Origin of the sequence: Thermocoleostomius sinensis A174 (assembly GCF_026802175.1) — a bacterium.
GTDB classification, from domain to species: Bacteria; Cyanobacteriota; Cyanobacteriia; order Elainellales; family Elainellaceae; genus Thermocoleostomius; species Thermocoleostomius sinensis.
Genome location: NZ_CP113797.1, coordinates 2,534,276 through 2,591,946 on the forward strand (window position 1 = coordinate 2,534,276; position 57,671 = coordinate 2,591,946).

At 49.2% G+C, this 57,671-nt stretch carries 43 protein-coding genes (1 of these 43 cut by a window edge); 19 read left to right on the forward strand and 24 right to left on the reverse strand.

The annotated features are described in order from the left end of the window. Positions 1-1,567, forward strand: partial view of a cation:proton antiporter domain-containing protein gene (locus OXH18_RS10940; protein ID WP_268612817.1) — the 3' portion only. It extends 434 nt beyond the left edge of the window; 1,567 of the gene's 2,001 nt are visible here — the last part of the coding sequence; its start codon lies beyond the left edge, outside the window; the stop codon is at positions 1,565-1,567. A 930-nt stretch (positions 1,568-2,497) separates the two neighbouring features. Here OXH18_RS10940 and crtW read toward each other — a convergent pair. The 3 genes from crtW to OXH18_RS10955 all read right to left on the reverse strand — a co-directional run bounded on the left by crtW (position 2,498) and on the right by OXH18_RS10955 (position 5,840). Further along, positions 2,498-3,376 carry a beta-carotene ketolase CrtW gene (crtW, locus tag OXH18_RS10945; protein WP_268612818.1) on the reverse strand — a complete coding sequence of 293 codons (879 nt, stop codon included), beginning with the start codon at positions 3,374-3,376 and terminating at the stop codon, positions 2,498-2,500. A gap of 771 nt (positions 3,377-4,147) precedes the next feature. Then, positions 4,148-5,050: an ABC transporter ATP-binding protein gene (locus OXH18_RS10950; protein WP_268612819.1), complete on the reverse strand. Its 903-nt coding sequence runs from the start codon at positions 5,048-5,050 to the stop codon at positions 4,148-4,150. Between the two features lie 19 nt (positions 5,051-5,069). After that, on the reverse strand, positions 5,070-5,840 hold the full coding sequence (locus OXH18_RS10955) for an ABC transporter permease (protein WP_268612820.1): 771 nt from the start codon (positions 5,838-5,840) through the stop codon (positions 5,070-5,072). Positions 5,841-6,144: 304 nt separating this feature from the next. On the opposite strand from OXH18_RS10955, the gene OXH18_RS10960 reads away from it, so the two are divergent. Beyond that, entirely contained in the window at positions 6,145-8,088 is a 1,944-nt protein-coding gene (locus tag OXH18_RS10960; RefSeq protein WP_268612821.1) for an FAD-dependent oxidoreductase, read from the forward strand. 76 nt (positions 8,089-8,164) lie between these two features. On the opposite strand, the gene argC is transcribed toward OXH18_RS10960, so the two are convergent. Beyond that, the gene (gene argC, locus OXH18_RS10965) at positions 8,165-9,223 is read right to left on the reverse strand and encodes an N-acetyl-gamma-glutamyl-phosphate reductase (RefSeq protein WP_268612822.1); all 1,059 of its coding nucleotides are present in this window, start codon (positions 9,221-9,223) and stop codon (positions 8,165-8,167) included. A gap of 246 nt (positions 9,224-9,469) precedes the next feature. On the opposite strand from argC, the gene ribBA reads away from it, so the two are divergent. From ribBA to OXH18_RS10990, 5 genes are all read left to right on the forward strand, one after another. After that, positions 9,470-11,206: a bifunctional 3,4-dihydroxy-2-butanone-4-phosphate synthase/GTP cyclohydrolase II gene (ribBA, locus tag OXH18_RS10970; RefSeq protein ID WP_268612823.1), complete on the forward strand. Its 1,737-nt coding sequence runs from the start codon at positions 9,470-9,472 to the stop codon at positions 11,204-11,206. A gap of 200 nt (positions 11,207-11,406) precedes the next feature. Continuing rightward, the gene (locus OXH18_RS10975) at positions 11,407-11,910 is read left to right on the forward strand and encodes a CU044_2847 family protein (RefSeq protein ID WP_268612824.1); all 504 of its coding nucleotides are present in this window, start codon (positions 11,407-11,409) and stop codon (positions 11,908-11,910) included. A 229-nt stretch (positions 11,911-12,139) separates the two neighbouring features. Continuing rightward, positions 12,140-13,558 (forward strand): amidase, encoded by a 1,419-nt coding sequence (locus OXH18_RS10980; protein ID WP_268612825.1) that lies wholly within the window; start codon positions 12,140-12,142, stop codon positions 13,556-13,558. Positions 13,559-13,620: 62 nt separating this feature from the next. After that, positions 13,621-15,525, forward strand: a complete 1,905-nt coding sequence (locus tag OXH18_RS10985; RefSeq protein WP_268612826.1) for a WD40 repeat domain-containing serine/threonine-protein kinase — start codon at positions 13,621-13,623, stop codon at positions 15,523-15,525. A gap of 278 nt (positions 15,526-15,803) precedes the next feature. Beyond that, positions 15,804-18,674, forward strand: a complete 2,871-nt coding sequence (locus OXH18_RS10990; protein ID WP_268612827.1) for a cation-translocating P-type ATPase — start codon at positions 15,804-15,806, stop codon at positions 18,672-18,674. A 120-nt stretch (positions 18,675-18,794) separates the two neighbouring features. On the opposite strand, the gene OXH18_RS10995 is transcribed toward OXH18_RS10990, so the two are convergent. The 3 genes from OXH18_RS10995 to OXH18_RS11005 all read right to left on the reverse strand — a co-directional run bounded on the left by OXH18_RS10995 (position 18,795) and on the right by OXH18_RS11005 (position 21,891). Then, positions 18,795-19,259, reverse strand: coding sequence for a hypothetical protein (locus tag OXH18_RS10995; RefSeq protein WP_268612828.1), 465 nt, complete (start codon positions 19,257-19,259; stop codon positions 18,795-18,797). Between the two features lie 237 nt (positions 19,260-19,496). Next, entirely contained in the window at positions 19,497-20,780 is a 1,284-nt protein-coding gene (locus OXH18_RS11000; RefSeq protein ID WP_268612829.1) for an MSMEG_0569 family flavin-dependent oxidoreductase, read from the reverse strand. Positions 20,781-21,057: 277 nt separating this feature from the next. After that, the gene (locus tag OXH18_RS11005; protein WP_268612830.1) at positions 21,058-21,891 is read right to left on the reverse strand and encodes a GGDEF domain-containing protein; all 834 of its coding nucleotides are present in this window, start codon (positions 21,889-21,891) and stop codon (positions 21,058-21,060) included. A 616-nt stretch (positions 21,892-22,507) separates the two neighbouring features. Between OXH18_RS11005 and OXH18_RS11010 the strand changes: the two genes are divergently transcribed. After that, on the forward strand, positions 22,508-22,930 hold the full coding sequence (locus tag OXH18_RS11010; RefSeq protein WP_268612831.1) for an ATP-binding cassette domain-containing protein: 423 nt from the start codon (positions 22,508-22,510) through the stop codon (positions 22,928-22,930). Here the strand turns inward: OXH18_RS11010 and OXH18_RS11015 are convergent. Together OXH18_RS11015 and OXH18_RS11020 are read right to left on the reverse strand one after the other, a co-directional pair. Beyond that, positions 22,927-23,886 (reverse strand): D-2-hydroxyacid dehydrogenase, encoded by a 960-nt coding sequence (locus OXH18_RS11015; RefSeq protein ID WP_268612832.1) that lies wholly within the window; start codon positions 23,884-23,886, stop codon positions 22,927-22,929. The genes OXH18_RS11010 and OXH18_RS11015 overlap by 4 nt on opposite strands. 320 nt (positions 23,887-24,206) lie before the next feature. Continuing rightward, positions 24,207-26,522 carry an ATP-dependent helicase gene (locus tag OXH18_RS11020; protein WP_268612833.1) on the reverse strand — a complete coding sequence of 772 codons (2,316 nt, stop codon included), beginning with the start codon at positions 26,520-26,522 and terminating at the stop codon, positions 24,207-24,209. A 197-nt stretch (positions 26,523-26,719) separates the two neighbouring features. Here OXH18_RS11020 and OXH18_RS11025 point away from each other — a divergent pair, with 197 nt between their 5' ends. Then, positions 26,720-26,959, forward strand: coding sequence for a hypothetical protein (locus OXH18_RS11025; protein ID WP_268612834.1), 240 nt, complete (start codon positions 26,720-26,722; stop codon positions 26,957-26,959). Positions 26,960-27,235: 276 nt separating this feature from the next. Here OXH18_RS11025 and OXH18_RS11030 read toward each other — a convergent pair whose 3' ends face one another. Then, the gene (locus OXH18_RS11030) at positions 27,236-28,567 is read right to left on the reverse strand and encodes a hypothetical protein (RefSeq protein WP_268612835.1); all 1,332 of its coding nucleotides are present in this window, start codon (positions 28,565-28,567) and stop codon (positions 27,236-27,238) included. Positions 28,568-28,786: 219 nt separating this feature from the next. Between OXH18_RS11030 and OXH18_RS11035 the strand changes: the two genes are divergently transcribed. Both OXH18_RS11035 and gatC read left to right on the forward strand, forming a co-directional pair. Then, a complete protein-coding gene (locus tag OXH18_RS11035; protein WP_268612836.1) occupies positions 28,787-29,308 on the forward strand; it encodes a photosystem I assembly protein Ycf3 in 522 nt (173 codons plus the stop codon). A gap of 90 nt (positions 29,309-29,398) precedes the next feature. Continuing rightward, positions 29,399-29,704 carry an Asp-tRNA(Asn)/Glu-tRNA(Gln) amidotransferase subunit GatC gene (gatC, locus tag OXH18_RS11040; protein WP_268612837.1) on the forward strand — a complete coding sequence of 102 codons (306 nt, stop codon included), beginning with the start codon at positions 29,399-29,401 and terminating at the stop codon, positions 29,702-29,704. Between the two features lie 8 nt (positions 29,705-29,712). Here the strand turns inward: gatC and OXH18_RS11045 are convergent, their stop codons facing one another. The 3 genes from OXH18_RS11045 to fraC all read right to left on the reverse strand — a co-directional run bounded on the left by OXH18_RS11045 (position 29,713) and on the right by fraC (position 32,370). Further along, positions 29,713-30,534 (reverse strand): ABC transporter permease, encoded by an 822-nt coding sequence (locus OXH18_RS11045; RefSeq protein WP_268612838.1) that lies wholly within the window; start codon positions 30,532-30,534, stop codon positions 29,713-29,715. Positions 30,535-30,616: 82 nt separating this feature from the next. Continuing rightward, a complete protein-coding gene (locus OXH18_RS11050) occupies positions 30,617-31,741 on the reverse strand; it encodes a DUF5357 family protein (protein WP_268612839.1) in 1,125 nt (374 codons plus the stop codon). After that, the gene (gene fraC / locus OXH18_RS11055) at positions 31,738-32,370 is read right to left on the reverse strand and encodes a filament integrity protein FraC (protein ID WP_268612840.1); all 633 of its coding nucleotides are present in this window, start codon (positions 32,368-32,370) and stop codon (positions 31,738-31,740) included. Before fraC ends, OXH18_RS11050 begins: the two co-directional genes overlap by 4 nt. A gap of 315 nt (positions 32,371-32,685) precedes the next feature. Here fraC and OXH18_RS11060 point away from each other — a divergent pair, with 315 nt between their 5' ends. Beyond that, positions 32,686-33,819, forward strand: coding sequence for a cob(I)yrinic acid a,c-diamide adenosyltransferase (locus tag OXH18_RS11060; RefSeq protein WP_268612841.1), 1,134 nt, complete (start codon positions 32,686-32,688; stop codon positions 33,817-33,819). Positions 33,820-33,881: 62 nt separating this feature from the next. Here the strand turns inward: OXH18_RS11060 and OXH18_RS11065 are convergent, their stop codons facing one another. The 7 genes from OXH18_RS11065 to OXH18_RS11095 form a co-directional block, all read right to left on the reverse strand. Then, complete coding sequence (locus tag OXH18_RS11065) at positions 33,882-34,823, reverse strand: glycosyltransferase family 2 protein (RefSeq protein WP_268612842.1); 942 nt, start codon at positions 34,821-34,823, stop codon at positions 33,882-33,884. Between the two features lie 59 nt (positions 34,824-34,882). Beyond that, entirely contained in the window at positions 34,883-35,401 is a 519-nt protein-coding gene (locus OXH18_RS11070) for a hypothetical protein (protein ID WP_268612843.1), read from the reverse strand. Positions 35,402-35,490: 89 nt separating this feature from the next. Beyond that, positions 35,491-38,676, reverse strand: coding sequence for a valine--tRNA ligase (locus tag OXH18_RS11075; RefSeq protein ID WP_268612844.1), 3,186 nt, complete (start codon positions 38,674-38,676; stop codon positions 35,491-35,493). A 98-nt stretch (positions 38,677-38,774) separates the two neighbouring features. Beyond that, on the reverse strand, positions 38,775-39,029 hold the full coding sequence (locus OXH18_RS11080) for a hypothetical protein (protein WP_268612845.1): 255 nt from the start codon (positions 39,027-39,029) through the stop codon (positions 38,775-38,777). Positions 39,030-39,126: 97 nt separating this feature from the next. Next, positions 39,127-40,134 (reverse strand): 50S ribosomal protein L11 methyltransferase, encoded by a 1,008-nt coding sequence (locus OXH18_RS11085; protein WP_268612846.1) that lies wholly within the window; start codon positions 40,132-40,134, stop codon positions 39,127-39,129. 91 nt (positions 40,135-40,225) lie between these two features. Continuing rightward, positions 40,226-41,812: a M23 family metallopeptidase gene (locus OXH18_RS11090; protein ID WP_268612847.1), complete on the reverse strand. Its 1,587-nt coding sequence runs from the start codon at positions 41,810-41,812 to the stop codon at positions 40,226-40,228. Between the two features lie 284 nt (positions 41,813-42,096). Beyond that, positions 42,097-43,089, reverse strand: coding sequence for a hypothetical protein (locus tag OXH18_RS11095; RefSeq protein WP_268612848.1), 993 nt, complete (start codon positions 43,087-43,089; stop codon positions 42,097-42,099). Between the two features lie 326 nt (positions 43,090-43,415). Here OXH18_RS11095 and OXH18_RS11100 point away from each other — a divergent pair, with 326 nt between their 5' ends. Next, complete coding sequence (locus tag OXH18_RS11100) at positions 43,416-43,670, forward strand: hypothetical protein (protein WP_268612849.1); 255 nt, start codon at positions 43,416-43,418, stop codon at positions 43,668-43,670. Between the two features lie 105 nt (positions 43,671-43,775). On the opposite strand, the gene OXH18_RS11105 is transcribed toward OXH18_RS11100, so the two are convergent. From OXH18_RS11105 to OXH18_RS11115, 3 genes are all read right to left on the reverse strand, one after another. Further along, positions 43,776-44,372, reverse strand: a complete 597-nt coding sequence (locus OXH18_RS11105) for a Crp/Fnr family transcriptional regulator (protein ID WP_268612850.1) — start codon at positions 44,370-44,372, stop codon at positions 43,776-43,778. 569 nt (positions 44,373-44,941) lie between these two features. Further along, a complete protein-coding gene (locus OXH18_RS11110) occupies positions 44,942-46,351 on the reverse strand; it encodes an S-layer homology domain-containing protein (protein WP_268612851.1) in 1,410 nt (469 codons plus the stop codon). Positions 46,352-46,498: 147 nt separating this feature from the next. After that, positions 46,499-47,428: a tetratricopeptide repeat protein gene (locus tag OXH18_RS11115; RefSeq protein WP_268612852.1), complete on the reverse strand. Its 930-nt coding sequence runs from the start codon at positions 47,426-47,428 to the stop codon at positions 46,499-46,501. Positions 47,429-47,777: 349 nt separating this feature from the next. On the opposite strand from OXH18_RS11115, the gene OXH18_RS11120 reads away from it, so the two are divergent. The 6 genes from OXH18_RS11120 (at position 47,778) to prfC (ending at position 56,663) form a co-directional block, all read left to right on the forward strand. Beyond that, entirely contained in the window at positions 47,778-50,699 is a 2,922-nt protein-coding gene (locus OXH18_RS11120) for a tetratricopeptide repeat protein (protein ID WP_268612853.1), read from the forward strand. Positions 50,700-50,923: 224 nt separating this feature from the next. Next, complete coding sequence (locus OXH18_RS11125; RefSeq protein ID WP_268612854.1) at positions 50,924-51,538, forward strand: hypothetical protein; 615 nt, start codon at positions 50,924-50,926, stop codon at positions 51,536-51,538. 162 nt (positions 51,539-51,700) lie between these two features. Then, entirely contained in the window at positions 51,701-53,074 is a 1,374-nt protein-coding gene (gene fumC / locus OXH18_RS11130) for a class II fumarate hydratase (RefSeq protein WP_315874704.1), read from the forward strand. Between the two features lie 88 nt (positions 53,075-53,162). Then, a complete protein-coding gene (locus OXH18_RS11135; RefSeq protein ID WP_268612856.1) occupies positions 53,163-54,410 on the forward strand; it encodes a serine/threonine-protein kinase in 1,248 nt (415 codons plus the stop codon). Between the two features lie 74 nt (positions 54,411-54,484). Continuing rightward, the gene (locus OXH18_RS11140; protein WP_268612857.1) at positions 54,485-54,886 is read left to right on the forward strand and encodes a metal-sensitive transcriptional regulator; all 402 of its coding nucleotides are present in this window, start codon (positions 54,485-54,487) and stop codon (positions 54,884-54,886) included. Positions 54,887-55,034: 148 nt separating this feature from the next. Then, on the forward strand, positions 55,035-56,663 hold the full coding sequence (gene prfC, locus OXH18_RS11145) for a peptide chain release factor 3 (RefSeq protein WP_268612858.1): 1,629 nt from the start codon (positions 55,035-55,037) through the stop codon (positions 56,661-56,663). A 21-nt stretch (positions 56,664-56,684) separates the two neighbouring features. On the opposite strand, the gene ntcA is transcribed toward prfC, so the two are convergent. Beyond that, the gene (gene ntcA, locus OXH18_RS11150) at positions 56,685-57,359 is read right to left on the reverse strand and encodes a global nitrogen regulator NtcA (RefSeq protein ID WP_268612859.1); all 675 of its coding nucleotides are present in this window, start codon (positions 57,357-57,359) and stop codon (positions 56,685-56,687) included. Between the last annotated feature and the right edge of the window lie 312 nt (positions 57,360-57,671).

The window sequence follows — 57,671 nt, forward strand, 5'->3', positions numbered from 1 at the left end:
GGCGCACGGTCAGATTATGCTGGCAATTTTGATTGTGCAGGATTTGGCCTTGGGGTTGATGCTGGCGGTGTTGCCGGCCCTGACACAGCCGCCTGAGGTAATTGGTACTGCGTTGTTTCGGGCAGTGCTGACAACGGTGCTGTTTGGGGTGGTGGCTATTCCGGTGGGGATTTGGGTGATTCCTTTAATCATGCGGCATCTGGCACGAACAGGATCGCCGGAGCTTTTTTTGCTGGGAGTGTTGGTGCTGTGTTTGGGAATCGCATTGGTGACGGCCAGGATTGGCTTGGGGATTGAAATGGGCGCGTTTGTGGCAGGGTTGATGGTGTCGAGTGTGGAGTCAGCGGATCATGCGCTCGATCGGGTATTGCCGATGCGGGATGTGTTTGCGACAGTGTTTTTTGCGTCGATCGGGCTGTTGATTGATCCAGTGTTTTTGTGGGCAAATGGCTGGCTCTTGCTGCTGTTGGTGGCGATCGTCATGGTGGGAAAGGCGTTGATTGTGACGATGATTGTGCGGTTGTTTGGCTATTCGCTGAAGACGGCGCTGACGGTGGGAAATGGCATTAATCAAATTGGAGAGTTCTCGTTTGTGCTGGCAGGGGTAGCGCGAGGGCTGGGCGTGTTTTCGCAAGAATGGTATGGACTAACGGTAGGCACTACGGCAATTACGCTGCTGGCTACTCCGTTTTGGTTCAAGCTAACACCGCATTTCTTTGCGCTAGCAGAACAGTTGCCTGGAATTGGGGGGATGATGCGGGCTAGCCAAGTGCCACGTTACATGGAGGTGGAGGAGGGCATCGCCAATCACATTGTGGTGGCCGGCTATGGGCGTGTAGGTCGAACGCTGGTACGAATTTTGCAATCGCAGGGGCACAAGGTGCTAGTGATTGATAACGATGAAGCAACGCTGCCTAGTTTGCGCCAAAAACAAATTTCGTATCTGTATGGGGATGCATCAAGTGAGTTGGTGCTGGAAAAGGCGCATTTACCTGGTGCTAAAGCGATGGCGATCGCATTGCCCGATCCATTAGCGACGCGGTTAACGCTGAAACGAGCGATGAGTTTGGCTCCGTCGCTGGATGTGACGGTACGGGCCCATATGAATCAGGAGATTGATACGCTGTATCAACTGGGGGCAAAGGAGGTGGTGCAACCAGAGTTTGAGGCGTCGCTAGAGATGGGGGCACATATGCTGCTGCAATTGGGTACACCGGCTCATCGAGCGCAACAAATTGTGAATGATTATCGGGCAGGTCGCTATCGGGAAATTATTCCAGAACAGTCTGAGGATGCGGTGGCGGCTGATTTACAGGCAGCGATAGGTGGGTTAGGTGGACAGTGGTATACGCTGCCCGACGATTCGCTGTTGGTTGGCAGAACATTGGCACAAGCGAATGTTCGAGGTCTGACGGGGGCAACGGTCATGGTGATTAAGCGCCTCAATCGACTGTATCGCTATCCGGATGCTGAAACAATGCTGGAGGGGGGCGATCGATTATTGGTGGTGGGAAATATGAAGGAACAGGCGGCGTTTGAGCAGTTGTTGAAAGGGAAGGAGGAGTAAAGGAAGCGTCGATCAAGAAAGTTGTGGAGTTGCGAGAAAGTTGTGGAGTTGGGGTTGGCTGATGGGCAGCGGCTACCCCCATTTTTTATGGAAATTCCTAGTGTGTCTTCAGAGAAACAATATCCAAAGCAATCTTTTAGAAACAAAATGAGTCTTATTCGTCTTTCATCTGGTCTTATTTAAGTCTTAAATGTTTTTATGAGTCTATTAATAAAATTATGAGTCTTACCTTTGTCTCATAAAAGTCTCAATTTGCTTATTTATAGACTTAAATTAATTTAATGAGTCTCATTTGATTAAGGGAAACTAGCTGAGAGTTGTGCACTCGATGTCTGAATTTTCCAAATTTGAGGCTTCAAGCCAATTCCTCTGAAGTTTGGCAGGCTAGAAGCAAAAAGTTGGATCGTGAGGGCAGCTTGGAGAGGTGGATTATCCTGAAAAGGTAGGGAATGTGCTAGAGGATTTGATTGCAGGCAACCTAGGAGAAGGGCGATCGATTGCTCCTTACTAAGTCCTTTTACTTAAATATTGACTTAAGTTGAAGCGAAAAATTTAGTCCAAATCTAGTCCTAATTTGACTAAGCTCTGCTTGAAATTCGCCCAGAGCAAAGATTTCAAAAATCTGGTTATTTGCGTGTACCGCAACGGGTCAATTGTCATTGAAAAACGCAGGGGCGCTCCAAAGCACTCGTTGGCTAGCCAAATTAAGCTTTCACAGTATTGGCTAGATGGCATCAAGGGAGGTTTAGTTAGACCATGTTGCACACATCGGCAATCATCGATTCGCCGTTAAGCTATTAAGCCAGCATGAACCAGGTCCGAGTCAATTGAGACTCAAACTCTCCTATATAGACTCAAAAAATACAAATAAGTCTAGACTAAGACAACCCATTCGCACTCCCAAGATCACTTCATTGCCTGCTTCATTGCCTAACAATGCTGCCCATCATTTCCTTGGTGGTTTTTCTGTGTGTTGAAGCATTTTGCCCGATGAACAGATGGCAACAACCACCAAGGAACATGAGGATACTCATGGTGCTCCTGATGGTAGCCAAAGTGATAGCAAGTAAGAAACGACCAAAGGATAGGCCACGCAGTAGTTTGAGCGTGATGAGAGTTAGAATAACCACCCGCTGGTCGCCGATGTGGTAGGAAAGTACCAAAGAAAAATAATTGAATGGAACTGAGAACAGAAGGAATAGCCCAAAATAACATCACACTGCTATAGGAAGTATGCAGAAGATAACAAGCGATCTGAAACAGAACCACCAGCCCCAGTAATCGACGCCAACTCCAATACTGAATCATGAAATGAACATACCAACGCAACGGGTTGTCATGCTCTCCATCATGAAAGTCTGGATCACGAGGGCTGGCTGGATGACGATGATGCAGCCAATGCTTTCTGAGAAGACTTTGATAGGAGAATAGCCCATAACAGAGCACAGCCACCCTACCGATCGCATGATTAATCATAGGCTGTTCAGGATAGACCGAACCATGCATAGCATCATGGGCCGTGATGAAAAGCCCCGTCCACAAAAATGTTTGCCAGAACACCGCCAACACCTTAAACCACAGAGACATCTCAGCGATCGGCAACGACAGAAGCAACCCTAAACTTACCGCCCATACACCAAGGATCAGCATAGCCACTACCAACCCAAACCCCTGTACCGGTTGACCAACTGCTCTTCCAAAACGGGCAGCAAAGTCTATCGGCAGACTTTCCACAGGCGAGAGAATCTGTGTCTCAACCAAACTTGTTTCAACCAAAATGTGCTCCTTTGGCAACCAAACTCCAGCCATACATGCAAACCTTCTCAAGCCGCTTTGTCCCGTCCACTATTCAGCCATTTACAGACAAAAGCCAACAAAGCACCAGATTTCATCCAGTGACCGATCGCCTGATAGCGAGGCTTATCTTTATGATTTTTATCGTTTTATGAATTTATGTTAACAAACAAATGAAAAAGCCTTCGTCTATCTCTGGAATCAAAAAACCGCTCGCTGAATCGAGTTCAAGGAATTTAGTTTAAGGACGGCCCAAAAACCGCCCCTACAAATCAGCCAGAAATAGAATCAACCAGAAATGGGCTTGATCTAAAAAAACTACCGCTGGACGCAGTAAAATCACCATTTCAGGGAAATCTCACACTTTCACTTACTAGATTGCACATGTACTGAACAATCGAATGGCGGCTGTAACTTGCCTTCGAAAAGCCAGGGTCAAACGCTGAGAGATTAGTGGTAAGATGCAATCGCTAAGATGATGTTTTGTCAAATATAAACGGAAGCAACTTTAAAAAATGTATGAAAGCAATTGTGTACATAAAATATGGCTCATCGGATATTTTGAAATTGAAGGAAGTTGAAAAATCCACTCCCAAACAAAAGTAATGAAATTTCGATTAAGATATGCGTTAAGATACAGGTCACTATGGTGACATTAACAACTGGAGATTGCAACGTTATTGATATCATCAAACGAATAATTTACTAACTTATCAGCAACGACAAAAGTAATTGAATAATGGCTTTGTTAAGGATGTTATAAAGATAAAATTATTGGGTACAATGTTATCTAAACCGATCGCCCTGCGTTACCTCCACATAGATATGTTCTAGACGCACAGGTTGCCGCGCAATGGAATCTAGCGGAATACCGTCAAAGTAGGCAATGATATCTTTAAACTCCAGCACCTCTGGAAGCCAAAACGCTAAATCACTACCGTAGTAGCGATGCGGAAGACCAAGAGACCGGGCCCGATCGATCGCCTGTTGAGGCGCTGGCGTTTGCATCGTCAGAATTTCGGCCGCTGCAATTTGCTGTCGCAGGTCTGCCAACGTTCCTTCAGCCGCAATCTGTCCTTGTTTCAAAATGCCAATCCGTTTACACAGCCGCTCTGCCTCGTCGAGTAAATGCGTAGTTAACAGCACCGTCATGCCCTGGTGTTGGAGTTGACGAATCAAGTCCCAAATTTCGTAACGGGCTTCAATATCTAATCCAGTAGTAGGTTCATCCAACACCACAAGTTTGGGTTGATGAATCAGGGCAATGGCCATACTCAATCGTCGCTGCATTCCCCCGCTGAGCGTTTCTGCTGGGCTGTGGGCCCGATCGGACAATCCCACATCGCTCAAACACCGCTGCACCCGTTCCTGCCGATCGATCTTCGAGAGTCCGTAAATACGAGCAAAAAAATCCAGATTTTCAGCACAGGTGAGGCTGCGGTAGATGAGATTTTCTTGCGGAGCCACCCCAATCCAGCGTTTCGTTGCTTCCGAAACCGGCCAACCGTTAATTTCGATCGTGCCACCATCAGCTTTCAGGAGATTGCACAAAATGTTGATCGTTGTGGTTTTTCCCGCTCCGTTCGGCCCCAATAGCCCATAGATTTCACCGGGCGGAATCTGCAAACTCAGCCCTTGCAGCACCGATCGCGACCCATAGGATTTTTGCAGTCCATTAATCTTCAGCACTCTGCGCCAGTCTCCTAATTTACAATCTCCTTTCCACTTGCAGCATCCGATAGTAAGACCACCAGCCACCAGCCACCATGAACCCCGCAAACCCCACTAAAAACCAAAAATGCTCGGCAACATCTGCCAAGGCTTCCCCATTTGCTGCCACTCCCAATAAAGCCTCATTCATGTGATAAATGGGGTTGAATTGTGCCAGTTGCAGCAAATTATCAGGAAACAGTGACGCTGGCAAAAACGCCCCTCCCAGAATCAGCAACGGTACGCCAAACGCCGCCACCAGTGCATTCACATCTTCAGTGCGCCGCGCAAATTGCGTTCCTAAAATGAAGCCAACCCCCACATAGGCCAGAATGCTGAGCAAAATAATCAGTCCACTCAGCCACCAACCAGAGAACTCGGCTCCTTGCCCAACAGCGATCGTGCCCACCAGCAGCGTTTGCCCCAACCCAATTGCACTGTGCGCCAAAAAAATCCCCAAAAAGTACGACACCCCACTTAACGGTGAAATAAATAACCGCTTGAGAGTATGCTGTTCCCGTTCAGAAACGACAGTGGACACGCTACCACCCAAACAACTGAAGAATAACGCAGCACCCACTAATGTTGCCGGAGTTGCTTGCTCAAACGCAGTTGCCGTGTCTAAATTAGCTCGCTCGGCCAGAATCAGCCCATTCAGCAGCAATATCAGCACCGGAAAAATGCCCCAAAAGATCAGGCTGCGGCGACGGCGTCCCAACTCGATTAGAATGCGCCGGGCAACCGCCAACGTTTCACGCCAATATTTCATCAAGGTCAGCTTCTCCATGCAGCAACCATGTCACAACTTGACTCAACCGTCATTCAATCCATCATACGTGGCAGGGCATAGCAGAGCTAGCCTAGAAAGCTGCATTGAGATTAGGAAACATCCTGAAAGGTTTTGGGTCTAACCTCTTGTCTGAACACCCTGACCTGTTCAATCAGGGAGTGTAGAAGATGACAAGGACGGTATAATCGCAGCCGATCGCCCCATTCCTAAAAAATTACAAAATATTTTCGGTCTCGTAGGATTTTCGGCATACCGTCAGGATGGAACCGCAACCGACGAATACATGACTTTGTTACTGAGTTCTCTTCCGCATATTTCCCGCCGCGCAGCCCTGAAGTTAATGGGAATTGGCGCAGGCGTTGGATTTTTAAGCTACTCTCGGCTGGCCAAGCCCCAGCCCGCCGTTTTTAATCAAGATGTCTTATCCTTACCCAGAGCGTTGAGCCAATCGCGCCAAGTAGCCGTTGTGGGAGGGGGGTTGGCTGGGTTGGCCACCGCCTACGAGCTAAGCCAGCGTGGGTTTCAAGTGACGCTGCTAGAACGATCGCCGCAGCTAGGCGGCAAAATTGCCAGTTGGCCAATTCAGGTTGGAGATGAGTCGTTTCGCATGGAGCACGGCTTTCACGGCTTCTTCCCGCAGTACTACAACCTATGGGGATTGGTGGATGAACTAGATATTCAGGCTAATTTTTTATCGCTAGATTTTTACTCAGTCGTGTATCGCGGCGATCGCTATCGTCCAGAAGTATTTCGACCTAGTCATTCTGCTTTCCCCTGGAATATCGTTGATTTAGCCGTTTCGTCGGGCAACCGGTTGAAATGGGGATTGAACCTCATCAATCAAGGACACTGGCAAGTCTTTCGCGAAATTACAGGCTTCCATCCCCGTAGAAGCTATGATCGGCTCGATCAAATCTCGGTCGCAGACTGGGTGCAGCACGATTTTCCCAAAGGGCTATACGATTTGTACTTCTTGCCCTTTGCCAAATCCAGCCTGAATGCACCCGACGTACTGAGTGCGGCCGAACTGATGCAGTTTTTCCACTTCTACTTTTTTGGCAACCCAGAAGGACTAGCATTCCGCGGTACGCGCCAAGATATGGGTACCAGCTTAGTTGCGCCGATCGCCCAATCCATCCTCAACAACGGCGGGCGAATTCTCACAGATACGACCATTCGCGATCTGCGCTGGCAGGACGGACAAATTGCATCCCTAACCTACGATCGAGGCACTCAACCAGCCGTTCCCTTTTGGACAACCGTCAGTCCCGTCCTTAATCAAGAGAACCACCCAGTGCGCTATTACGGAGCCGGAGACGAAGTCTATGCCGTGCGCGAAGATCGCCAAGAAGCCCTGTCGCTGACCTGTACGCATCAAGGCTGTACAGTGCAACCTCAAGCAGACGGCTCGTTTCATTGTCCGTGTCATGGAGCCGTGTTTGATGCCGATGGACGAGTGCAGCGCGGTCCAGCCAAACGAGATTTAGCACGGTTCCGTATAGCTCAACACCAAGCCGATCGCCTGCAACTAGTCGCGGCGGTACCTGAGACTACAGTTCGCGAAACTCTCCAAGCCGATTACTATGTCTTTGCCACTGATGTTCCCGGCTTACAGCAAATCTTTAGCCGCGCCACCGGAGACGTACAGCCCGACGTGCAGCAGCAGGTCGCCAATCTTACCGTTGCCGATCCGTTTGCTGTTGCTCGCTTCTGGTTCGATCGCGACTTTCCTTGGCAAAACAGCAATTTTACCTCCTTGTCTGGCTACCGTCTCACCGACAGCATCACCCTCTATCACCGCATTCAGGATGATTACATCGCTTGGGCCGAACGAACCGGCGGCAGCGTGGTAGAACTCCATGCCTATTGCTACAAGGAAAAAGAGTTCCCCACCCAAGCATCCTTGCTACAAACCTTTGAACAGGAATTATACGAAGTTGTCCCCGAACTGCGAGGAGCCACTGTCCTACATCGAGAACTGGTAAATCAGAAAAACTTTTCGGGTTATCCACCAGGTAGCTATGCCGATCGCCCAGAGACAAATACTCCAGTTGCCAACCTGTTGTTCGCCGGAGACTGGGTGAAAATGCCCTTTCCCTGTGGGTTGATGGAACGCGCCATCAGCAGCGGATTGTTGGCTGCAAATGTCATTTTAGAGCGAGAAGGATTGCAGCGCCGTACGCTTTATACAGTGAAGCCGCAAGGAGTACTGTCGATTTTTACTTAAGGGAGGAATGGGTAAAAGGTGATGGGTATTGGCTAATCGGCAGAAAGAGAACCAATGACCGATGACCCATTACCTCCTATGGATAAAATCCCAACTGTGGTAATCCCAACGTTTCGTCCCAGCCCATCATAATATTGAGGCACTGAATCGCTTGGCTGGCTTGCCCTTTCATCAAATTGTCGATCGCCGACATAACAATCACCCGATCGGTGCGCGGATCAACTTCAATACCGATATAACAAAGGTTGGTTCCGGTAGCCCATTTGGTTTGAGGATAAATGCCGCTCGGTAGAATCTTCACCCAAGGAGACGATCGATAAAAGGCTTGATAGATAGTGAGTAAATCATCCCGCACCAAGCCCGGATCGCGCAGTGTGGCATAAACCGTAGACAAAATGCCGCGCACCATTGGGATCAGGTGGGGCGTGAACTGCACCAAGACTTCGTGACCAGCTAAATCGCTGCAAATTTGTTCAATTTCAGGTGTGTGGCGATGGCGAGCCACGTTGTAGGCCCCAACCGATTGATCCGCTTCGGCCAGTAGCATATTAACCGCCGCCTTGCGTCCGCCGCCAGAAGTTCCAGTTTTGGAGTCAATCACCGCTGATTCCGGAATAATTAAGCCTTGTTTCAGCAGGGGCGACAGGGCTAATAAGCTAGCGGTGCAATGACACCCCGGACAGCCGACTAACTGAGCCGTCGCAATCCGATCGCGGTACAGTTCCGGCAACCCATACACGGCCGTTTCCGCGATCGCCTGATCAGTGCGCCGCTTGCCATACCAAGCTTCGTAGGTTTCTAGGTTGCTGAATCGGTAGTCAGCTGAGAGATCGAGTACTTTGCAGCCTTTCTCTAGCAGACTCGGAGCCATATCGCAAGCCAGCCCATTCGGAAGCGACAAAAACACTGCCTGACAGCGATCGCCAATGACATTGAGATCGATCGCTTCAATCATTAAATCCGTGCGATTGGCCAAATGCGGATAAAGATCGGAAAATGGCTTTCCGGCACTGCTATCACCGCCCATATAGGCAAGATCAAGCTTGGGGTGGTCTTGCAAGAGGCGAACAAGCTGCACGCCTCCATAGCCTGACGCCCCTACAATTCCAACTGGCACGCGGTCTGAATCACCCATGATGCCTTATCACTCCAAGCTCGTAGAAATACAATAAGGGAACTTAGTTTGTTGCGTCCATAAAGTTGCATTGACTAAAGTGGTCTTTATCAAAGCTGCATTGTAATACTAAGATTTTGGTGGCAAAGGTAGCCTGTGTTGCCACTCCAAAACGAGTTGACCAGTTACCAATGTAACCAACCTAAACGAGATAGAATCAAGGCAAGGAGCTTTAAAAAAGTTCACATTTCGTTAGGGAAAATGTCCGTGGAACCGCTTCAACACGAGGATGGGCCCTCAGCCCAAAACTTGACCTTTAAGTTCGATTCGATCGCAGCGGCTTTAGATGATTTAAAAGCTGGCAAGGCGATTGTCGTCGTCGATGATGAAAATCGCGAAAATGAAGGCGATGTCATCTGCGCAGCCCAATTCGCCACCCCCGATATGATCAATTTCATGGCAGTAGAAGCGCGGGGATTAATTTGCTTGGCGATGACGGGCGATCGCTTAGATCAACTAGATTTGCCGCTGATGGTCAGTACGCGCAGCTATGAAGACAGCAATGAACAAACGGCCTTCACCGTCAGTATTGATGGAGCCTATCATCTCGGTGTAACGACAGGAATCTCGGCCGAAGATCGAGCTAGGACCATTCAGTTAACCCTTAATCCCAACACCAAACCCAGCGATCTGCGGCGTCCTGGCCACATCTTTCCGCTGCGGGCCAAAGACGGCGGCGTTTTGAAACGGGCCGGACACACCGAAGCTGGCGTTGACTTGGCGCGGTTAGCCGGATTATACCCAGCAGCGGTCATCTGCGAGATTCAAAATCCGGATGGCTCGATGGCGAGATTGCCAGAATTGATTACCTATGCCAAACATCATCAGCTTAAAATCATTAGCATTGCTGACTTAATTAGCTATCGGCTTCAGCATGAGCGGTTTATTCGCCGCGAGGCAGTGGCAGCCTTACCAACCCAGTTTGGTCACTTTCAGGTTTATGCCTACCGCAACCTATTGGATAATTCTGAACATTTGGCGATCGTCAAGGGCGATCCGGCTACTTTTAAGCACAAAACTGTGATGGTGCGGGTGCACTCCGAATGCTTGACTGGGGATGCTCTAGGCTCACTGCGATGTGATTGTCGAATGCAGCTTCAAGCCGCCTTGAAAATGATTGAAAATGCGGGAGAAGGGGTGGTGGTGTATCTGCGACAAGAAGGGCGGGGTATCGGGCTAGTGAACAAGCTTAAGGCCTATTCGCTGCAAGATATGGGGCTAGATACGGTAGAAGCAAACGAACGCTTGGGCTTTCCGGCCGATCAACGCAACTATGGCATGGGGGCCCAGATTCTGAAAGATGTAGGCGTAGAAAAATTCTGCCTCATTACCAATAATCCGCGTAAGATTGCCGGACTAAAGGGGTATGGGCTAGAAATGGTCGATCGCGTACCGTTGCTGATTGAGGCCACCTCTTATAACGTCAATTATCTGGCTGCCAAAGCCGAAAAACTGGGACACTTGCTGCTGCGTACCTATCTTGTCACCGTCGCCATTCAATGGAACGATCACCCGCCTTTGTCTGAACGGTATGAGCGGCTAGAAAAAATCCGACATCTGGCCAAACGCCATGACTTACTGCTGCAAGAAGAAGCTCGATTACTAGCGTTGGCACTATTTGGAGAATCATCACTGGTGTTTCACTTAGGATTCGACCAACCGGATGTGGCTCCGCTCAATTGGTACAATCAATGCAATCATCCCTATCTACAGGCGATCGGTGAGATCTTGGATACCCTGTCTGATTGGTCGGCGGTGCAGCAACTAGAGTTTCTGGTTTCAAGTGGCAGCGATCCCTTCACGAATTTGCAAGTGCAACTCGATCGCCAAATTTTTCACCTCGATCAACCCGCCCAAGCCGATACGGTCAAACCGTCCCAACTGTGTGAATCTCTAGAAACACAGCGAATCTACGTGTTTTCTAGCCACACCATGAATGATTAGGATAATGATTAGGATGGCGATGCGGTTAAGATGCGGCTAAATAACAAACTTACCGTCTGAAAGACAACCATCACCCCATCTCTAGGAATGAGAGCTTCACAAAAAACCATATTCGGTGAGGGGTCACAGACCCGTGCCGAACCAGAAAGCGCTGACGTATCCTCGGATAGCCAATATGTGAAAGTTGTAAAACGAAGGGTATGAGCAAGAAACTTCAACCTGTGCAAATTGATGAAGATACCATCATTTACATTGAAGCAAATGACGACGTCGAAGTTTCATCGGTCATGGTGGAAGGCGAAGAACAAACTCGCGGTGGACAAAAAGGCTGGATGGATAAACCAGCGGCACAGGTCGCTCAAAACTTTCAAGCGATCGAAAGCACAATTAGAGCGTACACAAAATATACGCTGAACGCTTTCCGCGATGCAGCCTTGGCCAATGTTGAAAAAGTAACGCTGGAATTTGGCGTCAACCTCAGTGGGGAAGGCGGCGTTCCTTATATTGCCACGGGAACAGTAGACTGCAACCTATCGATCACAGTGGAATGTGCCTTCCCGGAACGAGCCAAGCCAGCCCAGCCCACAGCGCATGCTGCCGTCCAATCTGCCGTCGCGCAACGCCCACCCACACCGCAGGGGCAACCGATGCCGCGCCAGCCCCATCCTCAAGAGCTACCCAATGGATTCCGATCGCCACAATAGCTAACTAGTTCATACCCATGCTCTATCCAGTTGCACCGCATGCCAACCCCTCCCAACCTCCTCTTGCCAAGGGGGAGGAGCCGCTGGCAGTGGAGTGAATCCGATGCCGCATGACAAGGAATGGGGATCACAATCAACCTGTTCCGATCAGAAACCGCCGTTAAGATCCGATCGCCATTTGTCGTTAGGATAAAGGGCATTGATTGCAGCGATCGTCCGGGAGAGTAGCATGAACCCAACAGATTTGGCCTTTACATCTGCCCTAGAACAGGCTGAATTAATTCGGCGCAAAGAAATCTCTCCGCTAGAACTAACGCAGCTTTACTTATCGCGCATTGAACAACTCAATCCCCAATTGGGTTGTTATTTCACAGTCGCGGTTGACCCAGCCCTAGCAGACGCCCGTGCCAAAACCGAGCAGTTAGCGGGCACAGCGGCAGAATTACCGCCATTTTGGGGCGTGCCACTCTCCATCAAAGATCTCAACTCCGTTGCCGGACTGCCTTCTACCTTAGGTAGCCCAGTTTTGCGTAACAATATTGCCGCTTACGATGATGCCGTGGTCACGCGAATCAAGCAGGCTGGATTTGTAATTTTGGGTAAAACGGCGGTTCCCGAACTGGCCACTCTGCCCTACACCGAACCTCAAGGATTTCCTCCGGCTCGTAATCCCTGGCATCTAGATTATACGCCCGGTGGGTCTAGTGGTGGGGCGGCGGCAGCCGTGGCGGCGGGGCTATCTTCGGTGGCCCATGCCTCAGACGGGGGTGGCTCCATTCGAGGGCCCGCTTTCTGCTGTGGTGTGGTGGGACTGAAACCAGCGCGGGGGCGGGTTTCCTATGCGCCGATCGGAGATGCGTTGGGGGGAGCCAGTGTCAATGGTAGCCTGGGCCGAACGGTGGCAGATGCAGCCGCCTTACTGGATGTGATGTCAGGCTATGTCACCGGTGATCCCTACTGGTTGCCCGATCCAGAGATTCCATTTGCCACAGTGGCCCTACACGCCCAACAACAGAGCCTTCGATCGCACCGCATTGCCTTTGCCACCGGAATGCCGCCCGTGGGCGAAGCTAATTCCATCTGCCAGCAAGCCGTACTTGCCACTGCCCAGCAACTAGAGAATTTGGGCCATCACCTAGAGCCAGAGGGTCCAGACTGTACCGGATTGGTGGAACCGTTCACGCTGATCTGGCGTACCAGTGTAAAAGCTCTAGGGTTACCACCAGAAGCCCTACAACCGTTCAATCGCTGGCTCTATGACCAAGCAGACAGCAGTGGAGATTATCAAAAAGCTCTGTGGGCAATGCAAGTGCTATCGCGGCGACTGGTAGCCTTCCTCGATCGCTATGATGCAGTGTTGTTGCCGGTCTATTTGCATCCTGCCATTCGTGTCGGTGAGTGGGCTGATCTGAGTCCAGCAGCAACGTTAGAGAAAGTCATTCAGTGGATTGCGCCGTGTCCCCTAGCCAACGCAACCGGGTTACCTGCTGTTGCTATTCCTACTGGGTTTACTCCTGACGGATTGCCGATGGGGGTTCAGCTAGTGGGACGGCCAGCCGATGAAGCGACGATCATTGCTCTAGCGGCTCAACTAGAAGCGGTGCAACCCTGGAGCCAGCATCGACCTTCAATGGCGATCGGGGGTTAGGGATTGGGGGTTGGGGAATCAGTCGCTAGGATTGGGAAAGAGTCTCCAATCGCACGTACCTCATGAGTTATTGCCTCAATCCAACCTGTTCTCAGCCTGAAAATCCTGACAACGCCAATTTCTGTCAAGCTTGTGGAGCAATGTTGCGGTTGGGCAATCGCTATCGTGCGGTTAAGCTTCTGGGACAAGGAGGGTTTGGGCGCACATTTTTGGCGATCGACGAAGTGCAGGACTCTACTCAAGATTTAAGTCCATCACCTTCGCGGTGTGTAATTAAACAACTGTTACCGCGTGGGTCGGTTGCCAAGGCTGAGAGGATCGATCGGTTTCGCCAAGAGGCTGAACGGCTAGCAGCTTTAGGAGAGCATGCCCAAATTCCGAAATTACTGGCACATTTTGAAGAAACAGAAGCGCAATACTTAGTACAGGAATACATCGATGGCGACAACTTGGATGCGGTTTTACAGCAGGAAGGGCCGTTTAATGAAATGGCCATTCGTGACTTGCTAGCCGATCTGCTGCCTGTAATCCGCTTTGTGCATAGCTATCAGGTGATTCATCGCGACATTAAACCAGAAAATATCATTCGTCCGCGTCAGGGTCATCATTTTGTCTTGGTTGACTTTGGAGCTTCAAAATATGCTACCGAAGCCGTGTTGGCCCGCACTGGAACGGTCATCGGCAGCGCTGGATATGCGGCTCCAGAACAGGCAATGGGGCGAGCCGATTTTGCCAGCGATCTCTACAGCTTGGGTATCACCTGCATTCACTTACTGACAGGGCTGCACCCCTTCGATTTGTACTCAGTTAGTGAAGATCGGTGGGTGTGGCAACAATATTTACCAAAACCCATTAGTGGACGCTTGCGGCGGGTTTTGGACAAACTGCTGGAAAAAGCAACCAGCCAACGCTATCGCAATGCTACCGAAGTACTGCAAGATTTAGGACTGGAATCCAACCTGCCTGCTGCTATTGAATCGATCGATCGATCGTCGCCCTCTGCCCGTATCCGTTCCCGTTCCCGTTCGGCGATGACAGAAACCTGGCAATGTGTACAAACGCTGGCAGACCATGAAGGGGAAGTGACAGCCCTTGCCATCAGTCCGGGTGGGCGAATTTTGGCAAGTGGCAGCAGCGATAACGCAATTCGGTTTTGGAGCTTGGAAACAGGCGAACGGCTGCATCTGTTTGCTGGACGATCGCTGTGGTCGGGGGATGGTCATGGCGAAGGCATTAGCACCCTTGCCTTTAGTCCCGATGGCGAAACCCTGGCCAGCGGCAGTGATGACGGCACGATCAAATGGTGGGATTTAACCACACGCAAGCTAATTTACACCCTTCCTAGCCACGGTTGGGGCATTTCTGCCATTTCATTTCATCCAAAAGGTTATGTATTAGCCTGTGGCAGCCGCGACGGGTTGATTCAAATTTGGGATTTATACCACGAACGTCTGATTACTAATTTGACCGTTCATTCTGATCAGATCAGTGCTCTGATTTTTGTGCCAAAACGACGAATCCTAATCAGCAGTAGCTATGATAAAAAAATTTGCCTGTGGGATGTACAAACACAGGAACTTATTAAAACATTAACTGGACATGTCGATCGCATCAGTTCGATCGCACTTAGCCAAAACAACCGTACCTTAGTGAGCAGCAGTTGGGACAAAACCGTAAAACTTTGGGATCTGGAATTTGGTGAACAGCGCAAAGTGATTGCCGCGCACAAACGCCCTGTTACTTGTTTGGCCCTTCATCCCACGCAACCCTTGTTTGCCAGCGGTAGTGAGGACAGCACAATCAAGCTGTGGAATTTGGAATCAGGCGATCGGCTTAGCACACTAAAAAGTTTTTGGGGAATTAATGCCCTTGCCTTCAGCCCCAATGGTCAGGTTTTGGTCAGTGGCGGAGCCGATGAGTTAATCAAACTTTGGCGTAAGCGAGCATCGGGAAACGTCGTTAATTAGTTCCAGTAGATCACAAAATATCCGAGAACGGCGTAGCATCAAGACACACCCATTACCATCAAATCTCGACCGAAAATTCGACAGTGTCCTGTGATTTGCACATTAACAGCCCGAAACTTATTGTTTGGTGAGGTTCCAGACCTACGCAAGTAGAGAGCACTAGAACCGAGACGCAAGGGTGAGTGTCCCCGAACCTTACCATCTGTTGCAAAGCCAACACAGGATTGCTTGCAACCACTACGATTGTCTCCTATACCCTTTCTGGGAGCTAGTGCATAATGAACGATGTTCCACCTGAGCAGATCCTGTGGTACACGGTTGACACCGATCGGGCAGTTGAGGTACTCAAAAGCGATCGACAAACGGGATTAATGCCCGAACAAATTGCCAGACGGCAAGCCCAGTATGGCCCGAATGAACTCCAAGACATGGGAGGGCGAAGTTCTTGGGCGATTTTGATTGATCAGTTTAAAAACATCATGCTGATCATGCTGATAGCTGTGGCCATTATCTCTGGCGTGCTAGATCTGCTAGATTTCCGAGCCAAGACGATACCCGGCGACATTCCCTTTAAAGATACGGTGGCAATTTTGGCGATCGTCATTCTCAATGGCATTTTGGGCTATGTGCAAGAAAGCCGTGCCGAAAAAGCTCTGGCGGCCCTCAAAAGCTTGTCATCCCCCAGAGTACGAGTCATTCGCGATGGCAAAACTAGCGAAATTGCGGCTGAAGCGTTGGTTCCGGGTGATCTGATGTTGCTAGAAACGGGAGGACAGGTAGCAGCCGACGGGCGCTTGCTAGAGGCATTTAATTTACAGGTACGAGAAGCGGCACTAACCGGGGAATCTCAGGCAGTAACAAAGCAGCCGCAGATATGCTTGCCAGAAGATACTGCCATTGGCGATCGAGTAAACCTGGTATTTCAAGGAACAGAAGTGGTGCAGGGGCGCGGTACGGTGTTAGTGACCAATACGGGAATGCAGACCGAACTGGGCAAAATTGCCACGATGCTGCAAACGGTAGAAACCGAACCAACTCCGCTTCAGCAGCGCATGGACCAACTGAGCCAAGCTCTTGTCACTGGATCGCTGATTTTGGTGGCGATCGTGGTGGCAGGTGGGTTAATCCTGTCAGGCTGGCAAAATTTCAGAGACTTGTTGGAGGTGTCTCTGAGCATGGCGGTGGCTGTTGTACCCGAAGGACTTCCAGCCGTGATCACCGTGACGTTAGCGTTGGGAACTCAGCGAATGGTGCGCCGTCATGCCCTAATTCGCAAATTGCCCGCCGTAGAAACCCTGGGGTCTGTTACCCATATTTGCTCCGACAAAACTGGAACCCTGACCCAAAACAAAATGGTGGTGCAAGCGGTGCATCCGATCACAGGCTCCTTTCGAGTCAGTGGGGATGGCTACGCGCCAGAGGGAGAATTTTACTCGGTTGAAACCTCCTCCAAGTCAACCGATCGCCCCATTACAGTTCAGGATCATCCCGATCTACATTTGCTATTACTAGCCTGCGCCTTGTGCAACGATGCTGCCTTACAAAAAGAAAAAGGTGATTGGATGATTTTGGGAGATCCCACTGAAGGGGCACTGTTGACCGTGGCGGGCAAAGCCGGACTGCAACGCGATCAGTGTGCGTTCCAATTACCACGTGTAGCCGAAATTCCGTTTACCTCCGAACGCAAACGCATGAGTGTGGTGGTAGAAAGAATGAAAGCGGAAAGCAGCAGGACAACTATAATTCCTCAGTTAATCATTCCTCATTCTTCATCTCCTTCATCCCTCATCCTTTTCTGCAAAGGTTCTCCCGAACTTATCCTAGAGCACTGTCAGTACATGCAAAGGGGCGATCGAATAGAGCCATTGCAATCAGCACAACGCGATCGGATCTTATCCCATAACAATCAGTTGGCAAGTTGCGGGTTGCGCGTGTTGGGCATGGCCTATAAGCCGCTAGAGACATTGCCCTCTGAGATGGGTGAAGACGAAGCAGAACAAGATTTAGTGTGGTTGGGTCTGGTGGATATGCTGGATGCGCCGCGATCGGAGGTGCAAGAGGCAGTCGCTCGCTGTCGTACGGCGGGTATTCATCCCATCATGATTACGGGCGATCATCAACTGACAGCCTGTGCCATTGCCGAAGCATTGGGGATTGCAAAAACCGGCGACGAAATTTTAACTGGACGAGATTTGGAAAAAGCAAGTCCTACGGAATTGGAAGCCCATGTTGATCGGGTATGTGTCTATGCACGGGTGGCTCCTGAACATAAGTTACGCATTGTGCAAGCCTTACAGCGCCGTCGCAATATCGTGGCAATGACTGGGGATGGCGTCAACGATGCACCTGCTTTGAAACAAGCCGACATTGGCATCGCCATGGGTATCACAGGCACAGATGTCAGCAAAGAAGCCAGTGACATGGTGTTGTTGGATGATAATTTTGCCACGATCGTGGCGGCCGTGGAAGAAGGCCGGGTCGTGTATACTAACATTCGCCGCTTCATCAAGTACATCCTGGGATCAAACATTGGGGAAGTACTGACGATCGCTGCTTCACCCTTGCTAGTAGCATCAGGAGGGGTTCCCCTAACACCTTTGCAAATTCTGTGGATGAATTTAGTCACCGATGGTTTGCCGGCATTAGCGCTCGCCGTGGAACCCGCAGAACCCAATGTGATGAAGCGTCCGCCGCATGATCCAAGCGAAAGCATTTTTGCCCGAGGACTAGGAGCCTACATTCTTCGGATTGGCGTGGTATTGTCGATCATTACCATTGCGCTAATGGTGTGGGGATACAACTATACCTTAACAACCTATGGAGTTGAAGATCAACGCTGGAAAACCATGGTGTTTACAACACTGTGTTTGTCGCAAATGGGGCATGCCATGGCAATTCGATCGAATAGCCGCATGACGATAGAACTCAATCCACTTTCCAACCCATTTCTATTAGTTGCAGTTGGGTTAACCACCATGCTGCAACTTCTGCTCGTTTATGTAGAACCGCTGCGTAACTTCTTTGGCACCCACTACTTAACTCCTATGGAACTAGCTGTGTGTCTAGGGTTTAGCGTGTTGCTGTTTACCTGGATCGAACTAGAAAAACTAGTGATGCGATTTTTGTTCAAGCGCAAGATTGAGGATTAGTTTTCTGATGAATTCAGATCGAGTTCTAATTAGCAGGAGAGCAGTTAGCTCAGAAGACAATGCAGAAGGGTGAAGCGTATACCCTGATTCGTAATCTTATCTGGCAGCTTATTTAGCGGCTTACTTGGCGGCAAAATTTTCTTTGCCAATGACTCCAGGTAAACTAGAACGGCGAAATTGCGATACACGCTTTGACGGTTCACTAGAGCGAGTTTTATAAAAAATCGCTTCAAATTCCTCTTGTAGATCTTTAAAGATCCATAAATCCTTTTCGCGAGAGTAATAGCTTTGTTTCTTGATAGTTTTAACTAAGGTTTCATAGGCATCACAAATTTGCGGTGATTTCTTAGAAATGTCAGTTTTATACGGATGGAAGTAAAGCTGTCCGCTATGCGTTTCAGGACGAGGACGCGAAAATTGAATGAATTCTTGGGCAAAGATGCGCACACGAGGTGGTTGAGCATACCCAAGCGCCAATTGGGAAGGAATTCCGGTAGGGAATACAGTCAGTCCCAACGTTTGAGCCATTTCAAGAATGCGAGCCTCTGCAACCTGCGTATGAAAGAAGCGAAGTTGGCGTCCCATAGTTCTATTTAGATAATGGACAGTATTTTTTGCTGGAATTAATTCCGAGCGATAGGCAATGCAATAAACCATTGCTGTCATTATTCAGCCTAGCGTGCCTTCAGTGATTTGCTGCACATTGCTCGCTAGTTTAGTCTTAGTTTTACAAAGATGGGATAAGACCGATCGTTCCCTTCACATTTAGAAGTGAGGAGTCAGGATAAAGGGTAAAAGCGGCTCCATTGAGCTAGCGGAATCCTATGATCCCAGCAAAAACTCATTGACAATGCTCCAATCGTTAGCATGTGCCGTTTTCTGGCGAGTAGTAATGTAATCTGCTAGATAGGTTGCATCTCGGGCAATCCCTGAAAACCGCCCCGATCCCCACGTGTAGAGCCACGGTAGCCCCAAAAAGTACAGTCCGCGTACCGAGGTGACACCGCGATCGTGCCCTGGATAGCCTTTGCCATCAAATACTGGAACGTCAACCCAGCTAAAATCGGCGTGATAGCCCGTACACCAAACGACAGCGCCAATATTGGCCTCGTCCAAAGCGAGGCTCAAAGCGGGGGATTCTGGCTGCCAGACAGGCTGATAGGGCGGCTCGGTGGGGGCATCAATCTGATGCGTTTCGATAAACCGATCAATTGTGTTCTTAATGCTTTCAGCCACGGCATCGGCTTGATCGAGATTCTGTTGCAAATCGTCCCAAAACTCCAATCTTCCTCGATGAATGGTTTTCAGCCGCCCATGCAGTTGCATTCCCTGCAAGGCAAATTCCCGCAAATCAATTTCGCGGCCGCCGTCTCGTCCTGTGACATAATGATTAGCTTTTGTCCGCACTTTCTCCTTTTGAGGATGTTCATCGATCGACAGATCGTAGTATCCCATCTGATCAAGCCAATCAACCACATCCTTGCCTCGATAGCGTCTGGGCGATCGCGGGGCCCCACCTACACAAAGGTGAACTTGCTTGCCTGCCAGATGCAAATCCTCAGCAATCTGACAACCTGACTGTCCCGTGCCAACGACCAATACTGCCCGATCGGGTAAGGACTGCGGGTTTTTATACTGCGAAGAGTGTAGCTGAACAACCTCCTCAGGCAGCCGTTCTGCAATCGATGGAATCTTAGGACGATGATAGCCACCTGTTGCAATCACCACTTGCTCGGCTGTGTACTGCCCGATCGACGTAGCAACGTGAAAAAGCTCTTGCGTTTTGTCCTTACTGACCCCTAGTACCTCCACGCCTTCTTTAATTGGTGGAGCAAAAGAGGCGGCATAGGACTCAATATACCGAACAATTTCATCCCGCTTCATAAACCCATTGGGATCGTCGCCAGAATAGGGATAGTTTGGAAGCTGGCATTGCCAATTCGGAGTGACTAGACAAAACGAGTCCCATCGATACGTGCGCCATGAATGGGCAATTTGGTGCTTTTCAAAGATGAGATGGTCAATGCCTCGTTCTTTTAGGCAATAGCTCATGGACAAACCTGCTTGCCCACCTCCTACGATGATGACGGAATAGTGATTGCTCATGAACATGCTAGGTAGCTGGTAGATGACAGAACTAGTCTGCTTGACCGTGTTGACAGATTAAAGGGTATTCAGAACAGGTTTTTGTATTTTTTGTCACAAACAACCAAGGACTACCTGTAAGACCAGGTGTCTTCGTGTCCGATCGCGGCTTGCTATTCAGTATTGGTAACTGGTCAATCGATCTAGCAATTCAAACAGTCTGTGATTGTCTATTAAACCGTCTGATCCGTCCCATGACAAGGGCGATCGAATACTTGAAACAAACTTACAGAGTTCATTATGGAACGCAAGTTTGCCATTCTCTGTGATCTCGATTACCCCAGTAAGTTGCGTATTTGATTGTACTTTTACCATCAGACTTCGCAGAGTACATCAAATTATCAGCCATTGTTACTAACTCATCAATTGAATTGGGAGCAGCCTGACATGTCAATACACCCATGCTGAATGTGATAGACCAATGGTTTCGCTGAATTTCTGTTAAAAGATAACCCTGTAGATCAGTCGTTAGTGATTTTGCAGCTTTATCATTCGTTTCAGGAAACAACAACACAAATTCGTCGCCCCCCATTCTTGCGATCGTATCTGTTTTTCGGATTCGTTTTTTGATAGTACTGACAACAGTTTGAAGAACTTGATCACCTACAAAATGTCCAAACTGATCATTCACTTCCTTGAAATTATCCAAATCGAAGTAAACAATCGTGAACGGACGCTGATATCGCTGAATCCGGTACATCTCTAATTGTGCTATTTCTTTAAAGTATCGCGAATTGACCGCAGAGGTTAGATAATCTGTGCGAGCTAGTTCTCTTTCACGCTGCATTAACATTTTTATTTTTGTCAATAGAATCACAACCGTAAAGAACAAACTAGACCGAATCAATGTATTCCAGATAGGAGAAGAATGATGGGCATAAGAACGGCCTGACATTAATTCAGCAATCAACCAAATAACCGCACCAATCAAAGAAGCTAAAAAACCTAATCTTTGATTAGATGCCCAAGCGATTAAGGCAATAGGTAACACATAAAAAACCGAGAATGAATACTCATACCCAGTTAAAAAATCAATAACCCCCACCAATCCAAGCAGTGTAAAACCACTCAAGAGCAAAACCCGCTGATCCTGTTTCTCTAGACTAACTAACAGCCCATGCACTGTTTGAGTCGGCTGACAATGCGATCTGATGTAGTGCCTAATCATGGAAATTTAATCTAGCTATATCCGAAGGTGAGGGAACTGAGAACGCTGTTGAGGAAACCAACATCCGCACTGCAACAGATGAGAGGAAGGGTAGATGAACTAATGTATTAGTTGATACAGGGCGTTCTTTACTTAGATTGCCCACCTCGGTTGAAAGATCGCGAATGTGGCGATCGGCGTCATTGTCTCTGTCGTTGTATTCTCTGCTTGGGGTCTGCTAATTAAATAAACCTAAAGATTACAACGATATTACAACGATCGCGGATGCTTATCCCTCCCCCCTGCATTGTTCATGGTTTTCCTGAAGTGATACGGTGCAACATCAGTGAACCTACCTCGTTTTTCTGATCTTTACCTATCATCTCACTGATGTTGGGGATCAGTTTGAACGTGAGTAGCTTTATGAGGTAGGTCTCGTGCTCGTGCTCTTCAACCACCCTTTGAATATGCCTTTACCGACTCAGTTTCCCCTCTATGCCGTAGGAACCACCAACCCCTGCCCTTACAGGGATATTCCCCCGTGCAATTAATCTTTCAAAATCCAGAACTAGCCGTTAATCCGCGCTGGCGAGTGCGGCAAATTCTCCAGGAAGGACAGCCCCCCAACTCGACCTTACTAGAGGAGTTGGGCGTGTCTCCAACGTGGCTCGATCGCTATCCTCATGAGTTAATCGGCGGCGAATTGCAACGGATTGCCGTGGCGCGGGTACTGAATCCTACCACTCAGTATCTAATTGCTGACGAGATGACCGCTATGTTAGATGCCAACACTCAAGCGCTAATTTGGCATGCTGTTCTCGACTATATACGCACCCATCACATCGGCCTATTGGCAATTAGTCATGAATTTGCATTACTGAAACGGGTGTGCGATCGCATCCACAAAATTGGACCTCCTCCTGTTCCCAATCCCCATCCCCACTCCCTAACCTCCAACCTTTAATACCCAACCTGCCGATCTACTACATTCTTCAACGGTTGACCTTGTCGATATCGCGTCAGGTTATCCAAAAATAACTCCACCAACCGCCGATCGTTTTGTGGTGAAAACCCGGAGCAGTGAGGCGAAATCACAACATTTGGCAACGACCAAAAGGAACTTTCTGCGGGTAATGGTTCAGTACTAAACGTATCCAATCCGGCTCCAGCAATCCATCCTTCTTTCAGTGCGGTCAAAAGGGCCGGTTCATTTACCACAGCTCCACGGGCAATATTGATGAAATAAGCCGTTGAGCGCATCGATCGAAACGCTGCTTCATCGATCATGCCAATGGTATCTGTCGTTAAAGGAGTAGCTACAACCACATAGTCGGCTTCGGGTAAGACCGATCGCCATTCATCACGACCAACTACTCGTTCAAATGCAGGAAGAGGATCTGGGCGGCTACGAGACCCCCAAACACGCATTCCAAAAGCACTCGCCCGATCGGCAATGGCTTGACCAATGCTACCTGCCCCGATAATAAGTAACGTGGCATCTACAAGTTCTTGAAACGTGAATCCAATCTCCTGATGCCAATGACGTTGGGCTTGGCGCGTGCGCAGGGCCGGAAATTGCTTAGCTCGATTAAGAATCAGCATCATCACAAATTCGGCGATCGGAATGGCATAGACGCCAGCACTATTGGTAAGGATAATCTGGCGCTCTAAAAACTTGGTTGATTTCAAAATGTGATCTACACCAGCACTAGGAGTATGTTGCCAGCGCAAATTGGGAGCCGCTTCTAGCACGCGATGCAGAACAGATTGCTTTAAATAAAAGCCATTAAAATAAATTTCCGCATCGGATGCGTCCCCACCTTTGAGGTTGCCGTCTGCATCAGCCCAAACAGCTTCTACATCGGCAGGCAAGCGCGGTTTGAGAAGATCAATAACGTCGATCGGTAGAATCAGTTTCATTGGATGGAAATAGGGGGTGGTAAGGAAACAGGGAATAGGGAATGGTAAGACTTAGGTCTCTATTACGATTATCGATCACTTGGAATTAGATTGTTTTGCAGACGGTGATCAGCATTTGTCGCAACCACTGGTTGGCTGGATCTCGATTCGGTTAATTTATCTCAGAACCTCAAAATAAATCATGCTTTTGCTTCGATCGCAAAAATTCACAAATGCTTCAATAGATCGTTCAAAGTCTCTTAGTCAAAATTTTTCTGACTAATCCTGTCAACCAACGCTTTGCTGCCCAAAATCTGATGCCGCATTTATCAAGACAGGGGTCAAGGTTTGGGTTGATATGATTGTTTCCAATGTTCCAGTCCTGGGAAATCGCATTGCTGGTTCTGTTCATCGAGTTGTAAGGGTGCAATCTTCTGCCAGATGGCAATATGGGCCGGCTCCAATTTCATTAAAGTCAGTAATTGATGATGATGCGCAGCCGCAAAAAAGGATTGTAAGGTATTTGCGATCGTTTGTTTGCGCTGCCAATCTACGTTCCACCATCGATCGAAATAGCGTTCCAACCCCAAGGTCAGCATCGTTTGCAGAATGTCTACCGCTTCGCGAGCCTGCCAATTCGTCGGATCATGACTGAGACAGGTTTGTAGGCGGTTAATTTTTTCTAGAATATCAGTGGCGTTGGCTTCCTGAAGAAACTGAGATACAGGCTGTTCCTGGAGGAAATGCAGATGCAGTTCACGCTGCGATCGAGTCAAGGCCACATAAAGTAACCGTCGTTCTTCTTCCAGTTCTTCGTGGGTCAGTTTTTCACCAAACGGAATAATGCCCTGGTTGCAGTGCGGCACAATCACGATCGGCCATTCCAGCCCCTTCGATTGGTGAATCGTGGTCAACCGAATGCACTGACTAGGATTATGGGTATGGTGCTCGGACTGTTGCTCAAGCTGTACCAAATGTTGCAAGAACTCTGACAACGTACCTTTGCCCCCGGCATAATTAATCAAGGCGTCGATGCCAGCCGCTTTACCCTGTCCAGTTTCCTTAAAACCACTATGATGGCGCAAATAGTCGCAGTAGCCGAGGCTTGTATCCAGCGCTTTCAGTACCGTTTGAGCCAAGGCTGCTTGCGAAGCGGACACCAGCCATTGACTCAGCGTGGTAAGTTTATGAATCGTGCGACTCTGGGCTACCTCTGCTTGAATTAGCAGTAAAACCTGACTGAGTGGCAGGTGGCGATACAGCACCCAATTACGAATTTGTTCCTTGAGTTCTTTGCTGAGATATCGCAAAGGAGGAGTCAGTTTGACACGGTTCCACGCCTCCTCCCAAGCCATTACATCTAGCTTTGTAGCGGTTTGTTCCAAAGCTTGTTGGGCTTCAAATTGCGCTAGATGTGCAAATGCTAAGAAATTCAGTGTTTCTGGACGACGATAAAACGGAACCAGTTCACTGCCCCAATAGGGAATTGTAGACTGAATCAAATGCTGTTCAATGTACGGAGTTTGGGCATAGACCCGCACCAACACAGCAATATCGCTGGGTTGTACTCCTGCTGCCAGAAACCCATTAACCTGTTTAGCAATGTTTTGACCCAGTTGTTCTGGTCCGATCGCTTGGTGAATTTGCGTGCGACCATCAAAGCCCTGAGTCAGGCTAAGAGCTTTATTGTAGCGATTGCGGTTGTGGCAAATTACAGCATTGGCAAGGGCAATCTGCGAAGCTTGACAGCGAAAGTTATCCGTAATGGTGTATGTCACAGGACGATAGCGATCGAACTCTTTAAGAATAAATCGAACTTCAGCCCCGCGCCATTCGTAAATTGTTTGATCATCATCACCCACCACCATATAGTTACCATGAGGGCGAATCAATAAATCCAAGATTGCGAACTGAGCACGATTGACATCCTGAAATTCATCGACAATCACACAGTCAAAGCGTTGTTGAAAAAAATGTAATAAATCTGGATACCGTACTAACAATTCCCAACCCGTCATCAACATATCATCAAAACTCAGCCAGCCGTGCTGATGACGAATTTCTTCAAACAGGCGATAGAGGTCAAGATACCAAGCAAGGGACGGCTCAACAGGTGGTTCAGCCGCTTGAGCAATGTAGCGATGAGGTGCATCGATCGGGAACCTGATCGGGGTCAAATCAGCATAATGCAACTTGCCTTTGCAACCGCTTACATAGGACAAAAAATCTTCTTGATCGAGATCATCCAGTTCCTGTTTGAAGTAAACATTTTGCGCTCGGGCCTCGCGCAGGACTTGGCGATATAGTTGTTGATCAACTTGGGTTGGAGCGATCGGTTGTTGCACAATTGGTAGGTATCCGCGTGCTTGAGCTTGACGAATCACTTGGTAGCTCAGGCTGTGCAAAGTTTGGGGTTTAACAGAGCGGCATTCATCCCATTGATGTAACGCTGATTGCAAATCGTTGACCGTGCCTCGACTAAACGAAGCGGCGAGAATTCGCTCTGGAGCAAAAACGCCATTTTGAACTAAGCGATGAATGCGATGCACCATAGCTGTAGTTTTACCCGATCCAGCCACAGCAAATACACGAGCCGCTCCTTCATCATGATGAACGATCGCTTGTTGTTCGTCTGTTAGACACACTCGTCGATTCATTCCTGGAATTTTGCCAATGATTACAGGTCATCAAATGTAACACTATCAAGAATCGCTATGAACATGGTTGATTCAACTGGTTCTGTTTCTCTTGACCGATTGTGTTTTTGCAAAAGTAAATCTCTTGATAGAGATCAAAGCGTCTCACGATCGCTACAACAAATAAGAGTACCCTATGCGGCAAGGACGTTTAACGAATGACAGCAAATTCCCTATCAATTCCTCGCTTCTGCCGAGAACAACGAGTTTATTTCATCGGTGGAATTGGCACGATCAAACATCATCACCGCGAAGCTGGGTGCTGGACTTATCTAGTAGAAATGGAGATGGGACCAGAACCAGATTTTGGTCGCATTGGTCATGAAACAACCATTCAACTGTTTGAAACGGATCTTATTCCACTATGTGAAAGCTGCAATTACGAATTAGCAGTATAATACCGCCACAGTCGCAATTGGGATAGTAGCCATCGGGTTTATCGCTTGATGGTATCTGTCGCATCAGTAAATGATGACCAACCTTGATGTGAATAGTGGCGATCTGGATAGATGATTCAATGTACGAGTTGATGCAAGAATAAATATCTATCGCAGACACAAAGCTATTCGTCAATGGCTTCACAGTTAGCTAAATATAGAACCAAAGAAAATTCACAAATTTTTCATTAGACGACAATACTTTATCTAAAACATTGCTTCGCAATCTTCATTTGCCTACGAATCAGCTTCTCTCAAACGACGTTGCCACTCCTCATCAATTGCATCCGCTTGCTGCAATTCCTGTTCTGTTAAATCTCGCTCAGTTGTATACGCTAAATTCGCTTCATCAATTACGGTAGTTGCTACAAACTGTCGCGCAAAGGCAATTTTTTGTTTCACCTCATCACCCGCCTGACTCAAAACGACGGCTCGCTCCTGCCGCTGCTGATTACGAGCTTCGATCGCCCGATTCCGCCACTGAATCCAAAAATAGCGAACTAGAGGAATCGCTAAAAACGCAATGCCATAGGCGAGCAGAATCCAGTAGATTCCTGAAACAAACGCGACTAAACCACCCAATTCAGCCGCGATCGCCCCATCGCCCAATAGCCGAGCCAGCACCAACGCACCAATTAAATTACCCCCCCCCAGCCCGATCGCGCCAATCACTTGACCACTACTGGCTTGGCTAAAGCGCCACGGTAACTCGCGCAAATAGGCAGCAACAGGTTGTGGTTTTCGCTGAGCAGCCGTAACTTGCAATTCTGGAAAATGATAGATGATCTGTCCGGTTGGGCTAACTTCAGGGCGTCCATTAAAGTGAGATAAGACTGGCAGCATAGCGTCGTCTTGATCCTGAAAGGTGCCCTGCTTAACTGTATCCAAGTAAGGCATAATTTGTTCTGCCACCGCGACGCCACCATTGTTACGAATGACTGTCGCGATTGTCTGCCAGCGGCGCTCTTCCAAATTGGCATTGGGGTTGCCGTCACCAAACAAGAAAGAGTAGATGCCTTCTAGAAAATTTAGGTTTGTTTCGGCTGATTGCCCTGGCGCACGACGGGTGGTGTATGATCTGCGTCGCCGCGAATTTGGAGTAAAGAACCAGTACCAATCGGGGCCAAACCAAAGCCACGGCATATAGCCGCCTCCGCCTCCCGAATGCCCTCTACTACCTGATCCCCCTCCGCTATCGCTGTCGCTAGCACTAAGAGCAATCATGATTGCAATAATGGCGATCGAAATCAGGATAATGGAAGCAATCAGCAAAATGCCAAAGGAAATCCGAATGAGATAAAACAAAATGCCCCAAACTTTGCTCCAGGCTTCTTTGAACCGCAATTGCCAGTACTTATTACGAAGAATCGTGCGAAAATTTTTGGGAAAGCGGTAAGCAATTTCCCCCGATTCAGCAACCTGAAGATGCCCGCCTGCCTCAGAGGCCAAGGCTAGCAAATCTCGTTCAGCAATCTTAATATCTAAACCCGCTTGTGAGGCAACATCCCCAATCGTGACGCGGTAATCAAGCGCTTCAACGGCTTTCAAAATAGCAGAGTTAGGAGCCATCGGTTTCTCCAGCGTGACTGTGGCGATATAACAGCGATATAACAGCGTTCTTTCCCCAGTATAGAAATTTGCGCCGGGCGCTGGTCATGATCAGGATTCTAGAATCAACGTTAAAGTGAGGAAGAATCACGTTCTCGCCTGTAATTCTGAGATAATTTAGAGTTGAATTACAAATTTAATTAACCCGATCGCGATTTTGATTAACCAGGAGACACCGCTATGCCCCGGTCACAGCGCAACGATAATTTTATTGATAAAACTTTTACAGTGATGGCAGACATTATTTTGAAGGTGCTGCCAGCCAACCAAACGGCGAAAGAAGCCTTTGCCTATTATCGAGATGGCATGTCGGCGCAGTCCGATGGAGAATACGCCGAAGCCTTGGCTAACTATGAAGAAGCGCTGAAGCTTGAGGAAGACTCCTACGATCGCAGCTTCATTTTGTATAATATGGGATTAATTCACGCTAGCAATGGTGAGCACGAACGGGCACTGGAACACTATCACCAAGCGCTGGAGTTGAACCCCAAAATGCCGCAAGCGTTGAATAATGTGGCAGTAATCTATCACTATTTAGCTGAACAAGCTCAAGAGGCTGGTAATAGCGAAGAGGCCGATCGGCTATTTGACAAAGCCGCAGACTATTGGCAACGGGCCATTCGTCTTGCTCCCAACAACTACATCGAGGCTCAAAACTGGCTCAAAACAACTGGGCGTGCAAACCTGGATGTTTATTTCTAAGATGGCTCTCACACTTGTCTCCTCGGTTTCACGTTGCTTCACGTCCGCTTCTGCGTTATTGTATATCGTTCTAGTTTTTTCAACTTCACTATGATCGATCGCGAACAAGTTCGAAAAGTGGCGCATTTGGCCCGATTGGAACTCACTCCTGACGAAGAGGAGATGTTTACTACTCAACTCAGCAGCATTCTGGAATATTTTGAACAACTGAGCGAATTAGACACCACCGACGTGCCGCCGACAGCCCGCGCTATTGATGTTAGCAATGTCACTCGGGCTGACGCACTGCACCCCTATGCCGATCGCGAGTCGATTTTAGCAAGCGCCCCAGAGCGCGAAACCACAATGGCGGGCGATTTTTTCAAAGTGCCTCAAATTATGGGGAGTGACGAATAAAAGCTATCCTAAAACTGCCGACGCGAGAAAATTCCAACCGTCAAGGTCAGCAACAAGAGGGTGTAGAGCAGCCCGTAGCCAGCATGACTCAAAAGTTCGGCAGGAGGTGGCAACATCTCCATGCCATAAACTGCCTGGTTTTTGAGATTTAACCGTGATAAATCAGGCAAGAGCAGAAACAGAACTTCTGTGATTTGGTGCAATTCAGCGTTATCAGTCAAAGCACCGATCGATAATAAGTCGCGACTGAGGTGCCCGACGCAATAGATAGCGATTGTTAGCATGGTTGCCAACAGTGAACTGGTCAACACACCAAACAACAGAGCAACTGCCGCAACTAATGCTAGTTCCAGGATTTGAAACAGGGCAGATAAGAGGACACTGGCGATCGAAACTGGAATTTGCTTTGCTGTCAAAATGCCTATATAAATGGCTGTCATCGCCAGTACTAACACAGCCAATACGGCGGTGAGGCCCCAATGTTTGCCTACAATGAATTCACTGCGGCTAACAGGTTTTGCAATCATCGCATAGACGGTTCGCTTTTCAATTTCTCGGTTAACTAACCCAGTGCCGACAAAGGCAGCAACCGCCAAGCCCAGCACCCCGATCGCCGCCAGACCCACATCTAAAATCATTTGCTCTTCTGCACTGGCCGCCACTTCCGGCAGCAACGCGACTGCCACTACCATCACTGTCGCAAAGAAAACCAGTAGATATAACGCGCGATCGCGAATCACCTCGCGAAATACATTGGCAGCAATGACACGGGTGCGATTGAGGTTCATGGTGGTTGAGGGATAGGGAGTCGAGAGTGTAGAGTTGATCATTCCTCCGTTCCTTTTATCTTTCCCCTTCTCTCCTTCCTGCTTTCATCCTTTGTTTTTCTGCTTTCTCTACTTACTTTCTTTACTACTCAATAATGTCATCGGGGTTGCGTTGAGGGTCACGCCGCCTGAAGGGAGAGGTGACGGGGTTACAGTTCATCACGTAAGCAGAGCCGGAGCCAACGGGGGCGTTAGGAGCAACGGCGAGGGGCGATCGCTGGATATAGCAAACTTTATTCAAAATATAGCCTTCAGGACGAGAGCTAGGGCCACTCCACACAGCTTGCAATTCCAGCACATCATCGGGGGGCACCTCTCCGGGTATGGCGTCTCTGAAGGAGGCATTCAGTCGCCAAAACAAACTTTCTTGTGCTCGGGGAGCATCTTCATAGACGGTCTCGATCGCTTCAGCTTCAAACCGTGCAATATCGGCTGGAATATCGCGTAACCGTCGCTGTACATCAATCCACGATCGACCGTTGAGATCCTGTCGAATCAGTTCTTCGGTAGTGTCTAGTAAGTCGATGCCACGAGAGTCGGGCGAATCATCAAAATCGAGATCGGGACCAACGCGGACAACGAAGGCACTGTTGCTGAAGTCATCGCCTCGCACTGTTGGATAGCGCGCCAGCAGGTTTTGCAGCAAGAAATGAAACTGAAACCAACAGCTAAACAGAAACCCCAAGAGCGTTAAAATCACCAGATCTTGCCGAACTTCAGCGTCTTTGGGAACTCGCAGTAGTGGTTCTAGCCCAGGATTGAGGATGCGCGGCAACCAGGCCACACCCACCGAAATAATCGGCCAACTGACTAAAGCCGTTGGAATATCGCGGATGAATAAACGATTGCTAAGCAGCGCCAGACAGATCAAGGCACCGGTAATCCAAGGACCAATGTTGATTTTTAGCTTTAAACCTGGAACTTGTGGTTTTTTCTTGTCATCTTTGTCGTCTAGGAAGAACCAATCTACACCAATGATTAGAAAAAACCAAGCATATAGTGTCACGAATTGGCGCAGCATGGGCGATCGAATCAAGAACTGCACCAGCCAGCCCAGCAAACTAAGGGATAAAGCGACCTGCCATGAGAACCAGCGAATCGATTGAATACTCTTAATTTGCTCGTTGCCACGTTTAGAAAGGCTAGATAGCCAGGTAGCCAGCAGGTCGATGAAAAAAAGTTTTTTGAGAAAATTGAAGAAACCTTTCACAGCAAGTTCAGAGTAGATTGGAATGCAAAGCGCAGAATCAAGAGAGCCGAAATAGCACTGAAGCTCCAAGCATTAGCCGACAAGACAGCCCTTGCCTGTGCGCGTCTGGACAATCGTTCGGAAGGAACTTTTTCTGGTGGTTCGACATAGCGCATATCTTGAATTACCCTTCGAGGTGAAGGATTGGTTTTGATAGGAGTTTCGGCAAGTTCTTCCGCAGTTTTTTTGTCTTCTTTTTTAGACCCTGCTTCTAGCAGCCATCTCAGCCCAATGAGACCGCTTTGTTTAATAGCAAAGCTGGCAAAAAACATGATCAGACTTAACAGAATTAGGGTTGTGGCTGTTTCGCTCGTCCACCGATCAAAGAAAATAAACTGCACCAGGTTCGTTTCAAACCGAGTCGTCCAGGCAGACGGCAAGGCTGTTGCAATTCCATAGAAAACGAAGAAGAATAGCCAACCCACAACAGTACAGAGGAGGTTAATGGAAGTAGCATACTGAATGCTCTGCTTCGGTGTAGGCGGAGGATCGAGCAAGCGATAGAGTACCGTGGCTTCGATCGCAATGGCAATCAACAAAAACACGCTTTGGTAGAGAACAGTCCGCAGGGGCAAGACATTGGAAACCATTCGGATTTTTCCTATCTAATCAAACTCACTCAAGACGCTGGCTGCAATCAATGGTTCTGTCAAACAACATTCAACGATCGCCGCTAAACGATCGCTGCTAAACCCTAAGGCTAGAGGAATAATGGAGATAATCTGTATGAATCATGCTATCGATAGGGGTAAGACACGATATAAAGGGTAACGTATAGAATCTAAACCGTAAAAGTCGTTTTATACTTTAGCTCTCAGCTAGGTAAACCTGACAATCGAGACGGATAGCCTTCCTTTGGTAACTGGTTGTTTACTCATAACTCGTTCACTCACAATCTTAGATCGATGACAAGAACTGGTGTTGGGATTCGGACTGCTCAAGCCCGCGCAGAGCGATTGATTGGTCAAATTCATGTCTATGATGGAGCCGGAAAAGGAAAGTCACAAGCGGCGTTGGGGGTGGTGTTGCGATCGATCGGTTTGGGCATTCATACTGGCTGCCAAACGCGGGTGTTATTGTTACGTTTTTTGAAGGGTCCAGGTCGCACTTATGATGAAGACGCAGCGATCGAAGCATTGCGGCGGGGTTTTCCGCACTTAATCGATCAGGTTCGCACCGGGCGTGCCGAGTTTTTTGGACCTGATGAAATCACTCGCTTTGACCGCATTGAAGCCCAGCGGGGTTGGGATGTGGCTAAGGGAGCAATCGCCTCTGGGTTGTACTCGGTGGTGGTGCTAGATGAATTGAATCCAGTGTTAGATTTAGGTTTACTACCTGTCGATGAAGTAGTGCAAACGCTGAAACACAAGCCCGATGAACTAGAAATTATTGCCACTGGACGGGGCGCACCACAGTCGCTCCTAGAAATTGCAGATTTGCATTCTGAGATGAAGCCACAGCACCACCCCCACGCCGTGGCTCATGGATTAGAGGGAATTGAAATCTATACCGGAGATGGCAAAGGTAAATCAACCAGCGCCTTAGGTAAAACCCTGCAAGCGATCGGTAAGGGCATTAGCCAGGATAAATCCCATCGGGTGTTAATTCTACAGTGGCTTAAGGGTGGTTCGGGTTACACCGAAGATGCAGCCATTGCAGCATTACGACAAAGCTACCCCAATTTGGTTGATCACCAGCGCTGTGGTCGAGATGCGATTGTCTGGCGGGGGCAACAGCAAGAATTAGATTATGTGGAGGCAGAACGAGGATGGGAGATTGCCCGGGCGGCGATCGCCTCTGGCATGTACAAAACTATCATGCTCGATGAACTCAACCCTACGGTCGATCTAGAGCTTTTGCCACAGGAACCAATCATTCAAGCCCTCTTGCGCAAACCCCGGGATACAGAGATTCTGATTACGGGACGCTGCAAGCATCCGCCTGCTTATTTTGATTTAGCCAGCACCCACTCTGAAGTCTATTGCCATAAACACTATGCCGAGAAAGGCATTCATCTCAAGCGAGGAGTCGATTTCTAGGTGAGCTAGGTTGATAGGTTCAAGGTGCAGTGATGGGCGCTGCTCTGATAGCTTTTGCCGCGTTAATTCGATCGCCGTAGGTCTGCTTGGGCCGCATAGACCCCTTGCACGTTGTACCAGTTGAGAAAAATCCGGGCAATTTCTAGGGCGAGTTGTGGTTTGCCGCGATCGATCAACCATTGCAGCAATGGAGCCATCGTGCGTTCGTTCAGCCGGCCGCCGGCCGAAAGCACACCCCACAGCAACCGATGCAGCCAGGTCATTTGGATCATCATCCGCACTTCCCAAGTAGGATGTTTTTGATAGAACAATACGCCCATGCGCCCCCGCTGAATTTCTTTGTCAATCAATCGAGGAATTTGCGCCAAGTTAAAGGGAGGATGCCAGTGATAGCCCACTGCCTCTGGGCATCTAATCAGCTTCAGCCCTAGTTGTTTGAGGCGAACCCCCAATTCCAGATCTTCCCAGCCGTAAAGTTGAAAGCGTGTATCGAACAATCCGGCTTGTTCTAGCCAATGCCGAGCGATCGCCACATTGCCCGTGGCAAAATAGGCAGCCGAAAAGTCGGTCAGCTTGAACGGTTCTGAGGTGGGGTCGGCAAAGTTGCAGGTGTTGATGACACTGCCATAGGTGAAGATACGATCGTGCCCTAGTTGTGCTTGTCCTTGTTGGAGAGCGTGGGCGTGGGCTTGCAAAAAACTGGGTGTGACCACGAGATCGCTATCGATGAACACGATCGTATCCCCCCGGGCTTGCGCTACACCCAGATTACGAGCCGCTGCCGGACCTTGATGATCTTGCTGAAATAGGCGTACATGGGGGAATTCAGCGTGATGTGAGTTTAGCCAATCGACCGTTTCGTCAGTTGAGCCATCGTCTACTACCACTACTTCGTAGCCTGTAATGCCCTCATTGGCACGAAACTGCTGAGCTTCTAACGCCTGCAAGCATTTCTCTAGAATGGGTTGGCGATTATAAGTAGGAATGACAATGCTGAAAAACACAGAGGGTTTGATGCGACATGAACACTATAGGGGTTTCAACAGTGTAACCTGCTCGTTGCCTATTCTTCGGGTGACGTTTCGGACCCATTAACGATCGTAGGGTTAGCAGCCAGTTCTGCCTTGGTTTGAGCATCCGCTTTCAGTTGCGCGGTGATGATATCTAGTGCCTGCTTTTCCTGCTTGAGGTTTTCTTCCAATTCCTGAATTTGATCCCGTCGAGCTTCTACCTCAAGGGCACGCCGTCCCAGTTCTTGGCTTTGTAGGGTCAATGACTGTCGCCATTGTTCTGCTCGCTGCACCTCTTCTTGCAAAATAGCAGGAGTAATTCCCAGGGTTAAGTATTGATCAACAATTTCCAAAATCCACTGAGTGGCACTATGAATATCTTGTACCTGTTTCGTGGGCGATAGATCGACTAAGAGCAACACACCCTCGTTGTAGTCATCCGATTCAATCCAAAGTTGGCTGTCTTCGTCTTCCAAAACAGCCCAGGTATACTCAGACTTTTGTTGGGCAAGTAACTGAATCAGTACTTTGCCCTCAGGATTTTTGTGCCTAACCTGAGCGAGGTGCAACATTGCAAGAGATTAATAAATCTTTGAGAGAAAGTATAGCGGTTAAGCTCTCCTTGGTGTGAGGGTTGTCCCTCCGCACCAAGTAAGACAGCCTATAGTGTGGCTAACTTCGCTCTCAAAATTTCTGATTGTGTTTCGGCTTCCGCCAAGGCATCCCTTGCACCCTGAACTACATCGGCTGGCGCTTTATCGACAAACTTGGAGTTGCTGAGTCGTTGAGAAAGCGCTTGAACCTCTGCTTCTACTTTAGCTAAATCTCTCTGTAGTTTAGATCGAAGTGCCTCCACATCGACAACTCCCGCTAGCGGAATTGCCACTTGTACCGTACCAACCACACCTACGATTTGTTGTTCACGCTGATTGGATGGATTGGGAGTATCAGAGGGAGCAAACCCGATCGCCTCTGTCGCTGTCCGAGTAGTAGGCGGCAACAAAGAGGTTGAAGATGAAGCGGCTAGCGCTTGACGTTGCCGGATTTGGTGCTGTAATTGCCCCAGGGTTTGGCTCAACTGTTGACGATCGGTGGCAAACAACAGGTGACGGCGGACAAACCAGAGCGTATAGCCAACGCCAATCAGTTTAAATAGGGACGGGATCAACAGCAGGTGATTAACGGTACCAACGATCGCAAGCAGAATTTTGGCGATGACCAAGATCCCGAACAGCAGGGCCAGCGTTATCCCAGCTTTGGTGTAAGTGCTGGATTGCATAGAGGCCGTTGCAGACACTGGGTACGCCTCCAGGGACTCCATTGTTGCAGGAGTCATGACCACCGATTCAGGGACAGGACCAGTGACAGTCATAGAGGCGGGCGGGGTTTCAGGCACGCTGATAGTCAAATGTTCAACTTTGGCCAGGTCTTGAATATACGATTGTCCAGCCGTAAGAATCTGACGCTCACGATCGTTCTCGGTTTGCAACGAGGCCTTGATTTTAGCTCCAGTTTTAATATCCGCTTCGGCTCGCAAATTGCGAATGGTGCGAATAGTGCCAATCAACAACTCGAAGTCTTGCTCTAGAGAGGGATCGATCAGGCTCTCATCGGCTTCAGGATAGGATTGTATAGCCAAGCACTCCGGACTTGCTTCATCTTTCTGAGTCAGCGTGTGCCATACTTCTTCGGTGATGTGCGGCATGAACGGGTGCAGTAACCGCAGCGTTCCCTCTAACACAAAAGCCAGCGTTTGCTGTGCCACTCGCCGTGAAGGAGAACCAGACGATTGCAGGCGCGATTTTGCCAGTTCAATGTACCAGTCGCAAAAATCACCCCAGATAAACTCATACAGCCCCTTCGCCGCTTCGCCCAACCCGTAATGATCGATATTGTCACGAGTTTGTTTGACCACTTGATGATAGCGCGACAAGATCCAGCGATCGGCCAGTTCCAACGCATCACGTTCGGGACTTCCTAGCTGTTCTGGAGTTTGCCCATCCAGGTTCATCATCACGAAGCGAGAGGCATTCCACAGCTTATTGGTGAAGTTGCGCGACGCTTCCACCGAGGCAGACTCCTCGGTTTTACGGTTGTACTCTAGGCGAATATCTTGCCCCGCCCCCACCACTTCTTTCACCAGCGTATAGCGCAGCGCATCTGTGCCATATTTGTTGATGAGCAGCAGCGGATCAATGCCGTTATTGGCCGATTTCGACATTTTCTTATTGTTTTCATCCCGCACCAGACCGTGAATATATACCGATTTGAACGGCATCTGTCCAGTGAAGTGGCCCGCCATCATTGTCATGCGCGCCACCCAGAAAAAGATAATGTCAAACCCCGTCACTAGCATGGTCGTGGGGTAGTAAAACTCCAGATCGCGGGTTTGTTCGGGCCAGCCCATCGTCGAGAACGGCCACAGCCCCGACGAGTACCAAGTGTCCAATACATCCGGGTCTTGCTGAAGCTGCACGGTTTCCCCAAATTGCGATCGAGCTTTTGCCCAGGCTTCGGTTTCATTGGCAGCCACAATAAATGGGGTATTATCAGTGACCTCACCATTTGTTTCACTGATGGCATACCAAGCTGGAATTTGATGCCCCCACCAAAGCTGGCGAGAAATGCACCAATCGCGCAGATTCACCAGCCAATCGCGGTACACCTTCGTCCAGCGTTCCGGCACAAACAACGGCTCCGCTCTGTTGTCGAGAAAATCCAGGGCCCGATCGGCCAGCGGACGAATTTTAACAAACCACTGGGTAGACAGCAGCGGCTCTACCGGAACTTTGCCCCGATCGCTGTAGGGAACCGAATGTTTGTAGGGTTCAATTTTGGCGACAAGTCCTTCCTCTTCCAGACGCTTGACCACATTGCGCCGTGCCTCAAACCGATCTTGCCCCTGGAATGGCCCTGCCTGTTCGTTCATTGTGCCGTCTTTGTTCATGATGGTGATGAACGGCAGATCGTGGCGCTTGCCCATCTCAAAATCATTGGGGTCGTGAGCCGGGGTCACCTTAACGCAACCCGTACCAAAGCTTGCATCTACATATTCGTCAGCAATGATAGGAATAGTGCGATCGACGATTGGCAGAGTCACCGTTTTGCCGATCAAATGTTGATAGCGATCGTCCTTGGGGTTCACCGCCACAGCCGTATCACCCAGCATCGTCTCCGGGCGCGTTGTTGCCACCTCCACAAACCCAGAACCATCAGTCAGCGGATAACGAAAATGCCACAAGCTCCCATCTACTTCTTTGGTTTCCACCTCCAAGTCTGACACTGCCGACTGACTAGCCGGACACCAGTTGACCAGGTAGTTGCCCCGATAGATTAAGCCTTCGTTGTAAAGCTGAATGAAGGAATGGATTACCGCCTTAGACAAGCCTTCATCCATCGTGAACCGTTCACGAGTCCAGTCCACCGATAACCCCAGCCGCCGCAACTGTCCAACAATCGTTCCGCCTGATTCTTCCTTCCACTGCCAAGCGCGAGATAAGTAGGCCTCGCGCCCCACATCCTGACGCTTCTTCCCCTGAGACTGAAGTTCTCGATCTAAGATAGTACTAACGGCAATGCTAGCGTGATCGGTACCTGGTAACCACAGCGTGTTGAGTCCTTTCATCCGGTGGTAGCGGACAAAGGCATCTATCAGCGAATGCTCGAAAGCGTGCCCCATGTGCAAGCTACCCGTGACGTTGGGCGGTGGAATCACGACGCAATAGGGTTCGCCACCGCGATCGGGATCGGCCTTGAATACCTGATGGGCTTCCCAGTAGCGTTGCCATTTAGCTTCGGTCAGTGAAGGGTCGTATTGACTTGCGAGGGTGGGGATGGTTGCCGTCATCTCAAGAACTTACAACAAACGAAACGATTGATTGGCTTCTTAAGGCTACCTAACATTTTGCCACGATGCACTAATCCCTCGCGAATTCATCTAAAGGTCTAAGATTCCCAAGAATCTTGATACGTTGATTGCAGCAGATTTTCTAGTTGCTCCTCTGAACAATATTCCACCAACGCTTCATAGACCTCCAGCAACTTAGCAGCCGTTTCGCCTAGCGTTGGACTCATGCCCCATACGTCTTGCACCCAATCCTGCGGGCGATCGTCATGAAAAATAAGGCGCTCTAGCAGTAGCTTGATTTCGTCTTTGGAAAGCGACACAGCAAACGCACAACTTGGCAACAGCAAGCTCATTATCTCATTAAATTTGCGGGGTTGGGGGGTAGAGTAATCGGGAGTCGGAAGTCGGAAGTCGAGGGTAGTACATAATCTATTTCCTACTCCCTACTCCCTATTCCCCACCACCCATGAGTCGAAATGCTAGCCCTACCCATTCGTCTTGCTGATCCCGATCGATCGGCTGAAATCCTACATCAGCCAGAGCCTCTACAACTTCTGGTTCATATTCAGTGGTGTATCCGGCAGTCAGCAACAGTCGGTGGGAACTGGTTGGTTGTAAGGCGTGTTGAAAGTCAGAGGCTAATTTAATGTGAATCCACGGCAGAATGTTGGCGATGATCAGATCGAATGCTCCGGCAGGCTCAACCGTAGACACCAGACCCGTCTCTCCGCCCATCCAATGCCCCAACTCACTGCCCTGCCCTAAACTGCCTTCCATGACAGCTACGGTTTGGTCAACGTGATTCAGCGAAACGGCGGCTTGGGTTGCCTGCACAGCCAAGCGATCGTTGTCGAGAGCTAATACTCGCGCCCCCAGTTTAGCCATTGCCACACTTAAAATGCCTGTACCAGAGCCAAGATCTAGCCCGTACATGTCCGGAATAACGTACCGCTCTAATAACCGCAAACTCACTCTTGTGGTGGGGTGAAGTCCGCTACCAAACGATCGGCTGTTTTTTAGAATCAGGGGGATGTCACTGGAATCTGGTTGATAGGTACTGCTTGGAGCCAAGATCACAAAGCGTTGCCCAATGCGATCGATGAAATGATGGAGCAACCGATCGGGACTATGGTGATGATCAGTGTCTGCCCAGCGTAAATCGGTTGCCAGTCCGGTGCGGTATAGCGGCAGCAGCAAATTTTCAATGCGATCGATATCGGCTTGGCTAGCGTGCTCAGATAGATTTAAATAGATTGTGAAAGCCCAGGTTGGTTGGCTATCTGAGACATCTTTTGAGACTTCTAGCGTCTCCTGCAAAACAGCAATTGGGCGATCGGGTTGATTCTCACTCTGGTAGGGCGTGACGGTAATCTCTCCGTCATACTCGATCGTGGACAGTAAGGTGCTGATCCAATCTACAGCTTCTGACGTTGCATCTAGACTCAATATCCATGTCATGCCATTTCCTCTCAGTGTGATTCACCCTAGAGGTTAAGCCTAACCGATGGCAGCATCAATTTGGGCGGGGCACGATTGGTAGTTGATTTACCTAACTAATTGGATTAACTGAAGATATTGAATTTGCTGGATGACTTTGATTTGCCGGATGATTTGCCGGAGTTTGATCGCTCGGTGCGATCGGCGTTTGTGCAGTTATCTGAATCTCGTTGAGAAACTTGCCTGAATATTGAAAGACTGGCAGCAGAGTTGGCTTAGTGCCAGCGTGTGCCGTTTGCGGAGATTGTAGCAGCCGAGCCAAGGCATACTCTAGGGTCGGGCCAGCGTCTACGACGATCCAGCCTTCCTGGGTCAGTTTGCGAAACTCAAAGTGCAAGTGAGGCCCAGTGGATAGCCCCGTACTGCCTACTCGTCCAATCACCTCTCCTTGCTTGACAGTCGTGCCAGGTTGCACAAAAAGTTCAGAGAGATGCGCATACAAGGTCTTTTCGGTGGCATTATTGTGATTCAATACCACCGTTAAACCATATCCGCCCAGAAAATCAGCAATTTCCACCTCTCCATCAAAAGCGGCTAACACTGGTGTGCCTTGAGGGGCGCCAATATCAGTTCCAGAGTGAAATCGAACTGTGCCCAGTACAGGATGAACCCGCCAACCGAAGGCCGAGGTGATAGCGGCTGGAATTGAAAGGGGAAACAACAAACTCACATTGCCGTTCCCTAACATTGCAGAAGGACGAGTGGATAAGTTGTAATAATTGCGAGCATTGCCGTTGGGTTGAATAGGCTGCATGCTATAGCTAAATCCGCTGTTATCAACGACGACTGTGTCCGGTGCGTTGAGCATTTGGTTAGTCACGGTGTCAGCCGTTTCACAAGCTGTATTAGGGGTAGGAGTAGTGGACTGTGTCGCTGTACATTGGGCAGCATTCTGTGGTGAAGTCACAGGCTGATTGTTGTTACCAAATGCGGCTTCTGCATCCTCGACCAGAGTGGGAGAAACTAGCTCTGCATTAGGCTTTTCGGCATCATCACCAGTAGCCGTTGTGGAGGTTGTCGGATCTTTCGCTTGATTATCTGCGGTTTGATTATCTGCGGCCGCTTGTTGAAACCGTTTGATTTCAGCATTGGTTAAGGGATCAATGGGACTACTAGGTCTAAACGTTTGACCAGCATTGGGCTGCTGAAATTTCCTGAGTAGTTCTGCTTCGTTCACTATTTGTTCAAACAATGGAGATGTTGCTGACGTCTGCTCCGTATTGTGCTTGTTATTCTGCTCGGTGGTTTGGGGTGCAGCAGCCGTGGTTGTGGGCGTAGGAGACGGGGAAACATTGGGCGCGATCGGAGTAGAATTTGGCGTAGCTGTAGCAGAACTGGCGTCTGTTGGAGGCGTTAGCGCTTCAGGAATGATCACCTGTGGCATGGGAGCCAGCGCCACAGCGGTTTCAGCTTGAACAGGGGCAACATGACTGACCCAGGTAGGTTCAACGGGAATCGACTCGACGGGTGCGATCGGCTCAACTAATGTTGTTTCTGCAACGATATCTTCGGCAGCAGTTGCTTCGGCTAATGGGGAAACCGTCGATTCGATCGCACTGGCAGTTGCAAGAGTTTGACTGGTCAAGTCTTTGGCAATTAAAGCCGCGAGCGTATAAAAAACAGCAGTGGAGACACGCATGATAACCGTTAGGGGCTGAGGAAGCAAGTTCGTTTACAGGTTACGTCTAAGGGTGGATGTAATCAGGATGACTTTTGAAGTCACACTGTCTGTTGAAAGAATGCCCCATAGCAGAGAAATTCCTATCAACTTCATTATTAAAAAATGGGTTTAAGCCTGAATTGACAACGTATGACTGTAAGTGCGTTGTTTAGTATTAGCCAGATCAATCTTGGAGAAATATTTTGCAAAAGTTTATGACAACGGTGATGTTAACTCGTCACACTTGAGAGCATGAATATACATCATGCTGGTGTTGCCGCAGTGTTGATAGTGATTGAAACAGGTGGTGGATTGATCGGTTGTGGTGAAATAATTGATTGAATGGCGGTCGATCGAATGGTATGTTGAATCCGATCGGCTACTTTCTTGCTACGCCAATAGCTGCTGTGAGCATTACCACCATTAATTAGCGCCCAGAATGAATGCCGCACTTGCTTAGCAAAGAACTCTAGCAAGCCAGATCCATCAACGAGTTCATCTGTAATTTCAAGTATTGGGGTTTGCATCAAGCGAGACACGGTTTTTTCCAGTGGCCAGGCGATCGGATCACCAGGATGGGCAAAATTACACCAGGTTAGTTTTTGATCAGGTCCGTAAGTATTTTCTAATAATGTTTTGAGTCCTGTAGTGATATCGAGCGGACTTTCCGGTTTCACAGTGTGAATGAGATTGAAAATGGGAATCGGAGATCCCATCGTATGAATGCTAGCCAACCGCATTCCTTGATTGGGATGGTCGCCAATGCCAAAAAACAAATCACGAAACTCTTGAACGGCACTATGCCCCGGTAGCGCTTCTTCAACTGCCCAGCGCTTTGAAAACAACATATCGAACAGAATTACTGTGCCCCAACTATGGGTGACAAGATGTAAATAATCCCCTAGTTGATAGGATTGCAACTCTTCTAACGCTTGTTGGGCTAATTGTTCCACCGCTAGTGAGCCAACATGACGACTGATATACAGGGCCGCATCCCCTGAAAACCGTAACAGCTTATCCTGACGAAAGTGCTTAAACCAAAAGTGTGACCATTGCGGCGAGGCTTCTACGTCTTGGCGCAGTTCTGCTAAAAAACCTTCAACAATATTAGACCAATACAGCGGAATGAACCTGACTTGAGGAATGGGTTCACTTGTTTGGTTCAAGGCTTGGTGAATGCGATCGATCAACGTTTGGGCGTAATCATGTTTGCGAACATTCACACCATGAATAAATAAAATATGGTGAGTGGGCATACTTCTAGCACCTAACGTTCTACTGCTATTCAAGGGGCAGCGCCACAGTAATGACAGCACCCTCAAGGGTACTCTTCATAAGAGATAGGGGATTTCCAGGACATTTAAGCCAGCTTTGTCGTTTCTTAATCCGGCTTCAGCCTTTCTTTGTAAACAATTTTTTGCAAGCATAAATCGCTGCAAAAATTAAAGGATTTTCGATTTCTTCCCTAGTTTTTCTCGACTGATCAATACTGTAGAAATTAACAACTCAAGCGTTCAGCAGTAACGCATCACAACCTAATTGAGTTTACGCAATTTTCGCTATCCATGAAGGAGCTACAAGAATGAAACGTTTATTCTTTATCGTTTTATCTCTGATCACAGTATCTGCTACGGCCACCTCTTCGGCCTTGGCTTTGGGTCAATCGTTTGAAGACGCAAGAGATCAAGTGATTAATCGTTTGGACAATCGATTTGATAGTGCACGCGATCAAGTAGTGAACCGTCTAGACGATCGATTTGATAGTGCTCGTGATCAAGTGATTAATCGTTTGGACAATCGGTTTGAAGAGGCAGTCGATCGCAACCGTAACCTCTAGCCTATCTAGTAGTTCGTCCAGTCATGCATATGATTAGGAAAGGTTGATTAGTTAAACTGTGGAGTAACCTTTTACCATCACGGACAAAGCGTTACTCCACAATTTCTACACATCGTTGGTTGAGCAGCAGCGACAACTTGAACCTCGGAGTAAAACCAGACCCTGACCAGAACAATCAATGATTCCTTCCCGTTCAAATAGACCCATCAATCGAGTAATAGTTACTCTTGTAGTTCCAATCACATCCGCCAAATCTTGGTGAGTCAGGCGAATCTCGATCTGTCGTCCTCGATCGCTTTCGCGTCCAAATCGTCTAGCCAGCCATTCCAGCAACTGAAAAAGACGTTGCTGCACTTGCCCATTGCGGATTCGCAGCAGTTCTTCCATCTGTTGAATATGGGACAGCAATACATGGGTCAACGATTGACATTGCTCGGGGACAATTGCGATTGCTTTCACATCGGTCAAGCACTCAATTTGATAGGGTTGAATTCTAGAAATTAATGGCCCGACTACATCTTGCGCCCCCCAAAATCCCAATGGAACAATGGAGCCATCTTCTGTCAATGTCAGCGTGCGAACTGCGCCAGATTCAATCTGCCATAACATTTTTTCATGGGAAGGCAAACAGTCGCGTCGTTTGAACACTTGCAAAGACGCAGTACCGGATGGAGAACATTCCAGTGTTAAGTGGCTCATCATGATAGATACAAGAAAGATTGGACTTGGAACTAGAACATTGAAATTAGCTGAAGAGACTAAGTTACAACAGATTGTTGTCGGCGTTGACCAAGTGAATCGCTACGGTCGTCCAAGTTGGGCATTTCATGTCGGCACTTCAAGCAGTACCAGTACACTCCACTGGGGCGGATATGTCGAAGCAAGTTTCCAGAGCAACAAGGACAATCTGGCATCATCGTCTATCACTACGTTGGAGTGGAATGGTTGATTTGACAAACCGATCGGTGTGCATAACGTTGCACAGCACGGTTACGGTTTGCACTCCATGAACAGCATATCGAAGTTAGCAGCTTATTGCAAATTTATTGCAACAACAAACAAATGGTTATCATTGTTCATCGGCGCTATTGGCCAGTATTTCATGTGTGTCATCGGCTTCAAGCTCTAGGGCGGTAGGTTAGTGTTACCCTCATTAAAACGAGTTGATGCCCTTGATTATTGCATCGAGTAAGAAACCAGATGAATAGTTTGGGCGATCGGGTAAAAATGGGGGTTGAGAAATAAGGCCGCTATCAGGTAAGGGGTAGCCATTAGCCACCTTGTTGTCCCGGTTGCAACACATCCCGAGCCGAAAGTCCGTCTCCTTGAGATCCAAAAAACCAAAGTACAGCAGCAGCTTCGGCACGTGTCACAGGTTTATCTGGTTGAAATAGAGTAGTATAGCCAAAGGCGCGGCGGATGTTGGACAAATCGCTATTTTGAAAATCCGCTAGGATGGCTCGCAGTGCCCTCGGGTCAATTTGTGCAGTGTCTTGAAAACCCCAAGTTTGTTGAACGGCTTCAATCGTAGCGTTTGGCAGGGCCTTGCGAAGATCGACAGGCACTTTCCACAGCATCAGTTCCTCCCGCGTTAGGGGTGCATCGGGTCGAAATGTCACTGCTGTTGCATCCCCCGACAGCGAACTTGGGATCAATCCAGCATTTGCCAACCCTTGAATTTCGCCAAAATCTGGATCGGACACAGGCACATCTTGAAAGGCGGGTTGATCGCTGCTTACTCCCAACCGAATGCGCCGAGCGGGTTGATTGGCGTAAATCAAATTGTTTGCCGTCACTAACCAACGGGCATATTCGCGTCGAGTGATGGTGGTATTGGGAGAAAACTCGGTGGTACTGCCCGTTGCCTGCACGCGCAGCGCTCCTAATTTTGCCAGATCAGCAATGTAGGGTTGCAGTTCAGTGGGAGCTTGATTCAGATCGGTGAACTCCGGAGCCGTGAGTGTGCTGGAAGGTGAGCCACTGGCAGAGCGGTTATTCTCGCCCCGTTGAGTTTGTTCATTAGGTACGGACGTTCCCTCACCAGACTCAGCCGGTGAAACCTGTGCCGTTGTTTGGTTATTGATGAATTGATAGTCGATCGTAAACTCAGTCGTATTTTCAGCAGTAGTTTCGGTTGAATTTACGTCTGGGTCGATCGCCACCGTTACCCGCAGTCCATCGCGTTCTGCCACGATCGGAGCGGAGATAGAGGTTGCACTAGACCCCGCAACGGTCGTAGACGCATTCGGAGAGGCCGTCGGAGCAGGCGTTGTCGTGTTGTTTGGTTCTTCAGAGGAGCGATCGAGTTGCCAACCATCTCGATTAAAAGCATCGCGGTAAAATTGTGCAATCTCCTCAGCCGGATCTGGTGTTGCCCACCGCGTGCGAGTCACCCCGGTCGCACCGCTGGACAAATCTGCCACCTCCGCCTGGGTAACTGACAACAATTCAGCATTGGTATAGCGCGGAATCTCGGCTGGAAAATCTGCTGGCAGCGCTGTCACGGCATCATTCTCTGCCGCAGCGGTCGAGCCAGGCGTCCCAAACACAGATCCATTTTCCAGGCTAGGATCACCAGCCAGCGATCGTTCCAAGTTACTGGCCCAGGGGCTGTTCGCACAAGCGGGCAACAGGAAGCCAATAGCCATCAAGACAAGAATCGACTTTTTAGCAAACACCACGGCCTCAGTCCAGTTGAAGAAAATATAAGCTACTTTCTACGCTAGCGCACCGCTGGAAGAAAGGATAAAGGATAAGGGAAGTCGTAGGTTATGGGTAGGGGGGTAACTGAGTCTCTCCTCGCTTCCTCACTCCTCAACGCCGAACTCTTACTGCGGAGTCGGTTGTTCGACTGGAGCCGTTGGAGCCGCATCTTGGCTAGAGGGGGGAGGGGGAGAAAGAGGGGATTGATTTAACCGAGCCAGAGTCTCTCGAATACGTGGCTGCGAGAGAAACGTTTCCGCTTCAGACAGCAATTGCTCACCCCAGAGGTTATCTTCGAGGAATTGCAAATCGCCATAGCGGGCGTCCGTTCGCAGTGCCGCCTCTCCTTGTGCCAACCCTTCTTCGGTCTGACCTTGACTGTAGAGAACAACCGCGATCGCCATCTGTGGCTCTGCTTGTGTATTGTCGATTGCTAGCGCTTCCTGCCAGCGTTCGAGCGCGCCAGCCACATCTCCTTGTTCGTATAACACCAAGCCAATGTTGTTAACAGCCGGCCAAAATTGCGGATCGAGGTCCATAGCCTTTTGATATTCAGCAATGGCCTTGTCGTATTGTTCTAGCTTATAGAAGGCGTTCCCTAAATCAAACAAAGCACCCACGTTATCGGGCTTCAGCCGCAAGCCTGCCTGAATATACTGCACGGCCGAGTCATAGTTTCCCTTTTGAAAATAAGCCGTCCCCAGTGCAAACAACACCGCTGAATTGCTGCGATCGAGCGATCGAGCTTTTAACAAGGCTTCAATAGCAGGATCGGTTTCGCCTAGCTGTAGCTGCAAACTCCCCAACAAGGCCCACACGTCAGCATTATCAGGCAGTAACTGAGAGGCAAGCTGTGCTCTTGTGAGCGCCAATCCATATTGCTGGAACTGAGCTAACTGTGCCGCTTCTTGGGCTAGGCTCAATCCCTGTTGTTCCAACTGCTCAGCGTCTAACTGGGGGAGGTAGGGAACCAACGCTTGAGCATTGACCGGTTGAGTCAGGCTCCACAGGCTAGTCGCTATTAAAAGGAAAAGGAAAGAAGTTCGCTTGGGCACAGTCCTTTACCAACAACAAATACGGGGTTTCCTCAGCTAGCTTAAATCATTTGCATTCTATCGTTGCAAAAATCTTTGGAATTCAGCGGAATTCCGATCGTTTGATTTCTATCTAAGTGACTGTGTCGCTTGTGTTGCAATTCTAGCTAGAAGGAAGCTTTCGTTATCTACCAATGTGTACCTGTCAACTTCAGTGTAAAACCTGGCTTCACTTCCTCAAGCGCTGGAATTTTGTTTACCCTTGATAAGATAGGCGATCGCGGTCTATCTGGTAGTCTTATGCCTGTAGCCTCAGCCTACGGGTTAGAACGATTCGTCTAAATTCCATCAGTAAATTGGGGAGATCCTGATGAAGCGCAACAAGCTGGAAGTCTTCTCGTGGTTCCAAAGCAGTCTTTTGCTGTCTGTGTTGTTGGGGATAGCCAGCATTGAAGCCCCCCCAACGTTCGCGATTGAGCCAAATCCGGGAACTGAGCAAACCGGGGCGCAAACGCTGATTGCGCAAACGGGATCACCCAGCGGTGCTTTGTCTCCAGCAGAACAAGAAGAATTGGCCCGGCTGCGGGAATTAAACCGAACCACCACCTTGTTTAACATCATGCTGGGCGTGCTGGGCTTGTTGCTGCTGACGGCGATTGTAGGACTCTATTTGCTGCGGCGATCGGTGATTCGAGAAGTGACGGCAATTGTACAGGCTCACTTGAAGGAACTTGGCAACCTAGAAGGTGAAATTGTTCATGCCAAAGCAGAAGTGAAAAAGCTGCTTCAGGAGTATGAAGATTACGCGGCTGAACTGGGAGATGATGCCGATCGGTTTCAGCAAGACATCGAGGCAAACCGCGAGAATTTGGCGCAACTGGTGACAGACATTGCCAAGCGCAAACAAGACACGGCGATAGAACTAGAAACGCAACTGACGGCAGCTAAGCAACGGCTAGATACGTTGGAATCAGAGTTTACTGCCAAACTTTCGGAACTGCGTCTGCTGACAGAAACGCGCCAAGCTGAAACGCTGCAAACCTTAGCGGATTCAGAAGCGGTGTTTTACGATCGCCTCACGGAACTACAAACCAGCACACAACAGCAGAAAGAGCAAACCTTCGATCGGCTCCAGCAACTTGAAGCAGAACTATCTCCCTATCTTGCTGAATTGCAGCAAGCTGCCCAAACCGAGCTTCAGCAGCATCAACAGACAATTGGGGAACAGTTTAGACGCCTCGAAGCAGAATTTGATACACAGTTGACCCAATTCCGCACCGAGGCCAATCGTAAGCGCGAGGAGGTATTTGAAGGGCTAGAGCGGCTACGGGTGGAACTGACGGCGCAGTTGGCGCAGTTGCAACTAGATGTGCATACCCAACAGGACAGTGTACGTCAGAGCCTCGATCAACTATCGGCTGAGTTTGCCACAGGACGATCGGAGTTGCGATCGGACGTACAAGCCCAAAAGGATGCAATACGGCGCGATTTGGAACTGCTGGGAACAGAGTTTGCCGCTAAGCGCGACGAGTTGCAAACCACGACGCAAACGCAACGCGAGCAGGTGCGCCGCCATTTAGAGCAGCTAGAGAGCGAGTTTTCCATGCGGCTGTCGCAACTACAATCGGATACCCAACGGCAGCGGGAAGCTATTCAGCAAAACTTAAATCGCCTAGACGGAGAATTCGCCAGACAGCAAGCCGAGTTACAAGCCGCCGCTCAAGCGAAAAAAGCGCAACTAATTCGCCTACTGGAACAGTTAGAGAGCGAGTGTGCTCTGCAAAAATCGAACTTCCAAGTTGATGCCAAGGCCAAGCAAGAGGAACTGCGACAAGCGTTGGATCAAATTGAGGCAGATTTTGCGAACCAACGATCGGAGTTGCAGATGAATGTGCAAACCAAACAAGAAGACTTGCGGCAAATCCTTCAGCAATTAGAAGATGAAGTGGAATCGCAGCGGGTGGAACTGCAAGTGGCAGCCAGAGAACGGCGCGATCAACTGCTGAAGAACCTGGAGCGATCGGAAAGCGAGTTAGTTCATCAATTCTCGACGCTCAAGTCAGATATCCAAGCTCAGCGCGACAAGATTCGCCAAAACCTCGAGAAGCTAGAGGCACGATTTACTGCACAACTAACTGATTTGCAAGCAGAAGTTGAAGGTGAAAAAACGGCGATCGTCGAAAACCTGCGGCAACTGCAATCCGACGTCGCTGCTCAGCTTGCCGCGTTGCAAACCGAAGCCCAAGGGCAGAAGGACGAAATCCTCAAGCACCTATCAGAAGTCTCGCCTCAATACATTGCCGATACGTTTGTCAGGGATGTGCAGCAGCGTTTAGAAACCCTGATGCAGCAAATGGAGATCCTGAAGTCCAGTCAGCCGGAGTTGTTCATGACGCCGGATGATTACATACGACAGGGGGATATGCTATTTGCTCAAGGGCAATACGACGCGGCGATCGCCCAGTTTGACAAAGCGTTGGCTGCGTCCCCCGATCAGGTTCAAGTGTGGATTAGCCGAGGGCTGGCGTTAGAGGAACTGAAACGCTATGACGAAGCAGTGTCAACCTACGATCGGGCCCTGAAACTGCAACCGTTAAACGGTACGGTTTGGTATCATCAAGGGCTTGTGCTGAAGGAACTCCGACAATACGATGCAGCGTTAGCAGCCTTCGATCGCGCCGTAGACTATCAACCAGATGACGCCAAAGCTTGGCTGAATCGCGGCATTACGTTAGGGCGGTTGAAACGCTATGAAGAGGCCCTAACGGCTCTCGACAAAGCACTGGAATTGAAACCCGATTACCCCGAGGCATGGGTCAATAAAGGGGTGATGCTAGGGTCGCTGCAACGTTCGGAAGAGGCATTTACAGCTTTCGATCGGGCCGCACAAGCTGAACCAGGCAATGCCGTAGCTTGGCTGAACCGGGGTCTGTCACTGATTGAACTGAACCGCTATTCAGAAGCGGTCGAATCCTTAGAGAAAGCCACTGATCTCAATCCAGATTCTCATAAAGCCTGGGATAGTCGCGGCTATGCGTTGATTCAGTCCGGACGCGACAAAGAGGCGATCGCCAGCTTCAACCGTGCTATCAAAATCAAACCGGATTATGCCAGCGCCTACTACAACAAAGCCACCTGCTATGCAATCCAGGGCGAAGCCGATTTAGCTCTGGAAAATTTGGAAAAAGCGATCGAATTAAATCCTCGCTATAGCCGCGAAGCCAAAGGTGATCCAACGTTTAAGGAACTATCGCGGGACACTTGGTTTCGTGAACTGACGGATGGACGATGATAGGGAGTTGGGGGTCGGGAGTCGGGAGTCGGCGTTAACAATCGCCTTGGGACTAGTCTACGGTTATATGCTTGGCTGGATTGGCTGTACTGCGCCGTTGAGAGCTAGTTTTAATGGCTGCGCTTCTACAGAAACTATAGACAGAAACTATAGACAGAAACTATAGAAGGCTAACTCAACGGTCTGGGGGTGGACGGAGTGGACGGTTGCAATTACCAACTTCAATGTTTTGGCGGCAATGGATGATCGTGGGCTTGGTAGCTGGGGCGATCGCTGGCATTCTGCTGCTGGTGATCTGGATGGCACTGCCTTTGTTTCGGCTGACTGTTCCTAATTGGACAAGTTGGTTCTACAACAATCCGCAAGACGACGGAGTAGTTACTAGCGGGTCAGTGCAATTTTTCATATTCATGACTCCAGTACAGTTTGCCGTGTTCATGTTCAGCTTCATTATGCCCGGTGGGCTTTATGGCTTGTGTCAAAGCTTTGTTTGCTGGTTGACTCTGCAAGAACAGACACCTAGGCTACGACGATCGCTACAAGCTCATTTTGTGGCAACGCTGGTTGGGACAATTGTGCTGGGTGTGCTTTTGTTTGGGTTAATTGTCATCGGGCTAGCGGGTTTTCTCCGCAATTTAGGGCTACTAGACTGGCAAATTTTGGTGCTTTGTGTCTTGATCGCTGGTGGGGTTGGCGGCATTGCCCAAGCGATCGTGCAGCGGTTCTTGCTCAACACCACCACGCAAGGCGGTTATTGGCAATGGATCGTTCCGTTGGGTCTGTTGGGACATGTCAGCGGCGGGATTGTGGGACTCATTGCCGTACTTCTAATTCCGTAGCAGAACCACGCCTCGGAATTTGATAGAAATCTGATAATTTAAATGAATTTCTGCTCTCTACCGTTTTCAGCAAGTGCTCAAGGAGCGTGACGGATGCAATCTCCCCTCGATTCTGACTTTGATTCTGGTACGGCGGATTTGGGGGCAACCCTGGGAGCCACCATGCGCACCGAAACTGACAGCATGGGAGCCATCGATGTTCCAGCCGATCGCTACTGGGGAGCGCAAACCCAACGATCGCTGCGTTACTTCGCAATTGGGAGCGATCTCATGCCCAGAGAAATGATTCGAGCCATTGGCATCCTCAAAAAAGCGGCGGCAATTGTCAATCAGCAGTTAGGAAAATTACCAGTTGAAATAAGTGATCTGATTGTGCAGGCGGCCAATGAGGTAATTGACGGCAAATTAGACGATCACTTTCCCCTGCGCATTTGGCAAACAGGCAGCGGTACTCAAACCAACATGAATGCCAATGAGGTAATTGCCAATCGAGCAATCGAATTAGCAGGCGGGGTGCTGGGCAGCAAAGATCCGGTGCACCCTAATGATCACGTCAACATGTCGCAATCCTCCAACGATACCTTTCCCACAGCGATGCACATTGCGGCGATCGAGGAAATTCATCACCAGCTATTGCCCAGAGTAGAGGCGTTGAAACAGGCACTGGCTGCTAAGCAACATGCCTTTGCCTCCATCATCAAAATTGGCCGCACTCATTTGATGGATGCCGTACCGCTAACGTTGGGGCAAGAATTTTCTGCCTACGTTTCGCAGCTAGAGAAAGACATTGACCGCATTCAAGCGACATTGCCCGATTTGTACGAATTGGCGATCGGGGGCACAGCGGTGGGCACGGGACTGAATACCCACCCGGAGTTTGCCGAGCGAGTGGCCCAGGAAATTGCGGATCTGACTGGATTACCATTTGTCACCGCTCCTAACAAATTCGCTGCATTAGCCGCCCACGATGCAATTGCCATGACCAGTGGAGCCTTGAAAACATTAGCAGGGTCATTAATGAAAATTGCCAACGATCTGCGTTGGATGGGGTCAGGCCCACGCTGCGGCTTAGGAGAACTGCTGTTGCCTGCTAATGAACCCGGCTCGTCGATTATGCCCGGCAAGGTCAATCCCACCCAGTGTGAAGCAATGACGATGGTATGTGTACAGGTGTTGGGCAACGATACGGCGATCGGCATTGCCGCCACTCAAGGCAACTTTGAGTTGAACGTATTCAAACCGCTGATGATTTTCAATTTGCTGAACTCAATTCGGCTCTTAGCTGATGCTTGCGCCACGTTCACGGATTATTTGGTGGTCGGAATTCAGCCCAATCTTCAGCAAATTCAGTCCTTTTTAACCAACTCTCTGATGTTAGTAACGGCGCTCAATCCTCACATCGGCTATGACAATGCTGCCCAAGTAGCTAAAAAAGCCTATGCCGAACATAAAACCCTGCGGGAAGCGTGTGTGGAACTGGGTTTCTTAAGCGGAGAAGACTTCGATCGGCTGGTGCGACCTGAAGAAATGATTTAGCTTGCACAGTAAATTTTGGCAACTGCGTGTAAATATCCCGGAGAACGCTACGATAGGTTGGAAGTTACTCTAGCGATCGGGTCAATGTATGGAATTGACGGTGGGAACGACCCTGCAAGGCAACAAGTATGTGGTTCAGGAAGTTTTGAACCAAACCGAGCAGGAGATAACTTGTAAAGCAACTCACATCTACCTCGAGCAAGCAGTCATTCTGCAAACGTTCAACCCAGCTTTGCAGCAACAAGAAACCTTCGCCCCCCTGAAGCAACAGTTTATGGCCGGCGTGCGGTCAATTGCTAAACAAGCCCGTCCTCCGCTCCAAGTTCTAGACTATTTTGAAGAAAATGGGCTACCGTTTGTTGTCGTCCCTTTGTCGTCCTCGCCACCGACCCTCGACAACTGGTTGAAGGCGCCAACTCCCCCCACTGATCTCGCAGTAATGCCCAATACTGGAAGCGAGCGATCGGTCGAACTGACAGCTACCTTGCCGTCGTCATCCACTTCATCATCCACTTCAATGACTGTGGCTCCTATCGTGGAATCTGGTGCTGTTACTAATGCGAGGGCAGTTGTTCACCAACCTGTAGCAACCGAAACCGCGCAGTTCAACGACGGGGATACAGCGCTGAACTCCTCGACGCGCAGCCACACCTACGAACCCATCATCTTTCATCCAACACCTCGTTCTAATACGGCAACTCAGGTGATTGCCACGAAGACGGAGGACAACACTGGGCGTCCTCGATCGCTGTCAAGCCAACCTAAAAGTAAGTTTCCAATCCTGCTGATGGTGATTGCCGTCACCAGTGGACTAGTCGGAGTAGGCACTGGCTTCGCCTTGCGGTTTGCGCCAGCTATGCAGAATCCTGGCAAGACCCCGCGTCTTGGCTTTTTGCAGCGCCAGCAATCCTTTCCCGCCGAAGGCAGTTGGCCCATTCAAAGACGACCGGTTTATACAGTGCCAGAGCCAACGCTCGAGCAGCCGCTCTATCGAGCCGCCCCCCCCACTGACTACCGTGATCCCACCTTCATGCCCTCACCCTCGTTCGACAGCGTGCCCGATTCTGAACCAGCGGTGGAAGAACCACCCTCGCTGCCGGCTCCTCAATCGGCTGACAATCTAAACGCTTCACCTCCCCTTAAAACAGAATCTAAACCGTCCTTGGAACTGGCTCCTTTACCGGAAGTCAATCCAGATCCTTATACCTTGCCTCCAGAGGTAGAGTCACCTCCGCTGATCACCGACCCCCCCACGCCAATCCTACCTGAGCCGAATTCTGACAATCCTGCTCCAAAACCACTGTTTGGCAATTCATCTCGCATCGTTACGCAGTAACGGGGTTAGAGCAGAGTGGGCTAGAATCAATGCTATTGGGTTCAGCCCATTCGCCCCACCTTCTTAATTCCTCAATGGCAGCTTCCGATTTCTCTCATTCTCACCTCAACGCCTATGGGCAGGCTCAGACGGATCAGACAGGTCCGCCTCATTCCGCCGATCGCGAGCCAAATCAGCCCAATGAATTGGTACATGCTCATCCCCATGTTCACAGCGAAGAATCTCTGCGGCGCATTGTTAATCGGCTTTCGCGGATTGAAGGGCATATTCGTGGCATCAAAATGATGGTCCAGGAAAGTCGTGCGTGCCCGGATGTCTTGATTCAGTTAGCTGCCGTGCGTGGGGCCCTCGATCGCGTATCTCGTATGATCCTAGATGAACATCTGACAGAGTGTGTAGCGCGGGCAGCCCGTGAAGGCAAGATTGAAGAAGAGATCGAAGAACTAAAAGCAGCGCTCGATCGATTTTTGCCATGATAGAAATTGCTGTGTCGATCGGCTTGGCAGACAATGACCCCTGCTGTAACCAGACAGGGGCCAATGATTGGGTGAAAACCACCACAAGACGAGCGCACCGTATGAAACCCTCAGCTTTTTACAATTAAACTTGATCTACAACAAAGGCATGGTGACAGAAATCCAGACTGATTTAGCAACAGAAGTAGAGAAGCGGCGCAACTTTGCCATCATTTCTCATCCAGACGCTGGAAAAACAACCCTCACGGAAAAACTGTTGCTGTACGGGGGGGCAATTCACGAAGCAGGGGCCGTCAAAGCCCGTCGAGCACAACGGCATGCTACCTCTGACTGGATGGCAATGGAACAACAGCGGGGCATTTCCATTACGTCCACTGTGCTGCAATTTGAGTATGATAATTGCTGGATTAATCTTCTAGACACACCTGGACACCAGGACTTTAGTGAAGACACCTATCGTACTCTGGCGGCAGCCGATAATGCCGTCATGCTTGAAGATGCCGCTAAAGGCTTAGAGCCGCAAACTCGTAAACTGTTTGAAGTTTGCCGAATGCGATCGATCCCGATTTTCACGTTTTTCAACAAGCTCGATCGACCAGGACGCGATCCGTTTGAGTTGTTGGATGAAATTGAACAGGAGTTGGGGCTACAAACCTACGCCGTCAATTGGCCCATCGGGATGGGTGATCGGTTCAAGGGAGTGTTCGATCGGCGACAGCGCCAAATTCATCTATTTGAACGCACAGCCCATGGTAGTCGCGCCGCCACTGACACGATCGTGGAATTGGGCGATCCCCGGATTGAGGAGTTGTTAGAACAGGATTTGTACTACAAACTCAAAGAAGATCTAGAAGTTCTAGACGCAGTTGGAGCCGAGTTTGATCTAGAGAAAATTCATCAAGGCCAATTAACGCCTGTGTTCTTTGGTAGCGCCATGACCAACTTTGGCGTTAAATTATTTCTTGAATCTTTCTTGGATTATGCGCTGAAGCCTAGCCCCCGCCGCAGCACCCTAGGGGAAGTGCAGCCAACCGATCCAGAATTTTCCGGGTTTGTGTTTAAGCTACAAGCCAACATGGATCCGAAGCACCGCGATCGTATTGCCTTTATTCGCATCTGTTCGGGTAAGTTTGAAAAAGACATGGTGGTGAATCACGCTCGATCGGGTAAAACCGTTCGTCTGTCACACCCGCAACGGTTGTTTGGACAAGAGCGCGAATCCTTGGTAGAAGCGTATGCTGGGGATGTCATTGGACTTAACAATCCGGGAGTGTTTGCGATCGGCGATACTATCTACAGCGGCAAAAAACTGGAATTTGAGGGCATTCCCATGTTCTCGCCAGAGCTATTTGCCTATTTGAAGAATCCCAACCCCTCTAAGTTTAAGCAATTTCGCAAAGGTGTCAGCGAACTACGAGAGGAAGGAGCGGTACAAATTATGTATTCGGTTGACGAAGCCAAGCGCGATCCCATTCTGGCTGCTGTGGGACAGTTGCAGTTTGAGGTGGTGCAGTTTCGACTGCTGAGTGAATATGGCGTCGAAACCCGGGTTGATCCACTGCCGTTCAGCGTAGCTCGCTGGGTTGGCGGTGGCTGGGAAGCGCTGGAGAGAGTGGGACGGTTGTTTAACACAGTTACCGTGAAAGATAGCTGGGGTCGCCCTGTTTTGCTGTTCCGCAACGAATGGAACTGTCAACAGGTGGAAGGTGAACATCCCGAACTGAACCTGAAATCATCGGCTCCTGTGGTGTCTGGGCAGGAACCCGAATCGTTGTAGTTTATCCTAAGTAACTTTATCTTAAGTAAACTGTTGGCTTAAGGTCACTGGGTTATGAACGGTAATTCGCTTTTTGTGAATTGAGATCATCTTGTCTTGCTTCAAGTCGCCCAACAGCCGCGTCACCGTTACGCGAGTAGAGCCGATCGCCTCAGCAATGGCTTGATGGGATAATTTCAGGTCGATCGTGATTCCATCCGGGCTAGGAATCCCAAAATCGCGGCAGAGAATTAGCAAGAAGCTGACTAAGCGCGATCCCATATCGCGGTGTGCCAGGGTTTCAATCATCATCTCGGTTTGCAAAATTCGAGAAGAAAGCCCTTGTAGCATAATCATGGATAAATCTGGATTTTCCTTCAGCGCCTTTTCAACTTGCTCAATTGGCACAGATAGTAACTCCACGGGCGTAAAGGCAACAGCATGATAAAAGCGATCGGCCTTTTGCCCAGTGATGAGCGACAACACACCAAACACGCTGTTCTCGCGCAACAACGCTACCGTAATTTCTTCGCCCGCTTCATACACCCGCGACAGTTTAACAGCCCCTCGCAGCAAAAAGTAGACGCGCTCAGCCGGATCACCAGGAAAGAAAATCGTTTTGCCGCGTTCGTAGGTTTCCACAACTGGTGGAAAGGCACTACCACTAAGTTGACGGAATACATTTGCCAGCGACGGCTTATCTTGTGCCACTACCATGCCCTTCTTCCTAGCCAGTGCCTAAAAAACCTTGCTCAAAAACCCTGAATGGTTATTCTAGTCAGTTTATCGGCAAAATCACCGCTCATGCTTCATGACAATGCTTAATACTTTGCCGAACGCATATTGTTGAACATCATATTAACGCGATCTAGCCCTGTGATAAAACTCTGACTTTAAAACACTAAACTTAACTTTGCCAGAGTTTTTTGTAGCATCAGCTACATAAACCCGATTGATTGCCAATTGAAGCCCGAAAAAATGGAATTTGTCCAGTAAATTCTTGGTTTTCTCCTATTACGATTCATTGCA

Coding starts and splice junctions, on each gene's coding strand:
- crtW (WP_268612818.1), bottom strand. CDS start 3,376: ATGGCTGGAGTTTGGTTGCCAAAGGAGCACATTTTGGTTGAAACAAGT.
- OXH18_RS10955 (WP_268612820.1), bottom strand. CDS start 5,840: ATGAAATATTGGCGTGAAACGTTGGCGGTTGCCCGGCGCATTCTAATC.
- OXH18_RS10960 (WP_268612821.1), top strand. CDS start 6,145: ATGACTTTGTTACTGAGTTCTCTTCCGCATATTTCCCGCCGCGCAGCC.
- argC (WP_268612822.1), bottom strand. CDS start 9,223: ATGGGTGATTCAGACCGCGTGCCAGTTGGAATTGTAGGGGCGTCAGGC.
- OXH18_RS10975 (WP_268612824.1), top strand. CDS start 11,407: ATGAGCAAGAAACTTCAACCTGTGCAAATTGATGAAGATACCATCATT.
- OXH18_RS10980 (WP_268612825.1), top strand. CDS start 12,140: ATGAACCCAACAGATTTGGCCTTTACATCTGCCCTAGAACAGGCTGAA.
- OXH18_RS10985 (WP_268612826.1), top strand. CDS start 13,621: ATGAGTTATTGCCTCAATCCAACCTGTTCTCAGCCTGAAAATCCTGAC.
- OXH18_RS10990 (WP_268612827.1), top strand. CDS start 15,804: ATGAACGATGTTCCACCTGAGCAGATCCTGTGGTACACGGTTGACACC.
- OXH18_RS10995 (WP_268612828.1), bottom strand. CDS start 19,259: ATGGGACGCCAACTTCGCTTCTTTCATACGCAGGTTGCAGAGGCTCGC.
- OXH18_RS11000 (WP_268612829.1), bottom strand. CDS start 20,780: ATGAGCAATCACTATTCCGTCATCATCGTAGGAGGTGGGCAAGCAGGT.
- OXH18_RS11015 (WP_268612832.1), bottom strand. CDS start 23,886: ATGAAACTGATTCTACCGATCGACGTTATTGATCTTCTCAAACCGCGC.
- OXH18_RS11020 (WP_268612833.1), bottom strand. CDS start 26,522: ATGAATCGACGAGTGTGTCTAACAGACGAACAACAAGCGATCGTTCAT.
- OXH18_RS11025 (WP_268612834.1), top strand. CDS start 26,720: ATGACAGCAAATTCCCTATCAATTCCTCGCTTCTGCCGAGAACAACGA.
- OXH18_RS11030 (WP_268612835.1), bottom strand. CDS start 28,567: ATGGCTCCTAACTCTGCTATTTTGAAAGCCGTTGAAGCGCTTGATTAC.
- OXH18_RS11035 (WP_268612836.1), top strand. CDS start 28,787: ATGCCCCGGTCACAGCGCAACGATAATTTTATTGATAAAACTTTTACA.
- gatC (WP_268612837.1), top strand. CDS start 29,399: ATGATCGATCGCGAACAAGTTCGAAAAGTGGCGCATTTGGCCCGATTG.
- OXH18_RS11045 (WP_268612838.1), bottom strand. CDS start 30,534: ATGATCAACTCTACACTCTCGACTCCCTATCCCTCAACCACCATGAAC.
- fraC (WP_268612840.1), bottom strand. CDS start 32,370: ATGGTTTCCAATGTCTTGCCCCTGCGGACTGTTCTCTACCAAAGCGTG.
- OXH18_RS11060 (WP_268612841.1), top strand. CDS start 32,686: ATGACAAGAACTGGTGTTGGGATTCGGACTGCTCAAGCCCGCGCAGAG.
- OXH18_RS11070 (WP_268612843.1), bottom strand. CDS start 35,401: ATGTTGCACCTCGCTCAGGTTAGGCACAAAAATCCTGAGGGCAAAGTA.
- OXH18_RS11075 (WP_268612844.1), bottom strand. CDS start 38,676: ATGACGGCAACCATCCCCACCCTCGCAAGTCAATACGACCCTTCACTG.
- OXH18_RS11080 (WP_268612845.1), bottom strand. CDS start 39,029: ATGAGCTTGCTGTTGCCAAGTTGTGCGTTTGCTGTGTCGCTTTCCAAA.
- OXH18_RS11085 (WP_268612846.1), bottom strand. CDS start 40,134: ATGACATGGATATTGAGTCTAGATGCAACGTCAGAAGCTGTAGATTGG.
- OXH18_RS11090 (WP_268612847.1), bottom strand. CDS start 41,812: ATGCGTGTCTCCACTGCTGTTTTTTATACGCTCGCGGCTTTAATTGCC.
- OXH18_RS11095 (WP_268612848.1), bottom strand. CDS start 43,089: ATGCCCACTCACCATATTTTATTTATTCATGGTGTGAATGTTCGCAAA.
- OXH18_RS11100 (WP_268612849.1), top strand. CDS start 43,416: ATGAAACGTTTATTCTTTATCGTTTTATCTCTGATCACAGTATCTGCT.
- OXH18_RS11105 (WP_268612850.1), bottom strand. CDS start 44,372: ATGATGAGCCACTTAACACTGGAATGTTCTCCATCCGGTACTGCGTCT.
- OXH18_RS11120 (WP_268612853.1), top strand. CDS start 47,778: ATGAAGCGCAACAAGCTGGAAGTCTTCTCGTGGTTCCAAAGCAGTCTT.
- OXH18_RS11125 (WP_268612854.1), top strand. CDS start 50,924: ATGTTTTGGCGGCAATGGATGATCGTGGGCTTGGTAGCTGGGGCGATC.
- fumC (WP_315874704.1), top strand. CDS start 51,701: ATGCGCACCGAAACTGACAGCATGGGAGCCATCGATGTTCCAGCCGAT.
- OXH18_RS11135 (WP_268612856.1), top strand. CDS start 53,163: ATGGAATTGACGGTGGGAACGACCCTGCAAGGCAACAAGTATGTGGTT.
- OXH18_RS11140 (WP_268612857.1), top strand. CDS start 54,485: ATGGCAGCTTCCGATTTCTCTCATTCTCACCTCAACGCCTATGGGCAG.
- prfC (WP_268612858.1), top strand. CDS start 55,035: ATGGTGACAGAAATCCAGACTGATTTAGCAACAGAAGTAGAGAAGCGG.
- ntcA (WP_268612859.1), bottom strand. CDS start 57,359: ATGGTAGTGGCACAAGATAAGCCGTCGCTGGCAAATGTATTCCGTCAA.